This is a genomic window from Blastocatellia bacterium, assembly GCA_035573895.1.
Classification (GTDB): domain Bacteria; phylum Acidobacteriota; class Blastocatellia; order HR10; family HR10; genus DATLZR01.
Window position 1 is genome coordinate 1 of the sequence record DATLZR010000021.1, and the last position, 56,513, is coordinate 56,513.

General features: G+C 58.4%; 61 protein-coding genes and 1 tRNA gene (1 of these 62 running past the window's edge). 40 read left to right on the top strand and 22 right to left on the bottom strand.

Annotated elements, in window-relative coordinates:
• From VNM72_02520 to VNM72_02535, 4 genes are all read right to left on the bottom strand, one after another.
• A partial coding sequence (locus VNM72_02520; GenBank protein ID HXF04270.1) for a TspO/MBR family protein occupies positions 1 to 318 on the bottom strand: 318 nt, incomplete at its 3' end.
• Positions 275 to 1,765 carry an SDR family oxidoreductase gene (locus VNM72_02525; protein ID HXF04271.1) on the bottom strand — a complete coding sequence of 497 codons (1,491 nt, stop codon included), beginning with the start codon at positions 1,763 to 1,765 and terminating at the stop codon, positions 275 to 277. The genes VNM72_02525 and VNM72_02520, both read right to left, overlap by 44 nt.
• A gap of 80 nt (positions 1,766 to 1,845) precedes the next feature.
• The gene (locus tag VNM72_02530) at positions 1,846 to 2,055 is read right to left on the bottom strand and encodes a DUF378 domain-containing protein (GenBank protein ID HXF04272.1); all 210 of its coding nucleotides are present in this window, start codon (positions 2,053 to 2,055) and stop codon (positions 1,846 to 1,848) included.
• Between the two features lie 19 nt (positions 2,056 to 2,074).
• Positions 2,075 to 2,566, bottom strand: coding sequence for a fasciclin domain-containing protein (locus VNM72_02535; GenBank protein ID HXF04273.1), 492 nt, complete (start codon positions 2,564 to 2,566; stop codon positions 2,075 to 2,077).
• Between the two features lie 163 nt (positions 2,567 to 2,729).
• Here VNM72_02535 and VNM72_02540 point away from each other — a divergent pair, with 163 nt between their 5' ends.
• The 6 genes from VNM72_02540 to VNM72_02565 all read left to right on the top strand — a co-directional run bounded on the left by VNM72_02540 (position 2,730) and on the right by VNM72_02565 (position 10,930).
• Positions 2,730 to 3,683, top strand: coding sequence for a MerR family transcriptional regulator (locus tag VNM72_02540; GenBank protein ID HXF04274.1), 954 nt, complete (start codon positions 2,730 to 2,732; stop codon positions 3,681 to 3,683).
• 1,034 nt (positions 3,684 to 4,717) lie between these two features.
• Positions 4,718 to 5,533: a DUF4394 domain-containing protein gene (locus VNM72_02545; GenBank protein HXF04275.1), complete on the top strand. Its 816-nt coding sequence runs from the start codon at positions 4,718 to 4,720 to the stop codon at positions 5,531 to 5,533.
• Positions 5,534 to 5,606: 73 nt separating this feature from the next.
• Positions 5,607 to 7,940 carry a TonB-dependent receptor gene (locus tag VNM72_02550; GenBank protein ID HXF04276.1) on the top strand — a complete coding sequence of 778 codons (2,334 nt, stop codon included), beginning with the start codon at positions 5,607 to 5,609 and terminating at the stop codon, positions 7,938 to 7,940.
• Between the two features lie 132 nt (positions 7,941 to 8,072).
• Complete coding sequence (locus VNM72_02555) at positions 8,073 to 8,633, top strand: hypothetical protein (GenBank protein ID HXF04277.1); 561 nt, start codon at positions 8,073 to 8,075, stop codon at positions 8,631 to 8,633.
• Between the two features lie 21 nt (positions 8,634 to 8,654).
• Positions 8,655 to 10,142: a cbb3-type cytochrome c oxidase subunit I gene (locus VNM72_02560; GenBank protein ID HXF04278.1), complete on the top strand. Its 1,488-nt coding sequence runs from the start codon at positions 8,655 to 8,657 to the stop codon at positions 10,140 to 10,142.
• Positions 10,139 to 10,930: an SCO family protein gene (locus VNM72_02565; protein ID HXF04279.1), complete on the top strand. Its 792-nt coding sequence runs from the start codon at positions 10,139 to 10,141 to the stop codon at positions 10,928 to 10,930. Before VNM72_02560 ends, VNM72_02565 begins: the two co-directional genes overlap by 4 nt.
• Positions 10,931 to 10,944: 14 nt before the next feature.
• On the opposite strand, the gene bcp is transcribed toward VNM72_02565, so the two are convergent.
• Positions 10,945 to 11,427 (bottom strand): thioredoxin-dependent thiol peroxidase, encoded by a 483-nt coding sequence (gene bcp, locus VNM72_02570; protein HXF04280.1) that lies wholly within the window; start codon positions 11,425 to 11,427, stop codon positions 10,945 to 10,947.
• A gap of 248 nt (positions 11,428 to 11,675) precedes the next feature.
• Between bcp and VNM72_02575 the strand changes: the two genes are divergently transcribed.
• Complete coding sequence (locus VNM72_02575; protein HXF04281.1) at positions 11,676 to 11,981, top strand: hypothetical protein; 306 nt, start codon at positions 11,676 to 11,678, stop codon at positions 11,979 to 11,981.
• 541 nt (positions 11,982 to 12,522) lie between these two features.
• Here the strand turns inward: VNM72_02575 and VNM72_02580 are convergent.
• The 3 genes from VNM72_02580 to VNM72_02590 all read right to left on the bottom strand — a co-directional run bounded on the left by VNM72_02580 (position 12,523) and on the right by VNM72_02590 (position 15,274).
• Positions 12,523 to 13,224, bottom strand: a complete 702-nt coding sequence (locus VNM72_02580; protein HXF04282.1) for a hypothetical protein — start codon at positions 13,222 to 13,224, stop codon at positions 12,523 to 12,525.
• A 23-nt stretch (positions 13,225 to 13,247) separates the two neighbouring features.
• Positions 13,248 to 13,535, bottom strand: coding sequence for a hypothetical protein (locus VNM72_02585; GenBank protein ID HXF04283.1), 288 nt, complete (start codon positions 13,533 to 13,535; stop codon positions 13,248 to 13,250).
• Positions 13,536 to 13,846: 311 nt separating this feature from the next.
• Positions 13,847 to 15,274, bottom strand: coding sequence for a sigma-54 dependent transcriptional regulator (locus VNM72_02590; GenBank protein ID HXF04284.1), 1,428 nt, complete (start codon positions 15,272 to 15,274; stop codon positions 13,847 to 13,849).
• 118 nt (positions 15,275 to 15,392) lie between these two features.
• Here VNM72_02590 and VNM72_02595 point away from each other — a divergent pair, with 118 nt between their 5' ends.
• From VNM72_02595 to VNM72_02665, 15 genes are all read left to right on the top strand, one after another.
• Entirely contained in the window at positions 15,393 to 15,698 is a 306-nt protein-coding gene (locus VNM72_02595; GenBank protein ID HXF04285.1) for a hypothetical protein, read from the top strand.
• A gap of 76 nt (positions 15,699 to 15,774) precedes the next feature.
• The gene (locus VNM72_02600; protein HXF04286.1) at positions 15,775 to 15,954 is read left to right on the top strand and encodes a hypothetical protein; all 180 of its coding nucleotides are present in this window, start codon (positions 15,775 to 15,777) and stop codon (positions 15,952 to 15,954) included.
• A 1,155-nt stretch (positions 15,955 to 17,109) separates the two neighbouring features.
• Positions 17,110 to 17,385 carry a hypothetical protein gene (locus tag VNM72_02605; protein ID HXF04287.1) on the top strand — a complete coding sequence of 92 codons (276 nt, stop codon included), beginning with the start codon at positions 17,110 to 17,112 and terminating at the stop codon, positions 17,383 to 17,385.
• Between the two features lie 263 nt (positions 17,386 to 17,648).
• Entirely contained in the window at positions 17,649 to 17,864 is a 216-nt protein-coding gene (locus tag VNM72_02610; protein HXF04288.1) for a GntR family transcriptional regulator, read from the top strand.
• A 1,992-nt stretch (positions 17,865 to 19,856) separates the two neighbouring features.
• Positions 19,857 to 21,101: a sodium/glutamate symporter gene (gene gltS, locus VNM72_02615; GenBank protein HXF04289.1), complete on the top strand. Its 1,245-nt coding sequence runs from the start codon at positions 19,857 to 19,859 to the stop codon at positions 21,099 to 21,101.
• A 198-nt stretch (positions 21,102 to 21,299) separates the two neighbouring features.
• Positions 21,300 to 22,364, top strand: a complete 1,065-nt coding sequence (locus tag VNM72_02620; GenBank protein ID HXF04290.1) for a hypothetical protein — start codon at positions 21,300 to 21,302, stop codon at positions 22,362 to 22,364.
• Positions 22,365 to 22,448: 84 nt separating this feature from the next.
• Positions 22,449 to 22,589 (top strand): hypothetical protein, encoded by a 141-nt coding sequence (locus VNM72_02625; GenBank protein HXF04291.1) that lies wholly within the window; start codon positions 22,449 to 22,451, stop codon positions 22,587 to 22,589.
• Positions 22,590 to 22,650: 61 nt separating this feature from the next.
• The gene (locus tag VNM72_02630; protein HXF04292.1) at positions 22,651 to 22,797 is read left to right on the top strand and encodes a hypothetical protein; all 147 of its coding nucleotides are present in this window, start codon (positions 22,651 to 22,653) and stop codon (positions 22,795 to 22,797) included.
• Between the two features lie 59 nt (positions 22,798 to 22,856).
• Positions 22,857 to 23,096 (top strand): hypothetical protein, encoded by a 240-nt coding sequence (locus VNM72_02635; GenBank protein HXF04293.1) that lies wholly within the window; start codon positions 22,857 to 22,859, stop codon positions 23,094 to 23,096.
• Positions 23,097 to 23,203: 107 nt separating this feature from the next.
• Positions 23,204 to 23,596, top strand: a complete 393-nt coding sequence (locus tag VNM72_02640; GenBank protein HXF04294.1) for a hypothetical protein — start codon at positions 23,204 to 23,206, stop codon at positions 23,594 to 23,596.
• Between the two features lie 250 nt (positions 23,597 to 23,846).
• The gene (locus VNM72_02645; GenBank protein ID HXF04295.1) at positions 23,847 to 24,359 is read left to right on the top strand and encodes a Rid family detoxifying hydrolase; all 513 of its coding nucleotides are present in this window, start codon (positions 23,847 to 23,849) and stop codon (positions 24,357 to 24,359) included.
• A gap of 344 nt (positions 24,360 to 24,703) precedes the next feature.
• Positions 24,704 to 26,095: a serine hydrolase domain-containing protein gene (locus VNM72_02650; protein ID HXF04296.1), complete on the top strand. Its 1,392-nt coding sequence runs from the start codon at positions 24,704 to 24,706 to the stop codon at positions 26,093 to 26,095.
• Positions 26,096 to 26,268: 173 nt separating this feature from the next.
• Complete coding sequence (locus VNM72_02655; GenBank protein ID HXF04297.1) at positions 26,269 to 27,780, top strand: sulfatase; 1,512 nt, start codon at positions 26,269 to 26,271, stop codon at positions 27,778 to 27,780.
• Between the two features lie 352 nt (positions 27,781 to 28,132).
• Entirely contained in the window at positions 28,133 to 29,524 is a 1,392-nt protein-coding gene (locus VNM72_02660) for an APC family permease (protein HXF04298.1), read from the top strand.
• Between the two features lie 81 nt (positions 29,525 to 29,605).
• Positions 29,606 to 29,821 carry a hypothetical protein gene (locus VNM72_02665; GenBank protein ID HXF04299.1) on the top strand — a complete coding sequence of 72 codons (216 nt, stop codon included), beginning with the start codon at positions 29,606 to 29,608 and terminating at the stop codon, positions 29,819 to 29,821.
• Between the two features lie 145 nt (positions 29,822 to 29,966).
• Here VNM72_02665 and VNM72_02670 read toward each other — a convergent pair whose 3' ends face one another.
• Positions 29,967 to 30,449 (bottom strand): PIN domain-containing protein, encoded by a 483-nt coding sequence (locus VNM72_02670; protein HXF04300.1) that lies wholly within the window; start codon positions 30,447 to 30,449, stop codon positions 29,967 to 29,969.
• A gap of 530 nt (positions 30,450 to 30,979) precedes the next feature.
• Positions 30,980 to 31,447 (bottom strand): hypothetical protein, encoded by a 468-nt coding sequence (locus tag VNM72_02675; GenBank protein ID HXF04301.1) that lies wholly within the window; start codon positions 31,445 to 31,447, stop codon positions 30,980 to 30,982.
• 201 nt (positions 31,448 to 31,648) lie between these two features.
• Between VNM72_02675 and VNM72_02680 the strand changes: the two genes are divergently transcribed.
• The 4 genes from VNM72_02680 to VNM72_02695 all read left to right on the top strand — a co-directional run bounded on the left by VNM72_02680 (position 31,649) and on the right by VNM72_02695 (position 35,279).
• Positions 31,649 to 33,073: an aldehyde dehydrogenase family protein gene (locus VNM72_02680; protein HXF04302.1), complete on the top strand. Its 1,425-nt coding sequence runs from the start codon at positions 31,649 to 31,651 to the stop codon at positions 33,071 to 33,073.
• Positions 33,074 to 33,250: 177 nt separating this feature from the next.
• A complete protein-coding gene (locus VNM72_02685; protein ID HXF04303.1) occupies positions 33,251 to 33,565 on the top strand; it encodes an alpha/beta fold hydrolase in 315 nt (104 codons plus the stop codon).
• Positions 33,528 to 34,052 carry an alpha/beta hydrolase gene (locus tag VNM72_02690; GenBank protein HXF04304.1) on the top strand — a complete coding sequence of 175 codons (525 nt, stop codon included), beginning with the start codon at positions 33,528 to 33,530 and terminating at the stop codon, positions 34,050 to 34,052. The genes VNM72_02685 and VNM72_02690 overlap by 38 nt, the downstream gene beginning before the upstream one ends.
• Positions 34,053 to 34,220: 168 nt before the next feature.
• The gene (locus VNM72_02695) at positions 34,221 to 35,279 is read left to right on the top strand and encodes a zinc-binding dehydrogenase (protein ID HXF04305.1); all 1,059 of its coding nucleotides are present in this window, start codon (positions 34,221 to 34,223) and stop codon (positions 35,277 to 35,279) included.
• Between the two features lie 76 nt (positions 35,280 to 35,355).
• Here VNM72_02695 and VNM72_02700 read toward each other — a convergent pair whose 3' ends face one another.
• Positions 35,356 to 36,237, bottom strand: coding sequence for a bile acid:sodium symporter (locus VNM72_02700; GenBank protein ID HXF04306.1), 882 nt, complete (start codon positions 36,235 to 36,237; stop codon positions 35,356 to 35,358).
• 359 nt (positions 36,238 to 36,596) lie between these two features.
• Here VNM72_02700 and mtnA point away from each other — a divergent pair, with 359 nt between their 5' ends.
• From mtnA to VNM72_02730, 6 genes are all read left to right on the top strand, one after another.
• Complete coding sequence (gene mtnA / locus VNM72_02705; protein HXF04307.1) at positions 36,597 to 37,685, top strand: S-methyl-5-thioribose-1-phosphate isomerase; 1,089 nt, start codon at positions 36,597 to 36,599, stop codon at positions 37,683 to 37,685.
• Positions 37,679 to 38,740, top strand: a complete 1,062-nt coding sequence (gene tsaD, locus VNM72_02710) for a tRNA (adenosine(37)-N6)-threonylcarbamoyltransferase complex transferase subunit TsaD (GenBank protein ID HXF04308.1) — start codon at positions 37,679 to 37,681, stop codon at positions 38,738 to 38,740. The genes mtnA and tsaD overlap by 7 nt, the downstream gene beginning before the upstream one ends.
• Before the next feature lie 6 nt (positions 38,741 to 38,746).
• Positions 38,747 to 40,054, top strand: a complete 1,308-nt coding sequence (locus VNM72_02715; protein HXF04309.1) for an HD domain-containing protein — start codon at positions 38,747 to 38,749, stop codon at positions 40,052 to 40,054.
• Complete coding sequence (locus VNM72_02720) at positions 40,051 to 41,049, top strand: metallophosphatase (protein ID HXF04310.1); 999 nt, start codon at positions 40,051 to 40,053, stop codon at positions 41,047 to 41,049. Before VNM72_02715 ends, VNM72_02720 begins: the two co-directional genes overlap by 4 nt.
• Before the next feature lie 131 nt (positions 41,050 to 41,180).
• A complete protein-coding gene (locus VNM72_02725) occupies positions 41,181 to 41,795 on the top strand; it encodes an RpiB/LacA/LacB family sugar-phosphate isomerase (GenBank protein HXF04311.1) in 615 nt (204 codons plus the stop codon).
• 197 nt (positions 41,796 to 41,992) lie between these two features.
• Positions 41,993 to 42,712 (top strand): class I SAM-dependent methyltransferase, encoded by a 720-nt coding sequence (locus VNM72_02730; GenBank protein ID HXF04312.1) that lies wholly within the window; start codon positions 41,993 to 41,995, stop codon positions 42,710 to 42,712.
• 139 nt (positions 42,713 to 42,851) lie between these two features.
• Here VNM72_02730 and VNM72_02735 read toward each other — a convergent pair whose 3' ends face one another.
• From VNM72_02735 to VNM72_02770, 8 genes are all read right to left on the bottom strand, one after another.
• Positions 42,852 to 43,301, bottom strand: a complete 450-nt coding sequence (locus VNM72_02735) for an SRPBCC family protein (protein HXF04313.1) — start codon at positions 43,299 to 43,301, stop codon at positions 42,852 to 42,854.
• A 32-nt stretch (positions 43,302 to 43,333) separates the two neighbouring features.
• Complete coding sequence (locus VNM72_02740; GenBank protein ID HXF04314.1) at positions 43,334 to 43,606, bottom strand: EutN/CcmL family microcompartment protein; 273 nt, start codon at positions 43,604 to 43,606, stop codon at positions 43,334 to 43,336.
• A 73-nt stretch (positions 43,607 to 43,679) separates the two neighbouring features.
• Complete coding sequence (gene eutM / locus VNM72_02745) at positions 43,680 to 43,973, bottom strand: ethanolamine utilization microcompartment protein EutM (protein HXF04315.1); 294 nt, start codon at positions 43,971 to 43,973, stop codon at positions 43,680 to 43,682.
• A 90-nt stretch (positions 43,974 to 44,063) separates the two neighbouring features.
• Positions 44,064 to 44,882 carry a class II aldolase/adducin family protein gene (locus VNM72_02750; GenBank protein ID HXF04316.1) on the bottom strand — a complete coding sequence of 273 codons (819 nt, stop codon included), beginning with the start codon at positions 44,880 to 44,882 and terminating at the stop codon, positions 44,064 to 44,066.
• Positions 44,883 to 44,989: 107 nt separating this feature from the next.
• A complete protein-coding gene (locus VNM72_02755; protein HXF04317.1) occupies positions 44,990 to 46,096 on the bottom strand; it encodes a PPC domain-containing protein in 1,107 nt (368 codons plus the stop codon).
• A 129-nt stretch (positions 46,097 to 46,225) separates the two neighbouring features.
• Complete coding sequence (locus VNM72_02760) at positions 46,226 to 46,798, bottom strand: universal stress protein (protein HXF04318.1); 573 nt, start codon at positions 46,796 to 46,798, stop codon at positions 46,226 to 46,228.
• Positions 46,795 to 47,043, bottom strand: coding sequence for a hypothetical protein (locus VNM72_02765; protein HXF04319.1), 249 nt, complete (start codon positions 47,041 to 47,043; stop codon positions 46,795 to 46,797). Before VNM72_02765 ends, VNM72_02760 begins: the two co-directional genes overlap by 4 nt.
• The gene (locus tag VNM72_02770; protein HXF04320.1) at positions 47,040 to 48,626 is read right to left on the bottom strand and encodes an APC family permease; all 1,587 of its coding nucleotides are present in this window, start codon (positions 48,624 to 48,626) and stop codon (positions 47,040 to 47,042) included. The genes VNM72_02765 and VNM72_02770 overlap by 4 nt, the downstream gene beginning before the upstream one ends.
• A 379-nt stretch (positions 48,627 to 49,005) precedes the next feature.
• Between VNM72_02770 and VNM72_02775 the strand changes: the two genes are divergently transcribed.
• Positions 49,006 to 49,212: a hypothetical protein gene (locus tag VNM72_02775; protein ID HXF04321.1), complete on the top strand. Its 207-nt coding sequence runs from the start codon at positions 49,006 to 49,008 to the stop codon at positions 49,210 to 49,212.
• Between the two features lie 24 nt (positions 49,213 to 49,236).
• On the opposite strand, the gene VNM72_02780 is transcribed toward VNM72_02775, so the two are convergent.
• Together VNM72_02780 and VNM72_02785 are read right to left on the bottom strand one after the other, a co-directional pair.
• On the bottom strand, positions 49,237 to 50,838 hold the full coding sequence (locus VNM72_02780) for a tetratricopeptide repeat protein (protein HXF04322.1): 1,602 nt from the start codon (positions 50,836 to 50,838) through the stop codon (positions 49,237 to 49,239).
• Positions 50,839 to 51,072: 234 nt separating this feature from the next.
• A tRNA-Lys gene (locus tag VNM72_02785) sits at positions 51,073 to 51,148 on the bottom strand.
• Between the two features lie 565 nt (positions 51,149 to 51,713).
• Here VNM72_02785 and VNM72_02790 point away from each other — a divergent pair.
• The 6 genes from VNM72_02790 (at position 51,714) to VNM72_02815 (ending at position 55,379) form a co-directional block, all read left to right on the top strand.
• Entirely contained in the window at positions 51,714 to 51,887 is a 174-nt protein-coding gene (locus VNM72_02790; GenBank protein HXF04323.1) for a hypothetical protein, read from the top strand.
• Between the two features lie 179 nt (positions 51,888 to 52,066).
• Positions 52,067 to 52,204 carry a hypothetical protein gene (locus tag VNM72_02795; protein HXF04324.1) on the top strand — a complete coding sequence of 46 codons (138 nt, stop codon included), beginning with the start codon at positions 52,067 to 52,069 and terminating at the stop codon, positions 52,202 to 52,204.
• A 360-nt stretch (positions 52,205 to 52,564) separates the two neighbouring features.
• Positions 52,565 to 53,305, top strand: coding sequence for an acetyltransferase (locus tag VNM72_02800; GenBank protein HXF04325.1), 741 nt, complete (start codon positions 52,565 to 52,567; stop codon positions 53,303 to 53,305).
• Between the two features lie 37 nt (positions 53,306 to 53,342).
• Positions 53,343 to 53,900 (top strand): hypothetical protein, encoded by a 558-nt coding sequence (locus VNM72_02805; protein HXF04326.1) that lies wholly within the window; start codon positions 53,343 to 53,345, stop codon positions 53,898 to 53,900.
• 53 nt (positions 53,901 to 53,953) lie between these two features.
• Positions 53,954 to 54,859 carry a VWA domain-containing protein gene (locus tag VNM72_02810; GenBank protein ID HXF04327.1) on the top strand — a complete coding sequence of 302 codons (906 nt, stop codon included), beginning with the start codon at positions 53,954 to 53,956 and terminating at the stop codon, positions 54,857 to 54,859.
• 100 nt (positions 54,860 to 54,959) lie between these two features.
• Positions 54,960 to 55,379 (top strand): pyridoxamine 5'-phosphate oxidase family protein, encoded by a 420-nt coding sequence (locus VNM72_02815; protein HXF04328.1) that lies wholly within the window; start codon positions 54,960 to 54,962, stop codon positions 55,377 to 55,379.
• A 44-nt stretch (positions 55,380 to 55,423) separates the two neighbouring features.
• Here VNM72_02815 and acpS read toward each other — a convergent pair whose 3' ends face one another.
• Positions 55,424 to 55,801, bottom strand: a complete 378-nt coding sequence (gene acpS, locus VNM72_02820; protein ID HXF04329.1) for a holo-ACP synthase — start codon at positions 55,799 to 55,801, stop codon at positions 55,424 to 55,426.
• Positions 55,802 to 55,804: 3 nt separating this feature from the next.
• On the opposite strand from acpS, the gene pgeF reads away from it, so the two are divergent.
• Positions 55,805 to 56,513, top strand: the 5' portion of a protein-coding gene (gene pgeF / locus VNM72_02825; protein HXF04330.1) for a peptidoglycan editing factor PgeF. Its footprint extends 104 nt past the window's final position; the window shows 709 of its 813 coding nt (coding positions 1-709); the start codon lies at positions 55,805 to 55,807; the stop codon falls past the right edge of the window.

Consider the following 56,513-nt stretch of genomic DNA (forward strand, 5'->3'; position numbering starts at 1 on the left):
GAAGAAGATCGCCGACCACGCCATATTGAGCACGAGCTGTCCGGCGAAGAGCGCGAGTTCGCGAGACCATCCGACCCGCCGCCACACGAGCCATGCGGCCACGGCCATGCTCGCATAGAGGACGGACCAGACGGGACCGAAAACCCAGTTCGGAGGAGTCCAGTCCGGTTTGCGCAACAAAGCATACCATCCTTCGATGCGAGGAGTGGTGAACCAGGAGCCGATCCCAGCAGCCATGAAGCACGCTGCCAGGAAAACTCCGAGTGACGCCAGCTCATGGAGTCTGCCGCTTAACCATTTCGCCGCTACTCCGATCATGGTTAGCCTCCGCGCGTCGGGCGATCGCTCGTATGAGGTTTGAGAAGATCACCCGGTGAATCGGATACAACCCATACCAATAGATCAGACCGAATAACCCCCTGGGGGCGAAGAAAGCTGTCTGCACAAGGAGCGTTCGTCCGCCGGATTGCGGTTTCGCCTCCCACTGGAGCCAGGCCGAGCCGGGCAGTTTCATCTCGGCGCGTAACCTCAACAGGCGGTCGGGCACTATATCCTCGACGCGCCAGAAATCCACAACATCCCCTACGCGCAATTGATCCGGATGGCGACGCCCCCGGCGGAATCCCACGCCTCCGACCAAACGATCCAAAGCCCCGCGCAGCCGCCAGACCCAATCCCCATAGAGCCATCCCCGCTCTCCTCCTAATCTCGAGAAGATCTCAAAGAGGCGCTCTGGACTAGCGGCAACAATCTCACCCCTCCGCTCGATGATCATCCCCTGCTCATTTTTGAGAACGACAGGAGGCACATCTCCTCGGCTAGAGGCCAGAGCATCGCCCCAACTGCTCTCGACGTGGTTACAGGCCAGTTCGTCGAGGGCGCGCCGAACGGCCTGCTCGTAACCAATCGGCTCAATATGAGGAAACAAGCGCCGTGCCCTGTCATCCCGCACGATGACCTCATTGCGAAGTCCCTCGATCAAGGGCCGGGCCATAGTCGCCGGTATGGGCGTTATCCAGTGCACCCAGTAAGATGAAAGTCGCGGCGAGAGAAGCGGGACCGAGATGAGCACCCGCCTGAGACCTCGGACTCGAGCATAAATCAGCATCATTTCCGCATAGGTGAGCACATCGGCCCCGCCGATCTCAATGATCTGATCGGCGCTCTCCGGGACCTCGAGCGCAGAGATCAGATACCGGATCACGTCGTCAATGGCTATAGGCTGAATGCGCGTGTAGACCCAGCGAGGACAAATCATCACCGGCAGCCGCTCAGTCAGGTTCCGCACGATCTCAAAAGACGCACTTCCTGAACCCACAATGATGGCCGCGCGGAACTCCGTAACGGGGATGCCCGCCCGGCGGAGGACATGCCCCGTCTCATGCCGCGACTGAAGATGGCGGGAGAGATTGGCGTTGGGGTCGCCCAATCCCCCCAGGTAGATCAACCTCTGCACCCCGGCTGAACGAGCCGCTTCGGCGAAGTTATGAGCGGCCACAAGGTCGCGCTTGTGAAAATCCCGGCTTTCGGTCATGCTGTGAATCAAATAGAACGCCGCGTCCACTGCCTTCATCGCCCGATGAATCGTCTCGGGCTTGAGCACGTCCCCAACCGCAACCTCAACTTCATCGGCCCAGAAACGACCCTGCAAGCGCCGTTGGTCCCGGACGAATACCCGAACCTGGTAGCCCGCCTTCAGCAGATGCGGTACGAGCCGGCTTCCAACGTACCCCGTAACTCCGGTGACCAGGACCCGCTTAACCACTTTGCTGCCCGCGTCCCGCTAAGATCATGTATGTCTCCAGCCATCCAGACCGAGTTTCACAAGCGCGACCAAGCCCCGCTCTACGCCGCGTCTTTTGCCTTCTTGCCGAGCAAAGTCAAACCGTAAAGCCCAGCCAGCCCAACCAGGGTATAAATGACCCGGCTTAGAAAGGAAGCGTTGCCTCCAAAGATAGCCGCCACGAGATCGAACTGGAAGATCCCCCACAGACCCCAGTTCAATGCTCCGACGATTATTAACACCAAAGCGATCGTGTCTAACGGACTCTTCATATAGTCCTCCTTCATCGAGTTAATCCTTCGGTAAGAGCACGGCGTCAATGACGTGAATTACGCCATTGCTCGCCACGATATCCGTCTTGATGACGCGGGCACCATTCACTGTAACCCTGCCGCCCGCGCTCTGAATTTGCAGGCTCCCTCCGCTCAGCGCCTTCGCCGATTTCAGCTTGACCACATCGGACGCCATCAGCTTGCCCGATACGACATGGTATGTGAGTATCTTCGTGAGGCGATCCTTGTTCTGAGGTTTGAGAAGATCATCGAGCGTCCCCGGCGGAAGCTTCGCGAAGGCTTCATCTGTTGGGGCAAATACGGTGAAAGGCCCCTTGCCCTTGAGCGTCTCCACTAATCCAGCGGCTTTTAACGCCGTGACTAAGGAGTTGAATGTCCGAGCCTCAACGGCCGTATCCACAATGTCTTTACCCTGGCCGCTTTCCGACCCCACCACAGGGCCCAAAAGCAGAACGACGAAACAGGCAGTTGCTGCAATTCTCTTTAGCATTGTTTGATCCCTCCTATTTGTTGGTTTTTCCACAACACAAAGGCCACTATTATACAGCTTGTCTATTTTTTGTCAATGGTCTGTCTAATATTTTTCACAAAGAGGTCAAAATCTTCGTCGAAAACTAGACAGATCATAGACACAGGCCTATACTTTATCCGTTATGAAATCCGAATCGCTTTTTCCGATTAAGGCTGTGGCGCAGCGGACCGGCCTGACGCCATACGTGATTCGAGCATGGGAGAGGCGCTATAAGGCGATAGCTCCGGCCCGGACCCGGACTAACCGTCGCCTCTATTCAGAAGCAGACATTGCCAGGCTTCTTCTTCTGCGCCGCGTCAAAGAGATGGGCTACAGCATTGGACAGATTGCGCAGCTGCCCACGGAAAAGCTCCTGGCCATGTTGAATGACTCGGCTGCCAAGACGAGGGCTCAAGAAGTGCCTTCGGATTCCGCTTTAGAGGCTCATTTGAAAGCCTGTCTTTCGGCCGTGGAAAAGTTTGATGCAGAAGAGCTGAGAAGAGCGCTCGCCCGCGCAGTTGTCACATTTGGATGGCCGGTTGTAATAGAACGAGTCTTCTTGCCCCTGATGCAGAAAATCGGGGAGTGCTGGCGCGAGGGTTCTTTGAGAATTGGGCACGAGCATCTGGCATCGGCCGTCATTCAAGCCTTCCTGGGAAATCTCGAAAGGGGGCAAGTTCCGCCAACCTCAGCGCCGGTTTTGATCGTCACTACGCCCGTTGGCCAGCTCCACGAGATTGGAGCCCTGGCGGCCACAGCTATTGCAGCCTCAGAAGGGTGGAGTGTCACGTACTTAGGTCCGAACCTCCCCGCCGAGGAGATCGCCCATGCGGCGCACCGGAGCCAGGCGAGGGTGGTAGCCTTAAGCATCGTCTATCCACCGGACGATCCTCATCTCCCGGCCGAGCTTGAGAAGTTGCGCCACTACCTTCCCGAGCATGTGACGATTTTAGTCGGGGGGCGCAGCGCGCGTGCCTACGCAGATGTCTTGGACCGCATAGGAGCGGTTCAGGTATCTGATTGGGCGAGCTTCCGTACTCTGTTGGAATCGCTGAGGCCTCATGGCCCGGCAAATGTCGCTCAGCCTGGCCCTTGAGAGGACCTCGCCGCGTGCAAATGAGCGCCCGTTTTTCCCGAGTTCTTGATTTGATCAAAGGCTTGCGGGGGACAGGGGCCACCTCACCGGAGGTTCAAACCCGCCCGATTCCTAAATTCAGCCACCCGTCCATAATCTCCTCCACACCCCGCTTCATTCGCTCCCATCGGGATCTTTTCGACTCTCCTTCAAACGTTGATCTTGTAGCGGCGTAGTAACGCGCGAGCGCCTCTCGCGTTTTCCCGTTGGATACCATGCATGAAGGCTGGCGCACGTGCTTCCATCTCACTGCCAAGCTCACAAATTTATCCTGTTACCGATCTCGTCGAAGGTGCGAGGGTTCCTAAATTGCACGTTAGAGCCCTGTGCACAGGAATTGACTTGCCTGGAGCGTTTCGATAGTATGGCAGTTGTCTCTGAGAGGAACAGGCGCAGATGATTTGCGGTGGGCAAAAGGAGGTGCAGCAGGCAAGTGAATTCGCCGGTCTCCGTGCTCACGCACTGACGCGCCTGCGAGTGAAATTCTCCCTTCGAGTACTCGCCTTTTTTATCCTTGGCGCCCTGATCGCTTTCGGAATTAGCCCCTTGGCGTCCGCCTCAGCGACGACGTGCCGGATGAGTTGCTGTGCGCGGATGGCGACTTGTTGCTGTCGTCCGTCACAGAAAGATTCTGCTGCGCCGTCGAGGCAAGCATGGCATCGGCCCCAGGCCGTCACCTCCTGCCCTCGCACCTGCGCGGGAGCGACGACGGCGACATGGCAGCGTCAGTACGTATCGGTCGGGGATTCGGCTGACCTCCCTGACCTGTCATTCTCGTCACGTTTCCCAAGAGGGGCATCACCTGCTTTTAAAGAACCTTTGCTTTCCCTCCCCTCCACGCGATCCCCTCCGGCCGCACCTCTTACCTCCTGAAAGCTCTCACATCAGACCAAGAGGCCCCGGCTCCGGACCGTCCTCTTGCACGCATGTGGTTTCCGTGACCCTCCTGTGATCTCTTGTGGAGGGCAAGTCTTCTGACCGGAGGAGGAACGTGTATGAGGAAGAAATCCCTTCCGCGATATGCCTTGATCATCCTTGTCTTTTTGATCGCCTGGCCCTTTGGGACGTCTCGGGTCCCGGCGGTTGTTTCTCTCTCACCCCACACTGCTTATGCGGTGGATTGGGACGGAAATCTCATCGAGTTCAATACGCACACATTAGACGTGCGTGTGATCGGGCCCACGCTCCCCTTCGCGGAGCTTGACTTTCGGGTCTCCGATGGTCGGCTCTACGGGGTCGCCGACAAAGAAACTCCGCAGCTTTACTGGATCTCTCTGCAAACGGGAGTGTCAACGCCAGTAAGCGCTCCTTTCGAACAACCCCTGCCTGGAGACGTTTTTGGTTTTGATTTCAATCCCGCCTCCGATCGCCTGCGCATTGTCAGCGATGCGGACGCGAACTGGCGGATTGATGTCGGATCGGGTCGCCTCTGGCAGGACGGCCGCTTGCATTACGAAGATGGGAGAAAGGCGAACATTGTGGCCATCGCACACGGTCATAATCACGGGCCATCTCCGCGAGAGGAAGTGGTTCCCTGCTATGGGATTGATGCCCTGCACGATACCCTGGTCCTCCTGGATCCCCCAGGGGATGGAATGGTGCGCACCGTAGGCCCTTTAGGGGTGGATGTCGGACCTTTGACCCACTTCGACATCGCTGGGCACGACACGGCCTATCTGGTCACGGTCTTGCCCGGCGAGCGCTGGAGTACCCTCTTCGAGGTGAACCTGGAGACGGGTCGAGCAGAGAAGGTCGGACAGATTCAAGCACGGGGACCGCTCCGCGCTTTCGCGCTTGAGCTTGAGCACTGAAGTCAAGCAATCGGGGAGGGCAGTCTTTTCCAGTAAGAGAATGCCCTCTCCCCCATTTTAGGAGACGGGGCTTATGTTCCTTCGCCACGTTCTTATAGTTCTCACCATCAGCATTGGTGTTGCCCCTGGGATTGTCTCAGCTCAAGTGTGGGGAACGCTCGCCGGGCAAGTACTAACCAGGCTGGATCGTCGCCCGCTGTCAGACGTCTCTGTTGAGGTTGAGAATGTGGAGACTGGCGAACGAAATCGCTCGGTCACTGACGAAATGGGGCGTTTCACCTTCCAGCGCCTTGTTCCGGGCCATTATCGCTTCAGCGCCGCCGCTGCGGGACTTCGACCCGAACAGCGAATCTTCAGGCTCGCTCCCCGCGAACTGCTTGTGCTCGACATCCTGCTGGAAGTTGAACCTCTGCGCGAAGCTGTGACTGTCGAGGCCCCCGCGGCTTCCCCGCCTCAAGGATCTCCAGGTGGGACTGTTGTTGAGGGGAAGCGAATCGCTGCTCTCCCGGAGCCTATTCAAACTCACCTTCCCGAGACCATAGCGGCCCTCGTCCCCGGAGCCGTACGAAGTCATGATGACCTCGTTCATGTCCGAGGGAGTGAGCTGGCGCTCAACGCGATGCTCAACGGCGTCTTTTTCTGGGAAAATCCCCACGCCCTTTTCTCGGCTGGTCTCGATCCGGGGATTATTGAATCCGTGAACGTCGTCACCGGCCCATTTTCCGCGGAGTATGGGAATCGCCTCGGGGGCGTTCTGGACATCGTTACCAAGTCGGGATTCGGGCACCCTTCCGGAGGAGCCGTGACGCTCAGCGCGGGAACGACGCTCCGAAATCACGCGACCGTTGAATATGGTGGACAGCGGGGACGTTTTGGTTATTACGGTCGGGTCATGGGGTGGCAGTCGGCGCGATTCCTGAGCCCACCAGAACGCGATGCCCATCACGATCTCGGACGTGGGCTTCGCACCTTTCTTCAGTTCGATGTCCAACCCAGCGCGCGCGACCTCTTGCGCTTCACCCTCATGGGGAACGGACTCAATTTTGAAATCCCCAACACGGCCGAGGAGGAGCGCTACGGCCGCGACCTGCGCCAGCACGGGCGTGAACAGACGTTGATCGCCGTATGGGATCGCGTCGTCTCTCCCCGCGCCACTACTCACATAGCCTTCTATCAACGGGTCAGTCGCACGAAACTCTTTCCTTCGTTTGATCCGCGCTCGGTCTGGGCACAATACTCCCGCCAGTTGGACACGCTCGGCGTCAAGGCCGATGTCGCCTACGTGAATTCTCCTCACGGAATGAAGATGGGAGTGGACGTCGTCTCGCTGCGTCCGCGCGAGACGCTTGTTCTGGATCCGACCACCTATGACCGCTACTGCGCCCGTTATGATCTTTTCTGTCTTGAGTTCTTCCACACGACGTGGCAAGCGGAAAAGCGAGGCCGACAGGTGAGCGCTTACTTCCAGGATCGCCTTCGGGTGAGGCCATGGCTGACGCTGGATGCAGGGCTTCGACTCGATGCCCACCGCCTCGTCACTCGTTCAAACCAATGGAGTCCCCGCATCGGCTTATCCCTTTTCATCCCAAAGACGGAAGCTATCTTTCACCTGAGTTACAATCGTTTCTTCGTCCCTCCGCCAGTGGAAGCAATCCTTCTGTCCAGCGCTAAGCCTGGCGACCTCGTTCGCGATTATGCGCGTGTGCCCGCTCGTCCGGTACTTTCTGAGAGGGCTCACCAGTTCCATGTCGGCATCAGCCGAACGTGGGTCGAGAGCCTTCGCGTTGACGTCATGACGTTTTATCGGGTGGGTGATCTCCCTGTCCACACTGTTCGGTTCCCGGGACTGTGGATCTTCCCCTATGTCAATTTCGATCAAGAGCGCGTGATGGGAGCCGAGCTTTCGGTAGAGATCCCGCGGCTGAAGAGAATTGGTCTGTCGGGATTCTTCAATTATTCCGCCTCACGCGCCTACTATTACAATCCGGTGAGAGGGGGATTCACCGCGGTCACCCACGGCGAAGGGCGATTCCTCGCGCCCTTCGATCAGACGCATACGGGGACGGCCGGCATCATCTATTCTCCGCAGCGACGCGGATTCTGGACGGGTGTGTGGATCGAATATGGAAGCGGGACACCCATCCATCACGGAGGAGGACATACCCATACCCACGATGGTACCGCAGGAGCAACTGCTCCTTCTCCGCAACGTGTGCCGTGGCATCTGGTTATGAACCTCAGCATGGGGATTGATTTGCTCCGGCGTTCGCGCTCTAGAGTTGCCCTCCAATGGGCCATCGAAAATGTCACAAATAACGTCTACGTCGTGGCACGCGAAAGTCTGTTCACGCCGGGGCAGTTTGCCCTTCCCCGTCAGGTTTCGGCTTCCGTGAAGGTTTCTTTCTGAGATGGGCTTCGCGAGATCTTACCGAACGCAGGCTGCATACTTTCTTCTCAGTAACCTGGTGACTAAAAAGTGAGTACTTGACGCTCGGTCGGACCCACGTATAATGGGCTGCGAGATCAGGGAGGTGAGGGGATGTCACCTGTTCAGATCTTTTATTTCTTCTCAGGCCTTGCAACGCTCATTGCCCTTGTCTTCTTTCTTGTCTGGCGAAGCACAAAGCGAACCCGCCAGGTGGACTATCGCGCGGCCACCCAAGCGCGGAAGGTTTTCTTTTTCACGCTCACGGGGATTTTGACTGCCTTTTTGGGGATCACGCTGCCGCGCATGCCGTATCCGGGAGGAGGGCCGCTCCCGGACCGAGTCATTCACGTCGTGGGGAAGCAGTTCGCCTTCGCGATCTCAGAAACGCCGATCGAAACCGATAAGCAGTGGGAGGAGATTGCTTCATTTGCGCTGCCGGTCAAAATCCCCGCGGGGAGCTTGGTGGAGTTCCGCGTGACCAGTTTCGACGTGAACCACGGCTTCAGCATCTATGCCCCCGACGGGCGGCTTATCACACAGACACAAGCCATGCCCGGATATGTGAATCGTCTTCGCGCGCGGCTGAATGAACCCGGGCGTTATACCGTTTTGTGCCTGGAATTCTGCGGTCCGGCGCATCACCGCATGCGAGGAGTGCTCCTCGTGGAATGAAGCGCATTGGGAGGAGAGGATATGGCGGAAGGGGTTGTCATCTCACCCGCGTGGTCGGAGATGGAGCAACAAGGATGGAAACGGTTGACTGGCACATGGATAATGGTGATGTTGCTTCTGTTTCCGATCCTCCTGCTCCTTGGTGCCTTCATGCGAACCGTTCAGGCGAATCTATGGCCCACGCTGCCGCCGGAATGGTTTTATGCCGTCATGACCCTCCATGGGTTGGGGATGGTTGGGACGTGGTTTGTGGGCGCGATGGCGGCAGTGAGTTACGTCCTGACTCAATATGTGCGTCCCAGCCGGGTCATCTCCTGGGCGGCATTGGGAGCCACGCTCCTGGGCGTCCTGATGCTTCTGGCCACGACGCTCATCGGGCGATTTGGCGTAGGATGGTACTTCCTCTACCCGCTTCCTTTTTACTCGGGGGGATACTGGCCCCCGTGGGCGACGTGGACTTTCCTCTTTGCCCTGACGATCCTGGGCGTGGGGTGGACGATATGGGCGGTTGATCTCCTGCGAGCGATCGCGCAACGGTATTCGTTGCGGGCGGCTTTGGCCTGGCACTATATCCGCGGGAAGACCGAGCCGGAGATCCCCCCGGCTGTTTTGATCACCACGGTCAGCCTGATTTCGGCCCTCTCTGGTTTCCTCGCGGCAGTGGTCATTCTCGTGCTCTCGTTCCTGGAATGGGCGGGGACTGGATTCACCAACGATGCCCTCCTCATGAAGAATCTCATCTTCTTCTTCGGGCACGTCTTGGTCAACATCACGATGTATCTCGGCGTCGTCCTCATCTATGACGTTCTTCCTCAATACAGTGAGCGGCCTTGGAAGACGAATCGCCTGGTGGCGATCTCATGGAACACGGTGTTGTTTTTGGTCCTCTTCGCTTACTTCCACCACCTCTACATGGACTTCGTGCAACCGAAGTGGATGCAGGTCTTCGGACAGGTGGCCTCCTACTTCATCTCGGTGCCGGCGGCCGTGGTGACCATCTTCAGCACGCTCCTGTTAGTCTATGGGGCCTCCATGCAGTGGACGCTCAGCTCGCTCCTGATGTATCTGGGCGTCATGGGATGGGCCATCGGCGGCGTGGCGGCCGTCATTGATTCGACGATTGCCGTGAACCTGCGGTTCCACAATACGCTCTGGGTGCCGGCCCACTTCCACACATACTACTTGATGGGAGTCGTACTCATGCTCTTGGGGTTTGCGGCTCACTTCGGACGCGAGGTGAGCGGGCGACCCGAGAACGGCCGGCTCGCGAAGCTGATCGCCGCACTCTTTGTGATCGGAGGATACGGTTTCCTCTCGATGTTCTATCTCGGTGGAGCGCATTCAGTTCCGCGACGCTACGCCGTATATCCGCAGGAGGTCATACAGGGAGTGGACTACGCGCGGATCGCGCTCGGATTCATTGCCGTCCTGTTGTTGGGCGTCCTGCTCTACCTTTGGGAGACGGGGAGGCGATGCGCCCTCGCCTTTCGCACATCGGAGCCATCGTGAGAGCCGCGATCTTGGCCGGGACGTTCCTGATCCCGCCTGTTGTGATGGCTCAGGTCGTGGGGGAGAAGTCGAATTCCCCGCCCAACGAAGGGCGGTACCTCTACAGGCCCGTTCCGGACATCCTCGTTCGCTCCTGGCGCGAGAGGTCCTTCCGCTTATCCGAGCTCTGGCGGGAGCGGCCGATACTTTTGACTCTCATCTTCACACGATGCGCGGGAGTATGTTCTCCTCTGCTCCGGTCCCTTAAAGCGGCTGCCGCCTCCGTCGGAGGAGCGGGACGGGATTATACGCTCCTTGTCCTGAGCTTCGACGCCCGCGATACCACCTCGGATATGGCGGAGCTGGCGGAGCATCTGGAACTCTCGAAGGATCAAGCGTGGATTTTCGGAATCGCGCCGGCCCAAGACATCGCTCAATTGATCCAGGCGACGGGATTCTGGTTCGAGTGGGAGGAGGCTTCGCGCCAATACGATCACCCGGCTATGGTGATCGGCATCCGCGATGGGCGCATCGTGCGGTTCCTGATCGGAGGAGCCGTCTCCCCCGTCCGCCTGCAGGAGGTTGTTCGGGAGATGCGCGGAGAGTTCGTCCCCGCATATCCCCTCCCTCGCCGCAACGTCCTCTTCCGATGTTTTCAATATGATCCGACGACCGGGCGATGGAAGCCGGATTGGGGATTCGTCCTCCTGCTCATCCCCGGAATGATGACGATCCTCGCCACAGCCTGGATTTTCCGGCGAGGGCGAAAGCATCGCGCCCGGGAAGATCGAGCGAGAGAGTCGCCCTGATCCCGCGCCCGGCGTCAGCCGGTTTTCCTCAACTCTTCGAGGTCCCGCAAGACTTCCTCGGCGTGCGTCTCCGGTTTCACCCGATCGTAGATTTTGGCGATACGCCCTTCCGGATCCACGAGGAACGAGATCCGATGCGTGCCCATCGTCGTGCGTCCCATGAAGGACTTCTGCCCCCAGGCGCCGTAGGCGCGGACGACCGCCTTCTCCTCATCAGCAAGCAAGATGAAGGGGAGGTCATACTTCTCGGCGAACTTCTCGTGGCTGCGGACCGAGTCCGTGCTGATGCCGATGATCGCTATCTTTCGCCGTTGAAACTTCGGGAAGAGATCGCGGAAGCCGCAGGCTTCCTTCGTGCAACCGGGCGTATTGTCCTTCGGGTAGAAGTAGAGGACGACCCATCGCCCCCGAAAGTCCGACAGCCGTCGCCGCTCCCCCTTTTGATCCAACAACTCAAAATCCGGAGCCACATCCCCCGTCTTCAACTTTGTCGCCATAGGTCGCTTACTGTAGCACTCGCACGCCCGCCCTGTCGAGAGGGCATGGAAAACCAAAGAGAAGTGATCACATGGAGAACGGAACTGGCCCGCGATATGAGCGAGGAAGGTTTCCGCCCCGCCGCCCACGACACTACCTTCCGCATCCGATCTGGATACGCCTCCCCCACCCAGAGGCGCTTCCCCTCTCTCAAAAGCGGGGTAGACCCTTTCGGCGAGTAACTGATTCAGTGTTGGCACGACGGGTCATGCGCGTCCTTGAGTTCGGAGCATTGGCCAAAAAGGGCATCGGCTTCGTCGAAAAAGAGAATGGCATTGCTGGTTTGAGCTGTGGCGAATATTTTGCCCATATTTTTGCCGATGATTCAAAAGTCCCTGTGGCTTCCATGCCCGGCGCGGCCAAGTTGTCATTCGAGAAAAGGTCCGATCCACCGTATGGCAGGGAGGTCCAGCACCAAGTCAACGCTTGGTTTTTTGCGCGTCACGTCGTCCTGAAGGTAGGCATAGAGTTTCTCATACTTGCGATCCAGTTCAGGCGCCAGACAGATCAGTAGGCACTGCCTTTCAAAGGAGTCAAGTGGAAAAGCCGAGAGAGGTGCGGCAACGACAGATAGATCCCCTCTCTCTGAGGCTGGCGGCTCGCCGCTCCTGGATTTGAGCTTCGAGCTGGCTTAAAGCCTCAACTAGCATCTAATGTTGTGAACCGTCGGGGCCTAAAAGATTTCTCATCGGCCAGCGGGCTGACAGCACCAGCCAACAACCCGTCAATCTCTTGTTCGGACAGAACCAGCCCTTTGAACGGGTCTAACGGGTTTCGGTCGCTGCCGGGCTCGCTGTTGAAGCACCTGCAAACGAATGAGCAAGTCCAGACACTTCAGTTCATCCGCAAGATGCTCCCCACTGGTAGCGTAAGCCACTTCGCTCTCAACTCCTCTTTGTCCATTTAGCTGCCACCTCTGGCATAGCTGCCATTGTCAACTTGGCAGACACTGTGAAATTCTCAAACATGCAAGCTGCCGCTCTGATCGCCTTCACGTGTTTGTTTCGATTGAAGATCAACACAGTACTGATGCTGCGGCTCATGAGCCTGATCAATCAGCGAATCTTCCTGTGTATGCCTCTAGCTTCACTCAGGAGCCGGTCTACCCTATCGAGGTCTTCTAAATCCAGAATAGCCTTTCCTGCCTCGAAGGCCAGTGTCCTACTTCCCGGTGGGCTGGTTGATGCCGTGACGATCTTACTCTTTAGATCGGTAAAGGCCTTAATTACCTCGTCCACCTTGGCACTCATCCTCTCAGCCTCGGCCATAGCGTCGGCGGCATCCTTCTGAGCCAGGGATGCCAAGAGCCGGTCCTGCAAGGAACGGAAGACCGACATACCAGCGGAGCCAGCAACGACCGCCGTAGCTAACAGCCCAAAATTCGTGTTAGGTGATAAAACAAACACAGCGGCGACGGCAGCCAGAGCCCCGATGATGACTCGTGCCCAGATACCCAGATCGTACATATACTTGGCGATGGCATAGGGATACTTCTCCGTAATTTCCTCTTCAAGCGGCTTGTGCGGAAACTCGATGTTGCCCTGCAAAATGAGTAGTTCGTAAACGACGCCCCCCACAGCCCCAGCAACCAGTGTCACTAGGAGGGTTATCCAGAAAGATACGTCAGCAAAACCGGCGGCCATGGAGGCAGGATCAGTTCTGATTGTCGGCAGAGGACTCTGCTGAGCGTTGACCAGCGTGGGACTCAAGGCCATAGTAATAAGCAGTTTGAACGTAGTGACACGCAGTTTAAACATAATGATCCCTCCCCTTAATCGCGTCACCGAGACCCTTGCTCAAGAAGTGCTCGGATTTTCCTCAACCTACGCCGATTGATTCGATAATGAGTGCGCGAATTCATCCCCTGACGCTCAACGACTAACCCCTTGGCCACAAGCTCGGCCAGCGCATCTTTGCCTTTCGCCGTCTGGCGCTTGATCCTTTCGTCTAAAAACCACCATTCTATGATACCCTCCAGCGTATCCTGAGCATCGGGATTCTCAACCAAATAAGCCAAAATCTCCTGAGCCATTTCCGATACTGTGATTGTACTCTCCGCACGCTTCACACGCTCTCCCCCGTCAACCCAAAATGGCAATTCCCGGCAGCCACCACCAGCGCTCGATAGATAGCAACCACCATGCCACTGGCTAAGTACTTATTTTTCACCTTCGCCGAACGCCCTGGTAGGATCTTTTTGTCCTCGCCCTTCTGGGGGAGGAGTGGCAATGCCTTTTGCTTTAGAGATATAGTGCTCGGACAAATTTGTCCTAGCTCGACGAGCAGATGTGCTGGCTGTCACCTCAGAGTTCGCAGAGAACGGGAGAGTCAGAAACATCATTTGCCGTTACATGGCAGCGGTTCCCGCACCCCCAGTGATCAACAGACAAGGTCTTCTGGGACCCTGGGCTTGAAGCTTTGCGCAACGATCCCATGCTTGCGCATCAGTTGCCAAAACGCCCGCCGATTCTTCCCCGCCGCCTGGGCCGCTTTAGTAACATTGCCGTGATAGGCCCGCAAAAGCCCCTGAATGTAGGTTCTCTCGAATTGTGCGACGACCTTGGCTTTCGCTTCCCGGAATGATACTTCGCGCCTGGTGACTTCCAACCGTGGTAAGATGATGTCAGCAGCTCGGATGACCGGTTGCTCCGAGAGCACCACGGCTCGCTCGACCACGTGCTCTAGTTCCCGCACATTGCCCGGCCAGTCATAGAGCATGAGCCTATGCATGGCGTCCCCGGAGAAATCGGTCACAGGCTTGTTGAACTCGGCCGCATACTTGGCCAGGAAATGGCGAGCGAGAAGCGGGATGTCCTCTCGCCGCTCTCGCAACGGTGGCAGTGTGATTGAGATCACGTTTAACCGATAGTAAAGATCCTGGCGCAGTTTCCCGTTGCTCACCGCCTCCTCAAGGTTGATATTCGTTGCTGCGATGACGCGTACATCCGCCTTAACAATCTTCGTACCGCCCAGTGGTCGGTACTCTTTCTCCTGGAGAAACCGCAAGAGTTTGGCCTGGGCCGGGAGTGGAAGACAATCAATCTCGTCCAAAAACAGGGTGCCCCCGTCGGCCTCGCGAATGAGGCCAAACTGTGTGCGAGAGGCCCCCGTGAAAGCGCCCCGCTCGTGTCCGAATAATTCGTTCTCCACCAACTCTACCGGGATCGCTCCGCAACTGACGGGGATGAAAGGTTTACCTGCCCGCGGGCTGAGGTAATGGATCGCCCGGGCACACAACTCCTTTCCTGTTCCTGTTTCTCCCGAGATCAGGACACTCGCACTGCACTTGGCCACCAGGGGGATTTTTTGTATTTCCGCAAGGAACGCAGGGCTCATCCCGACCAGTTGCTTCAATCCACGCCTTTCTCTCAGCGTGCAGGTCAGCCCCTCCCTCCGGTGAGACTTTTCCAGCAATCGCCAGACGCGCGGGAAGATGTCAGTAGCCTTCAGCGGTGGAGTAATAAAGTCGGACGCTCCAAGTCTGAGCAACTTAAACACCTCGTCTGGCTCACCCGCTTCCATAACGACAATGATCGGCGAATCCAGCAGTTCTTCTCTCACGGACTGAAACAGTGTCCCGGCGTGCTTCAGCAAGTTCAGAGGCAAGACAAGGAAAACCACGTCTGGATTAAAGCCCGAGACGGCTCTGGACAGATCACCATCGCCCACAGTAACTCCCCAGAATCCGACAGAAACCTGCCGGAGCTGAACGTCTTGACGGACAGAGGATTGGAGAATCCCGCGCAGTGTGTCCCCCAAGCCTCCCACCAAGTCCAAATCAAGCAACAATATTTTTGCTTGTTTCATAAGCCTTCCCCTCTCTCCGATATCATGATTTCCGCTGTCACACATCGGTGTTTTAAAATCGAGGATGGTTCATCTCCCCTGAGAACTGGTTGACACTTTTGTGCGTCGCGGAAACTTCATGCCAGAGGTGGTGTCAATCCGAGATTCCATTGTGCAGCAAGCTCTACCGCTGGCTGCTTCACCGACAATAGACAGATTGACCGGGGAGCCCGAGCAGCTGCTCCAGCGCCTCGGTCAGGGGCAGTGGTTTCCCATTGCCCGCGAATTCAAGCCGAGTTTGACCGGCGCGCTTGCCTCGCTGAAACCGATTGTTGTTCCAGAAGCATTGCCACACGGGCAACAACCAGCCAAGGATCCCCTTGTGGATTTGCAAGAAGAGCGGAACCCAACTGTGCAGCATTCGGCCAGACTGCAAGAGCGATGAAACACGCCAATGGTTCCCAGAACGCCCGTGACCGCCCGAGCGCTGGAAAGTCTTTCTTGTTGTCTGGAGTCAATCCATGGCGGTGCTAGTGCACCCAAGCGATCAAGGAAGCGGTCTGAATATTCGGGTTAGCGCGCCAAACGCTCATGCTCTGCTCCATCTGGGTCAGGGGTACTACCGGTTCTTCCAAGCGCTCGCTCAGTTTCTGGGCGAAGACCACAATCTCCTCGTTGCCGAATTTCAGGAGCAAGGCTAGTGCATCCTCTACCAGTGCCCATTAGTTGAGCGACCGTGGTCAAGCGGACCTCTACATCGGAGGGCTCCCTGCTGGCCGGATTGTCGGTCGCCCTACCGTTAACCGGATCTTGAAACCGGATGCATCGGGCTTGCATCTCGGGCATGGTCACTCCCCAGGTATCGCTCGTTCCTGCCTGCCCCAAATGCAGCACCAAATAAAGAGGAGTCATTCATCAGGACCAGGCAAGGTCGCCGTCGTTCCGTCCGCTTCGCCTAGCACCCGCAGCGGCGGCAAGAGGCCGTCGTTATGCTGCGCTGCAAGCCGCGCCGATCCCCGTGGAGAGATTGGCTGATATAGCGTGCGGAGCGCGTAACAGCAAAGAGCAGGGCCAATAATCCGAGTTGGACGTCCCGGATGGTTCCTTTCTGCATAGTCCGTACGGGGGCGAGGCCCCAATAGCCCCGATCCACCGCGACTGATGGGGCTTGCGGTTGTGAATCTGGTCGTCATGGTAAGAAAAGCGGCTTTTGGCTGCCTTTGAGCACCCAATCGCGTACTTCGTAAGGGACCTGGAGACATACCCAGAGTTCCGGAATCTCCGCTAGCATCTCCGCCGCGAGCGCTAAGCAAATTGAGAAATCAATCTCAGGATAGTTATTTTGACCAGTACCTTCAGGCCCGAGGACATCGGTGTCCTGAGTGATGCCAGTGCTCTCCCCGTATAGGATACCCTTGGAAAGTGCGAGTTGTTAAAGTGTCAACCGACAAGTGAACCATCCCGGCTTCACATCATGAAAGACCATGTGCCCCCACAACCTAATTACCCTGCCCTACACATTCTCGGAAGGCATTGTGCCGTCGCGCAACCTGGTCCGGATTGATTTACGAACTTCATGGCGACCGGTTCGCACACCCGCGAAGCGATCTACAAGCGAGCAAACCTTTGCGGAAACCAAAATTTTTATCGAACCGCCCGGCGCAAGGGTCCACTAGATTATGCCGCAAAAGGTTCACCTGAGTTCACATTGGCGACTACCACCGCAACTATTGGGTTGTGATAATTACCAAAATTGAAGCAAAAAACAAGCGCTTCTTCGCTTCGTAAACACGGTCCGTTTGTAGTACTCCGTTCTCGCACCGACTTGAACTACAAACCCCGGCAAATGGCGCAGGATGATCGAGCCAGAACAGATCGGCACTCCCGGAGGACACCCCAAGATCCGTTTGATGGTTCGGGGGCAGAGCCAATTGATCTATCTACAAAAGATGCCGTTTTGCCCGGGCGACCATCAGAGCCATCATCAGAAAAACAGCCACCCAGAGCTACTGCACTCTCGATCTGCTGATATCGCCCATCACCAAAACCATCACCAGAAAAACAGCCTCCCGCTGGAATCTCCGGCCACTCCCGCCAGGGACATTTTTGATCTTGGTCCTGGTCTCGGTTAACCGATCCTTCCGTCGGCCGCCTTCTTCGTCACTGGGTCAGAGGCCCTCCTTTCTTTCTATCTATCAAACCGACCCCCTCTTGCCCTCTAGGAATTTCTGCCATCAGGTATCCCTTGCTTGACTCCGTGTTGGTCATTGCAGGAATTCAGAGTCCATCATAAGTTTCAAATCGAGATTCGATCGTAGAGCCGGCTACGCTAGGTCTTAATGTCTTTAAGGTGATTGCCAGCAGGAGCAGGCCTAAAAAAAATGCAAGCGGGCGGGTGGGTGACATGATCCGGGATGCGGTGTCTGCGGGAACCCTCAAGCCCCGGGACCGGCTGGCCGAAGGCAAACTGGCCAAGGAGCTTGGCGTTGGCCTCTCCCCAGGTAGTGATGCCCTCTGTCAGTTTGAGCAACCGGGACTCGTGACACGTTGCTCGAATCGAGGGACTGTGGTGACCCAACTCAGGCCCACCGAAGTCAACCAAATCTTCTGACATCGCGCTGAACTTTAACCCCTTTGCGTCAAGTTCGCCATTGAGGGTGCAAAACCGGTTGGATCGGAGAACCTCCAGGAATGCGCCAATCACATTCTGGGAGATAGTCTATCACGAGACTCCGCGAAACTTCTTTGAAGGGGACCTGGAATTTCACAACCAGGTCTGTCGCATGACCGCCAATCCATTCTTGGAAAGTGGATGAGCAGGTAATCATGACCCACGGGTCTTGGCATGAGTCCAGTGATTCGGGAATATTTCACGCATCGAATCGGCCACCGACTGCAGCCTTAGCTTCACACGAATTTCTTCGTGCGGGGTCAGGAGGGCTCTGGAACAATCTGAATGGCGCCTTACTTGGGATGTGGGACAACACCGCGAGGGTTCACCTCCGTGACAGTCAAGGCAATCCCATCGGAGTACCCCCTCGGAGACGCCCTCTGTCTGGAAACAGTGGCAACTGTTCGGCTCTGATGTATGGTGCGTCAAGCCTTCGCTTACGCTCATCTACCGCTTGAAGCTGCTCCTCGAAACGTCGCAGCCGAAGGCCGACGATCAGCAATTCTTTCGGGTTGACTGCCGCAGTGGCGAATTGATCGGCCCTCGCAACTGCTGCAGCAGAAGGCCACGGTTGCTACTGAAGGGAAAGCATTCAACCGAGAATTCGGCTACGTGCCTCGCCAGACATAAGACCGAAAGTTGTATCCAGGAATTGTCGAAGCCGGTCCGCGTGCCGCGCTGGCTTGGAATCCTTTGTACAAGGCCGGTGTGCGAGATAGGCTCTTTGGGGGTTAGCAGACGGTCTTTCGCGGCGGCTATTCGCTGCTATTCAATCAGATCACCACGGTCCAGACGAGCATTGCTGGGGAGCTGGTCAATCAACTTCGTGGGACAGGCTTTAGCGTGCGGGCGCGGGTTTATGATGCGGTCGGGAGGCCGCGACCGGGCTGTGCTGCCGGCGTGCCTTTCCCGTGCGGGCGCGTCGGTGCGGCCTTTATCTCCGCTCGGGGACCATTGAGCATTCGCTTTGTACCACTAACGCGCAAAATCTGCACGCCGCTGAGATTTGGCGTTGTTACCGGTCTTGCTCTTGACTCCGAATACGTGGTGGGCTTCATTTACGCCGCCAACTTCACGCCGCGACGCTAGCTTCCAGGCCACATTCCTATAGGGGCTGGACGGATCGGGCGTTGGGGCAGCCGGCTTTCTGTTACGGTCAACGTTCAATGCACCGGCGTGGGACTTGAAAGATCCAGGCTGTCGTTCCAATCAAACGTTCGCGCAGGTGCTTAATGCTGTTGTTACGGAACTGCGTCGGGATGTTGCACCGTCACCGGTGACACCTCGGTCTTCGTTTGAAAGCAGTCTCGGCACAGGCGCAATTCGTCCCCTCGACGTCCGAGAGCCACACGGCCTTATGTCCGGGTCTTTGCCGAAGTGGGAGACAGTGTTTGTGCACGGAGTGATAGCAAGGTAGTTCCGCGACACCTCGACGAGCTTGCCATCCCCGGTTTCTCGTTCCTGGACCATTGGTGTTTCAACTCTAGAGACTGTTTTCGTCTCATCCAGCACGGTCATCGCCAAGCGCTCGCCTCCTCTTTCAAAAGACCAAATGATAGCGAGGCTCCAAAATGAAATGCGGGTTCCGCCCGATAGAAGACAACTTACCTTGATCCCTGCGAACTCGGCTGCCCTTGAACCGTCCGCTCTTTTTGTTCGTTCGCCCACGCGGTCATTTGGTATGCCAGCATCCTAGCCGTGATAATCAGCGGGAGCAAAAGTAGCGACACGACTATCCTCCGATGTGTCCGACCGAGAGAGATTTTATTTACCCGCCCCTGTGAACCGTGAATTGCAGTTCATGACAGACAACACCTCTGACCACTGGACACTGACAGTGGCATGGGAAATAATGGGGCAGCCGTGGCTCATGTGGTGAGGGAGATTTGCAACGAACACTCTTAAGAGAACTTTCAGCGTGAGAGGGAGAGGATGGAGCTGCCGATCAACCTGAAGCTGGACATCATTCAATCGCTGGCGCTGGCCAGCCTGGTGCTGATGCTGGGCACCTGGGTGAAACGCCGAATGACGATGCTCGACCGACTCAACATTCCCGCAGCAGTTGTCGGAGGGCTTTTGTGTTCGTTGCTGCTTCTGACGCTCCGAGGACGGGTGCTCAATCTGGAGGCCGATACCACGCTTCGCGACTTATTCATGATCGCCTTTTTCACGACCATCGGCTTTGGCGCAAGCCTTCAACTGCTGAGAATTGGTGGCGTACAGGTGCTCCTCTACTTTGGCCTGGCGACGGTCGTCGCCGTGGCGCAAAACGCCATCGGGATCGGGATCGCTCAAGCGTTCGGTCTGCATCCGCTGTTGGGCATTATCGCCGGATCGGTGAGCTTGGCTGGTGGGCCCGCGACGAGCCTGGCCTTCGGCCCAACGTTCGAGCAGTTGGGAGTTGCCGGGGCGACGACGCTTGGACTCGCGTCAGCCACCTTCGGCATCACGCTTGGCGGCTTGATCGGCGGCCCGGTCGGCACTCACTTGATTCACCGGCATCGGCTGCTGGCTGCGCCGTCATCGCGAAAAGCCCCGGCGTTTGATCCGATTCTCGAAGTTCCGTCGGCGAACGAACTCAAAGACGAGGTCGCCGCGCTCAGCGAAGAAGGCGCGGAGCGGTCGGAGGTGCTTCATAGCATTCTGCTCATCGCCCTGGCAATGGGCATCGGCACTGTCATCAGCCAGTGGTTCAACGCACACCGCATCGTGCTGCCAGCCTACATCGGCGCGATGCTCGTGGCGGCGCTCTTGCGCAACCTGGATGATCGGTTCAAATTCGTCCGCCTCCTGCCATCCCAAATCGAAGCCATCGGCAACATCTCGCTCTCGATCTTCATTGCCATGGCGCTGATGAATTTGAGATTGTGGGAGCTGGTGAGATTAGCCCTGCCGCTCGTTGTGATCCTGGTAGCGCAAGTGATCCTTGTCCTTTTGGTCTCCTACACCATCTCGTTTTATTTGATGGGCCGGGATTACGACTCAGCGGTGATGGCTGGCGGTTTCGTCGGCTTCATGTTGGGAACGACGGCCAACGCGATGGCATGCATGGATGCGCTCGTCCAGAAGTTCGGTCCGGCCCCGCGAGCGTACCTGGTCGTCCCCATTGTCGGTGCATTTCTGATTGATTTCACTAACGCCCTGATCATCACCACGATGTCGAACCTCTTCCAGTGACGCGGGCCGGCTACGCACCGACAGCCCTTCTGAATCCGAATCAGGGCCAAAGAAATCGAGCATTCCACAATGTCGCCCTTTTCCAAAATTCGGACGGCGTTTCTGAGAATCTGGAAATCCGGAAAAGGAGGCCGCCAATCTGCTATAGAGTGCACGTCAGAGGCGTGCGTTTCTGGGGATTTTCCGAGGAGGCCAGTCATGAACATCAAGCGCATCAGAACCACTTTTTGTATCACAGGCTGGCTGCTCACGGTGATTCAATCACCGACGATTGGGAATCAACAGCCGGCATCGGTGGCTCCGAAAGCGCCTGAACCGAGCGCGGTGAAGCAGGCTAACCAGCCCGCCCCGATCAACACGATTTGGTTCGCTCCGGCGACGCTGTTGACGAGCGGAACGGAAAAGGAGCTGACCACAAAACTGAAACAGTGGACAACGGCGGGTCCTTTCGATGGCTTTCCCATACGAATCCTGCCGCCGACGTTTGCCGATCCCCAGGACTTCATCCCACGCGCTAATGCCCTGGACGAAGTCCTGGGCGGCACGCTCATCATCGGGACGTTCGCCGTCGGCAAGGACGGATGGGAGACGAGTTTCAACGAGCGGTTCGCGCGCCAGTTCGGATTCAACTATGATGCCAGCAAAGCCGTGACCCAGAGCGAGTGGCTGAAGACGATGAGCGCGCTCACGGCCAACACCTGGGCATGGGTCTTGGAGCAGCCGGCCCAGATGCCGCCGCCGTTGGAAGCCACGGCCCGCTCAGCAGCCGAGTTCGCCGAGATCGCCAAAGCCCAAAACAGAAAGGTCATCATCTGGATTTCGGCGATGGGGCTGCAACCGGAGCCGCTGCTTGCGATCCTGCGCCGTGTCATTGAAGCGACTCGCGCGCAGGCCGACTATTTCGTCTGGATGGATTTGCCCGGTGTGGTGCTCCAACAAACGCTCGGGCGCCGTCCTAATTCGCCGGAGGAAGGGCGGATGACACCGCAGATGCTGGCCACGATGGAGAAATTGCTGGATCAGATTGTGACACTGACGCCGCCGGAGAAGACGCTCATTCAGTGGACGCACAGCCCTTTTCTTCCCACCCAAGACGTGGAGGGAACGGTTGCGTACATCACAGCCTGCCAGCGCAAGGGGATCAACCGCTTCGTTCTCTTCTTTTCGCTGGAAGGGCTGGAGCAAGAGCCCTGGCGGTCGTTCTACCAAACGCTTCCAAAGGTGAAACGAGCGGATCGTCGTCCTGCCCCCTCTGACTCATAGAGGGTTCGCCAAGGCATGGTTTAGCCGGTCAGAGGCTCTTTTTCCGGAGGGAATACGGCTCGCTCCTTGACCCGGAGAGACGTGTTGAGAAAATTGGGGCTGGTTCCGCTGGCGGCTCCTTCGCTGGCTGGCGAGCGCGTGCCAGCCGTCCCGGAAGCCCAACGAGCGCTTCCCTCCGCCGGGGCCACCTATCGCCGGCTGGTGAGGATCCCACGATCATCATAGCGATGGGCTTTCACACTCACCTGAGCGGATCGCTCATTTCCGGCCGCAAGTCACCTAAGCGATGGAGGAGGGATCACGCCACTTCGTGCGCATGGACCTTCTGCAACGGAAGGTCGGCGAGCGCCCGGCTGAATTGACCGGAGCGAAAGTAGCACTTGTGACCGCCGGAGCGGCAGTAGCCATTACGCTGGGCACGCTGCCTGCATAACTGGCAAAGAGCCGGAGAAGATCAAACGCTTGCCCGATACCACCCGCATGAGGAACGATGTGATCATCCAAAAGGCCCACCCAAACCCTCATGATCACGCTGAACGGGTGACGGGCGCTCCGCTCATCGAAGTCGTGACGGTAGAGCAATATCGCGCAGCCTTCACGGACAAGACAGCCATGCACCTGGTTGCTGACCGTCACTTTTATTATCCCGGATGCGGACGTTCCAAACTCCCGGATGCCCTGGCTATCGCGAAAGAGCACGGGGGTCCCTTACCTTGTGGATACAGCGGCTGAAGTACCACCTGTGACCAATCGCACCTACTTCACGCGCCTGGGAGTGGACCTGGTCTGTCTCAGCGGCGGCAAAGGTTTGATGGGACCGCAACGCACCGGGATGCTGCTTGGGCGACGTGATCTTTGTCGAAGCAGCTTATTTGAACGGATCGCCGCACTCGGATTCCATCGGGCACGCGGCCAAAGTCGGCAAGAAATCGCGGGACTCTTCGTGGCGCTGGGACTCTACTTTGAAGCGCAACCACACCCCCCAATGGAAGGAGTGCGAACAGCAGGTCGTGTTCAGTCTGAAGACGGTGCCCTATATGCCGCGCGTCAAGAAAGCAGAGATGCTTGTTTCACCTATTGCCAGCGTGATGCCACACGCCCGAATCCTTTGGGACGAAGGCATCATTCTCCTCAAACGCGCTGACGTTGCCAAAAGTCTCGGAGAGGGTGAGCCGTCAATTGAGGTGCGACTGTCACGGGACAACACGCCGATGCTCGAAGCGGCCGTGTGAATGCTCCAGCCCGGCGAATATCGGGTCGTGGCCCATGGCATCCGTGACGTCCACGGCCAAGGAGCGCAATAGCCTTGAAGAACGATCTATTTTTAAGCATGCTTTGTCAGCCGATTCGTCCTGGAGGGGCAATAGAGGGTAGTCCAGGGCCGATCGTTGTCGCCTTGGAGCCCATGCCCCGACGTAAGTGAGCCCCGGAAGGGGCGGTAAAAGAATGGGCTGAGATCTTATCGAAGAGAGGAGGGCTCAGATGAGCGAGAAGCGAAGGAATCGAAACGTCACGCGTCGCAAATTCCTGGGTCAGGCCGTGGGTGGGACGGCCGCTACAGCCGTGGCTCTTCCTCTGACCGGTTCCGTCCAGAGACCGAGGCAGAGAGTCGGCAAGAAAGTCATCTACAAAGCAGGTGAGAAGCCTGAACCCAATCGGGTCTATAGCTCCGGAATTCAGTTCGGTCAACTGCTCTTTGTCTCCGGCCAGGGGGCTCACGACCCGGAGACGCGCAGACTCGTCGAGGGACCGTTCTCCAACCAGGTGCGTCGCTGTCTTGAGAATGTCAAAATGGTGTTGGAGGCGGCAGGTTCTTCGCTTGACCGCGTGCTGAAGTGCACGGTCTTTTTGACCGACATCGCCAAGTTTCAGGAGATGAACGAGGTCTATCGCACGTTTTTCCCGACCGATCCTCCAGCGCGTACGACTGTAGCCGTCACGGCACTGCCGGGAAATTCGCCCATCGAAATCGAGTGCATCGCTTATGTGGAGTGAAAGGCTGACAGAGTCGAAACGTAGCCCAAACTCTCCAGTCTGCGACCGTGCGCAGGCTTGAGGATCCGCGCTAGATTTTTCGGAGGATCTTTACGTGGCGCCGGGTCATGCCTCAAAAATGATCAACTCCCGGAGCGCCCGCTTCCACGGTGCCGGGCTTCCCCTCCTCACGAGCCCCGTCAGAGGTGTGCGCTCGCGGCAAGCTTCACAAGAATCGCCTATGTGCTTATGCCGCGCCACGAGGGATGAACACGGGTTCGCCAACGGATAAAAAGTGCCAACTGATAGGTGATCCGTTGGAACCTTTCATCCGTTGGGAGATCATTCTCAAGGAGAGAGGTAAAATGACGAATCGGAGATTCCTGCTCATTGTCGCTTGCCTGCTTCTTTCGGTCGCGTCGGTCGCTGCACAGACCGACAGAGTGGACGCCTATGTCCGATACATGATGGAGCGATTTCACATTCCGGGTCTGGCGATGGCCGTGGTCAAGGATGGTCAGGTCATCGCGGCCAAAGGCTATGGTCGAGCGAGCCTCGAACTCGACGTGCCCGTGACGCCAGAGACCGTCTTTGAGATTGGTTCCATCACCAAGCAGTTCACGGCGGCAGCCATCATGCTGCTTGTCGAAGAAGGCAAAGTCCGATTGGACGACAAAATCAGCACCTATCTTCCGGGGCTTCCTGAAACTTGGTCCAGCGTGACGGTGCGACACCTGCTCACACACACATCGGGGATCAAAAGTTACACCTCGGTGATGGACTTCCTCACGCTCTGTCGAAACGATCACACGTCCGATGAGATCATCCGAATGGTGTCGGGATTTCCGCTGGAGTTTCAACCGGGCGAGAAGTGGGCCTACAGCAACACGGGCTATTACCTGCTCGGCCTTATCATCGAGAAGGCAAGTGGCAGATCCTACTGGGACTTTCTCGATGAGCGCATCTTCAAACCGCTGGGGATGACCGCGACGCGAAGCAGCGAGCCAAAAGCAATCATCCCTCATCGCGCGCGGGGTTATAGCTGGATGGGAGATCGTTATGTGAACATAGACCCGCTGACCACGACCGCAGCCGGAGCGGCCGGAGCCATCGTCTCGACGGTCCTGGACATGGCCAGGTGGGATGCGGCGCTGTACACCGAACGTGTGCTCAAGAGATCGAGCCTGGACCAGATGTGGACACCGGCCACGCTCACGAGCGGTCAGACGACCGATTATGGCTTCGGCTGGCGCGTGGGCGAAATTCGCGGTCACCGGTTCGTCCAGCATGGCGGCGGCACGCCCGGATTTCGCAGTCATTTTCTTCGCCTGCCGGATGACCGCCTCACCATCATCATCTTGACCAATCGCGGCGGTTCAACGCCCGCCGGCAGCATCGCGCAGGGCATCGCTCGCCTCTATCTGCCCGACTTGAGAGAAGAACCGATTGAAGACAAGGATCCGACGACGACGGCGATGTCCAAAAACGTACTGCTTGCTCTCAGAAACGGAACTCTCGATCCCGACCTGTTCACGGCGGAAGCGCGGGCCGCGCTCTTCCCCGACCAAGTTAAAGAAATGCGCGAGCTGCTCGAACCGGCAGGCAGGCTGCGATCCTTCCACTTGCTTGAGCGAAAGGACGAAGGTCGGCTGCGCCACTATCGCTATCGCGCCAGCTTCGAGAAGGAGTCGTGGATCCTGACACTCACGCAGAACGTCGAGGGGAAAATCGAGGCGTTGAATCTCTGGATCGAGTAGGAACAAGCATCGGCCTGAACCTGAGTGAGGAATCGCCCATGTGCTATCGCACGCCACGAAGGGTGGAAAAGGGTTCGCCAACGGATGAAAAGGGCCAACTGATGAGTGATCCGTTGGAACCTTTCATCCGCCGGGAGATTATTTTCGAGGGAGGATCAACCATGAGGAAACCTATGAGTCGCCGTGAGGTGATAAAGGGAGCAGCCTGCAGCCTGGTTGTTGCACCGTTTGTGAGATTGACTGGAACCGTAGCACCGAGACAACAGCAGCCGCCGACTCGGGCCCCCAACATCGTCTTCTTTATGCCGGATGATCAGGCGCAGGAGGCCATGAGTGCTTACGGCAATAAAATTCTCAAGACTCCCAACATGGATCGCATCGGCCAAGAAGGCATTCGTTTCACCGAAGCGTTTGTCACCAATTCACTCTGCTCGCCAAGCCGCGCCTCGATCCTCACCGGTCTCTACTCGCACACGCACGGCATTCTCAGCAATGGCTCCGGACCAGTCTTCCGCAACCAGCCGGGACTGCGCGATGATCAGCTCACGTTCGTTCATCTGCTTCGACAAGCAGGCTACCAGACGGCGCTCGTCGGGAAATGGCACATTCGTTCCTGGCCGACCGGCTTCGAGCATTGGGTGATCCTGCCGGGACAGGGCGATTATGAGGACCCTGATATGATCGCCAACGGCGTATGGGTGAAGATGCGTGGTCACGTAGATGACGTTGTGGGCGATCAGGCACTGACCTTCCTGCGACAGCGCGATAAGAATCGTCCGTTCTGTTTGCTCGTACACTTCAAATCGCCTCATTGGGATTGGCGACCGGCTAAACGATTTGAGAAGGCTTTTGAGGACGTGGAGATTCCGATTCCGCGAACCTTCGCCGACCGACTGGAGGGACGACCGGCCGCCGTCCACAATGCCAAACTCGATCTGGCCGATCTGCCCGTCTTCCGCGATCAGGCGCCCGAATCGCTACCGCGCGAGGAGCGGCGACGGCGCAACTATCAACTGCTTCTGAAAAATTTCTACCGCGTGCTGCTCAGTGTGGATGAAAATGTGGGCCGCGTACTCGATTTCCTGGATAAGAACGGGCTGACGGAAAACACGATTGTCATGCACACTTCGGATAATGGCTTCTTCCTCGGCCAGCATGGGTTCTTCGATAAGCGACTTATGTATGAGCCTTCGATCCGCGTGCCGATGGTCGTGCGCTTCCCGGCGCGGGTGAAAGCGGGGCAGGTGGATACCAAGCACATGGTTCTGAATGTTGATGTAGCCCCGACCCTGTTGGAGTTGGCGGGTGTGCCTGTGCCGTCCTGGATGCATGGTCGAAGCTGGGTACCGCTGCTTGAGGGTCAGGATGTGCCCTGGCGCGATGCCTTTCTCTACGAGTATTACGAATATCCGGCCGAGCACTGCGTGCGCAAGCATCGCGGCGTGCGAACCGACCGTTGGAAGCTGATTCACTTCTGGGAACAACCCGAGGAGTGGGAGCTATACGATCTGCAAAACGACCCCGATGAGTTGAACAACCTCGCCGGTCGCCCTGAGCATGCCGCTCGAATGCGGGAGTTGCAGGCGAAACTGGCGGCGTTGCGGCGCGAAGTCGGCGATGTGGATCCACCGGGTCCGCCGCCCGTAGCCGCTCCCTGCACCATCAAAATCGGGCAGGAGTTTTGAGGGAGTGGCGAGGAAATCCCCTTCGGCGGTGGACAACTTATACCAATTCGCTAAACAGATCGCACGAATTTTGGCTTCACTTGGCCGCAGATGGATGCGTGGGTGACAGGCAACTCGCAACTATCGGGAGTTCGATTTAAATGAGACAAGCGTTTAGCCCCGGAGGAGCAGCAGGGAGTGGGCCAGGAGGGCGAAGCACTGCCCTGAGTCCGCGTGCCCCCGTGAGAAAGTTGTGGAAGGGGCGACCAAAACGTCTGACCGAAATCAACTCACTTGACGGAAGGATCACTGTTACACCGAGAATATTCAGTTCACGCACGAGATCACGAAAGCGGTCATTGAGGGGACACCGATGAACCAAACTTCTGAACCGCATTTGACGCGAGGTTTTGGCCTATTACAGGCGACGGCGCTCAATATGTCGAACGTCGTGGGCATTGGACCGTTCATCACCATTCCACTCATGATGGCCACGATGGGCGGGCCACAAGCCATGCTCGGCTGGTTTCTTGGCGCCTTGCTGGCCATTTGCGACGGGCAGGTCTGGAGTGAGTTGGGCGCGGCTTGGCCAGGTTCCGGCGGCAGCTATCGTTACCTCCGCGAAGCATACGGCCCGGAGCGATGGGGGCGGCTCATGGCCTTCCTGTTCATCTGGCAATTTGTGCTTAGCGGTCCGCTAGAAATCGCTTCCGGCCTGATCGGCTTCTCTCATTATGCGAGCTATCTCTGGCCCGAAATGCCGCCGCTTGCGCGAAAGCTGTTAGCCGCCGGGATCGGCGCGGTGGCGCTTTTGCTGCTCTACCGGCGCATCACCTTTCTGGGCAAAGTAACGGTCACACTCTGGGTGGGCACGGTGCTGACGATGGGGAGCATCCTGGTTCTGGGGCTGCCGCACTTCGATCCCAAGCTCGCGTTCTCCTTCCCGCCGGGAGCATTCGATTTCACAACCGGATTCTTCCTGGGTCTCGGCAATGCGATGCTGATTGCGATGTACGACTTCCTGGGCTACTACGATGTGTGCTACATCGGTGATGAGGTTCGTGATCCGGCGCGAGTGATCCCGCGCTCGATCCTGTATTGCATCATTGCCTGCGCGGTGGCCTACTTCTCCATTAATCTGACCCTTATCGGGGTCGTGCCCTGGTGGGAGGCGGTGAACTCACAATTCATCGTCTCGGATTTCATGCAGCGGCTCTACGGACGCCCGGCGGCGATGGTCGTCACGCTGATGATTCTGTGGACGGCCTTCGGATCGGTATTCGCTCTGACACTCGGCTATTCGCGCATCCCCTATGCGGCGGCGCGTGATGGCTATTTCTTCCGCCCATTTGCCCGCGTTCATCCGACAAAGAACTTCCCTCACGTCTCGCTTCTGGTCGTGGGTGCGGTGGCCATCGGCGCGGCGTTCTTTCGACTGGAAGAAGTCATCAGCGCGTTGATCACGACGCGATTGCTCGTGCAGTTCATCGCTCAAATCTTCGCCGTCGCGCTGCTCAGGCGACGATTGCCGGAGGCGGCGCGACCGTACAAGATGTGGCTCTATCCGGTTCCGGCAGTGATCGCGTTCTTCGGCTGGAGTTATGTCTTTCTCACGTCGGGCTGGCGCTACATAGCGCTGGGATTGCTCACGCTCGGTCTCGGTGTAGGCGTCTTCTTTGTGCGGGCGCGGCTCCAGCGGACCTGGCCATTTGCTCGACCTGAACCGGTGTCGGTCACGCCGACCGCTGAGGCCGAGGAGGCGTGATGCGACCGTCACGAATTTGTTGGTTCATGGCGGCGTCGCTGCTTCTGGTCGCCAGCCTGACCTAGCCAGATCGGCTCAAGTATGATGGTGGCAGCCGCCCGCACCCGGGGTGAGTGTGGGTTGACCACTGTGCAGATCGAAACGGTGCTCAGCGCATTTGTCCTCGGCTATGCGCTCCTTCAAATCCCTGGAGGATCGTTGGTGGATGGAGTGAGGGCCAGCCAGCTTGGAACATTGTCGGGCCCTGGCGCAACGGATGCTGCACCGGTAGTGCTCGCGATGTCGCAGGCGATATGACCTACCCGCACCCCTACAAGACTCGATCCCTAAGCGTTTCTCATCTGCCGCGTTTCCTATCTCATCAACCGTCATTACGAGCGTGCGTCAGGACTCAGCTGGAGAAGTCACGCTTGAAGAATCTCCAGAGATCCGCCGGGCAGACTTACTGAGAAGTAGCTTGACTTGGGGTCAGCAAATCATCCAGTAGCAGGACCTCGATTTCGGTCACGCGCCTGAAGTTCGGATCATTGGTGAGAAAAGCCGTTCCACCGGCGGACTGTGTCGCAGCAACCTGAATGGCATCAGGCGTTTTCAGATTGTACTTCGCCCTGAGGTCCGAGGCGATCTCAGCAACTCTCAGATCCAGGTTAACCAGTTGCAGATTTGGGTAGGTCGTCAGCATCTCTTGATAGTCCCGCGCCGCCTGCACATGTCCTTCGCGTTTCGGTTTGACCAGGATTTCCAACAGCGTGATCACAGACGTCACACCTCGCGTCGTTCCCGTCTCCCAGGCCTCGAAGATCACCTGTGTCAACGGAGCATACGTCGGATGGTCTTCCAAGTGATATATGAACAGCATCGTGTCAGCACCAACCAATCGGTGCCGGGCGAGGAACTCTTCCAGGCGCGTGGTATCTACCCCCAAGACTCTCTCTCCTGGCGGACATACACCGTGGCGTCCACATCTTTCCACACTTCTTTATGCAAACCTCTGAGTCGCCGAGCATATCCGGGGGACTTAGGGCGCAATACGACCTTCATCCCTTCGATTTCGACGAATAGCTCGTCACCCGGACGAAGGTTCAACACCTCCCGGATCTCATCAGGAAGGAACAATTGGCCATCGTTCCCGATTGTGGTTGTTCTATTCATAGGGCACCCTTTACCAGGAGGACATTATAGTGTCCGCAGTGGCAAAATACCAAAACTCATCGCTGAATACTTGCAAAAGCCAGGACGGCCTCGGGCGCTTAGTCGGGCCGCGCACGTCTTATCTTTTGTCATCCTCGGGTTCCATCCGGATTCCGTTACCGGACAAGAGCCCTTAGCCATAACGCCAGTCTCCGCAAATACTGCGATCACTGACCAGGGAATGCATGACATGAAACGGACAGTGGACACTGGAACGAGCCAACTATCGTTGCTGGGGACTCAATCGGGCGCACGATCTTCATCCTAAGTCATCGCTGGATTCCGCCCTAAAAATCTCTCGCCCGCCTGCGCGGGCTCAGCAAGTCGAGGAGGCGTGATGCGACCGTCACGAATTTGTTGGTTCATGGCTGCGTGCTGCTTCTGGTCGCCAGCCTGACCTACCCGGATCGGCTCAAGTATGATGGTGGCAGCCGCCCGCACCCGGGGTGAGTGTGGGTTGACCACTGTGCAGATCGAAATGGTGTTCAGCGCATTTGTCCCGGGCTGAGATTTCGCAGGAGAAAGAATGTTGAGACGCGGGCCAATTTTTGCACCGCGCTTCAGCAGCTCGGCCGAACTGAGCAGACCAGTGACAGCGCGACTCGACCACTTCTTCAACACCCGCTCGGTACGATGTTCGATCCTCGCCGGCCGTTTGGCAACACTGGGCGAAACATTTTGCGTGGACCGGATGAGCGCAATCCGGATTTGATCCGCGAGACGACGCAACATGAATGTCGCACGGACCTCACGAACAGGGCGAGCTTCGGCAACCCCGACTCGAATGTGGTGGCGGCAGCATTCGGGCGAATTTCCAGCACGGGCACGCGGCCGCCGGTCATCCAATTTCTGCTGAAGCTGAACCGGTGAACCGAGCGAAGCTTGCCACCTGCCCCATGAACCGTTAAAACTGCGGAGCGGAGGAGGTGAACTATGACGAAAGAGTATCCCTTCATAATCGGCGGCGAGCATCGCACGTCGGCGGAGAAAGTGGAGATTCGCAATCCGTACAACCAAGAGGTGATTGCTGCGGTCAACTATGCATCGGCGCACGATGCGCAGGAAGCCATCGCGCGGGCGGCCTCGGCGTTTGAGATGACGCGGCAGTGGCCATCCTACAGGCGGGCCGACGTGCTCCGTCGCGTGGCTAATGAGCTTACGGAACGCAAAGAGGAACTCGCCGAGCTGATCACGCTGGAGGCGGGAAAGCCCATACGGGATGCGCGCACTGAGGTCGCGCGCGCCATTCAGACGTTCACGGTCGCCTCCGAGGAAGCCAGGCGATTGGGTGGAGAACTGCTGCCCCTGGATTGGCTTGCGGGTTCGGAAAATCGCTGGGCCGTCGTTCGCCGATTTCCCATCGGGCCGATTCTCGGCATCACGCCCTTCAATTTCCCCTTGAATCTGGTGGCGCACAAGGTGGCTCCGGCGCTGGCCTCAGGCAATCCCATCATCATCAAGCCGGCGCCGCAGACGCCGCTATCAGCCCTGCGGCTGGGTGAGATCGTGTACGAGGCGGGCTGGCCGGAAGGGGGCTTGAGTGTCCTTCCCTGCTCCAACGACGTCGCCGGGCTGATGCTCACCGATGAGCGCATCAAGAAGCTCTCGTTCACCGGCAGCGCCGCTGTCGGGTGGATGTTGAAAGCGCAGGTGCCGAAGAAGAAGGTGACGCTGGAACTCGGCGGAAATGCCGCCGTCATCGTGCACGAAGACGCCGATCTGGACTGGGCGGCCAAACGTTGCGTTCAAGGCGGCTTCGCTTACGCGGGTCAAACCTGCATCTCGGTCCAGCGGATCTACGCGCACGAGGCCGTGTATGAGCCATTTCTCGAACGCTTGTTGGAGGGCGTGAGGAACCTCGTCGTCGGCAATCCGAGAGATGAGAAGACTGATGTCGGCCCAATGATCAGCGTGGCCGCGGCCGAACGTGCCGAGAGCTGGATTCGGGAAGCGGTTCAGGCCGGGGCGAAAGTCCTCATCGGCGGCGAGCGCAGTGGAGCATTTTTGATGCCGACGGTTCTCACAGATGTCGCGCCGGAGATGAAAGTGAGTTGCGAGGAAGTCTTTGCGCCGGTGGTCATCGTGAATCGCTACGCCGATTTTGACGAGGCCATCCGCCAGGTCAATAGTTCGCGCTACGGATTGCAGGCGGGCATCTTCACCCGGAATGTGAACCGCATCTTTCATGCCTACCAGGCGATTGACGTGGGCGGGCTAATCATCAACGATGTGCCCACCTATCGTGCTGATCACATGCCCTACGGAGGCGTCAAAGACTCCGGGTTTGGCCGCGAGGGCGTCCGCTCGGCCATCGAGGAGATGACCGAACCGCGCGTGCTCGTCCTGAACCTGGGGTGACTTGGTAGCTACTCCACTTCTGCCCACGGAAGATGCGAACAGGCACGACAAAACATGGAGGAAGCTGGACTACCGGGCGTCACGCGGGCGGCCTTCCTTCGGCATCCGTTACCTTTTAGTTTTTGGTGTGTTTCGTGGGCTCCAGTAGTTACTTTAACCGAGCGGGGGAGTGGAAACATGCCTCGGATCACAGTTGGCAACATCGAAATCTACTACGAGACTCATGGTGCTGGCGAGCCGCTACTGCTCATCGCCGGATTGGGGTTTGGCGCCTGGAGCTGGTATCGGCAAATCCCCGCGTTCGCCAGAGAGTTCATGACCATCGCTTTTGACAATCGCGGCGCGGGCCAATCGGACAAACCCGACGTCGAGTACACGATCAAGATGATGGCGGATGATGCCGCCGCTCTGCTTCGGGCCTTGAAGATCGAACGCGCGCGTTCTCGGCCATTCGATGGGGGGCTACATCGCGCAAGAGCTGGCGCTGAGTGATCCCGATCTGGTGGCCAGTCTCGTGCTCGTCTCGACGAGTTTCGGCGGAAGGAACGCCGTACGCATGTCGGCGGAGACGGCGACACAGATGCGCTCGGAGCTAGAAGCCGATGACCCGGAGGTCGCTTTGCGCAGGGGTCTCTCGCTCCGGTTCAGCGACCGATTCATCGCCGAGCATCCCGATCTCATTAACGAGTTCGTTGCCGTGCGGAAAGCGAATCTGCCGCCGCGTGTGGCCTGGCTGCGACAATTTGCCGCCTGTCTCATGTTTGAGACCGAGTCGCGCCTGGCATCTCCCCGCGTGCCCACATTGATCCTGACTGGAGATGATGACCCGATTGTTCCGGCGGAGAACTCGCGCCATCTGGCCGCGAGAATCTCCGGTTCGCGGCTCTGCGTGCTGGAGGGTGCGCGGCATCTCGTTTTCATCGAGCGGGCCGAGGAATTCAATCACCTCGTGATCGAATTCTTAAAGGCGGCGAGTTGAAACCCGGAAGCGCCCGCTGCGAGCGGGCTGGTTCGCAGCCGGAAGAATTGGCCATGCCTGAAAACCATGAAGATCTCGCCCCTGATGAACACGGATAGACACCGATTAGTCGCCCCCATCCGTGTTGATCTGTGTCCATCCGTGGTGATTTTTGGAGGAGGATGAGTTATGGCAACAGCGAAAGCAGCCGTCATGACGGATTTCCATCACCCCTTCGAGATTCGCGAGTACCCGCCGCCGGATGAAGTGGAGCCGGGCGCGGCGCTCGTGCGCGTCGAGATGGCCGGCATCTGCGGCACCGATGTGCATCTTCGGAAAGGGCAGCTGCCGATCCCTCGCCCGATCATTCTGGGCCACGAAACGGTAGGGACGGTCGTGAAACTCGGCGAGGGACTGGAGACGGATTGGACGGGCGCACCACTTCGGGAAGGAGATCGGGTGGCCTGGTATGCCGGACGACTTTGCGGCGAGTGTTACTACTGCGTACAGAAACGACAGCCGACGCGCTGCCTGAAGCGCAAAGCCTACGGGATCACGTACAACTGCGATGTCAGCCCGCACTTCCTGGGAGGCTACGCTGAGTATCACCACCTCTTGCCCGGATCGGCCATTTTTAAGCTGACCGACTTATCCACGGAAATGGTCGTCGGCGCGGGCTGCGCGCTCAATACGGCCATTCACGGCATCGAGCGCATGGGCATCGGTTGGGGCGATACAGTTGTGATTCAAGGGAGCGGACCGGTGGGACTGGCGGTGGCCAAAAGCGCCGGCGCGCTCACCACTGTCATGATTGGCGGCCCGGCGCATCGGCTCGAACTGGCGAAAACCTTCGGCGCCGATCACACGATCAACATCGAGGAAGTCACAGACGCCAGCGAGCGCATCGCACGCGTCAAGCAGCTTACGGGCGGCTACGGCGCCGATGCAGTGATCGAATGCGTGGGGATGCCAGGGGTGGTCCCCGAAGGATTGGAGATGTGCCGCGACGGCGGGAAATACCTCGTGCTCGGCCACTACGGGGATGCGGGGGCGACGGCGATCAATCCCCACGTCATCACCAAAAAACAACTGACCCTGTACGGCTCGTGGGCGAGCGAGCCCCGCCACATGGCTCTGGCCATTGAGTTCCTGGGAAAGGACGGCGAGCGATTTCCTTTTGATCAACTGGTCTCGCACCGTTTTCCGCTTGATCGTGCCTTCGAGGCGCTGCAAAGCACCGCCGGGTAGGGGTCGAGAAAAAGCGTGATTGTGCCGTGACCATCGGCCGTGAGTTTGATTCGGCAGCAATTACTCACTCGCATGATTACTTCCCGTCAGACACGGGGCAGGATGACATGGGTCCTGTGAGGGATTCCCTGCGCCCCCGGGACAGCGCCGAGAAAACGATCAGGACGGGAATTTCCAAGATCGGTTCAATCAACTGACTGAGGGCCACGACCGGATGCGCTGGAAACAAGACCACCGCCAGCGGCAATGCCAGCGGCGAGTTACGCGCGGTCGTCGTACAGGCCAACGCGACAAATCTCTCCCGTGGATACCGTAGCCGCCGGGATACGAGCCAGGATAGAGAAAGGGAAATCAGGTAGAAGCTCAACATGGGCGGCGCCATTCTCAGAAAGAGGGCGGGGCGCTTGAGAGCGATCTCCCCGTGACTGGTAAACATGGCCATCACCACCAGTGCCAGCGCCACAAATCCGAGTCGCGCCAGCCATACGGAGGCAGCCGCCTGCGGGCGATACCGACGCATGAGCTGGCCAGCAACGAGGGGAATTGCCACATACACGGCGAAGGCCCGTACAACTGTGCTCAGCTCCACCGGCACCAGGGTTTGCGTGAAGACCAAAAGGTAGACCGGCAACAGGACGAGTTGCAGAACCAGATTCCAGGGCAGCAGCGCCAGATTTCGGTGGACGTCACCCCCGGCGAGATCCGTGAAAATCAAATACCAGTCGGTGCAGGGTGTGATCAGCGCCAGCACGAGTCCCACCCAGAGTGCTGGCTCATCCCGCAAAAACGCCCAGCCCAGGAAAAAGGCGATGAGAGGTGTGCTCACAAAGTTCAGTCCCACGGCCGGCAACAGGTAGCGCCAATCGCGAGCAGCTTCCCGCAATCCCACAAGCGAGATGCGGGCAAAGAGCGAAAACAACACGACCATCAACAAAGGCGTGATGATCTGCGTGGCCACATCTCTCGCTTCATGTAGGCCGGCGGAGAACATCACTCCGATGCCTGCCGCTCCCAACAACACGATTGGATCAGCAACGTCACGAAGAGCTGAAGTCGTCTTTCGTCCCGGCTCTAAGGTCAAGGAAGTCCTCGGTCTCTTTCAGCCTGTTGTGGCGGCAGCCGTCGGGCTTTGTGTTTAATTAGACTTGCGTGGATGGAAAAGCATCTGAACATGGCTTCCTCTTTTTAGGGCAAACATTATAGGCGCTGGCGTGGAGAGAGAGTCAAGCGGCAAAACTGACCTGATTTGCCACCGGCTCGTCGTTGCGATTCAGAGGTGGCTTGGATAAGATAGAGCATTGCCTGTGAGGTGCTCGAATGATCAAGACGGTTGAATGGACAGACGAAGGGGTTCGCTTGATTGACCAACGGAAGTTGCCGCAGGAGGAGGTCTACCCCGTCTTTCGCACGCACGCCGAGGTCGCTCAGGCCATCAAAGACATGGTCGTCCGGGGTGCTCCGGCCATTGGAGTGACGGCTGCTTACGGAGTGGCTCTGGGGATCAAAAACTCACGGGCGACGACCCTCGATGAACTGGCAGCGGAAGTTGAGGAGATTTGTCGGGTCTTACGGGCCGCGCGGCCCACAGCCGCCAATTTGTTCTGGGCTGTCGAACGGATGCGGCAGAGTTTCATGACGGCCTGTCGGCACACGCGCTCGCTGGAGCACGTCAAACAATGGGTCATCGCAGAGGCCGAGAAGATGCATCGGGAGGACATCGAAACCAACTGGCGCATGGGCCATCAGGGAGCAGATCTGTTGCCCGATCCTGCGACGGTATTGACCCACTGCAATACAGGGGCGCTTGCCACATCTGGCGGTGTGGGAACGGCTCTGGGTGTTATTCGCGTGGCCGTGCTTCAAGGCAAGCGCGTGCATGTCTACGTGGATGAGACGCGTCCTTTCCTCCAGGGCGCCCGACTGACGGCCTGGGAACTCGTGAAAGAGAAGATCCCGGCGACGCTCATCACCGACAGCATGGCCGGTTATTTCATGCGTCGGGGGGTGATTGACGCAGTGCTCGTCGGAGCCGACCGTATCGCTGCCAACGGGGATGTGGCCAATAAGATCGGAACCTATTCGCTCGCTGTTCTCGCCCGTGAGAATCAAATCCCGTTCTACGTCGTCGCTCCGACTTCGACGCTCGATCTCACGCTGGCGACGGGCGAGGACATTCCGATCGAAGAGCGATCCGCCGAAGAAGTCACACACATCAACGGCGTGCGGATCGCGCCCGAAGGGATCGCCGTGGCCAACCCGGCGTTTGATGTGACGCCGCACGAGTATGTGACCGCGATTGTTACGGAGCGAGGGATCGCCCGCGCCCCCTACAGCGAGAGCCTGCGTGCTCTGATGAGCAACCTGTTGGCGGACGAAGCGCCCGCGCCGGCACGTGAAGCATGTTAATTCTTGGCATTGAGACATCGTGCGACGAAACGGCGGCTGCCGTCGTTGAGGATGGTCGGCAGATCCGCTCCAGTCTCGTGGCCACCCAGTTCACCGTCCACCAACCCTACGGGGGGATCGTCCCGGAACTCGCCTCGCGGGAACACCTGAGAAATATCGTCCCGATCGTCGAAGGGGCCCTGATGCAAGCGGGAGTCACTGTATCGGACATTGATGCGGTGGCTGTGACGCAGGGGCCGGGATTGATCGGATCGTTGCTCGTGGGGATTTGTTATGCAAAGGCCCTCGCCTACGCTCAGCGGAAGCCGCTCATTGGCATCAATCATCACGAAGGGCACATTTTTTCCGTCGTGTTCGAACACCCATCGCTCAGGTATCCCTCGCTCGCGCTGATCGTCAGCGGAGGAGATACGAGCTTGTTCTGGATTCCTGAGCCGGAGGTTTATCAGGTGCTGGGTCACACTCGCGACGATGCTGCGGGCGAAGCGTTTGACAAAGTGGCCAAGCTGCTCGGTCTCGGCTATCCCGGCGGGCCGATCATTGATGAACTGGCCCGTCGCGGTGATCCCCACGCCATTCCCTTCACGGTTCCCCGGATGAGTGACGGAAGGATTGATTTCAGTTTCAGCGGCCTGAAAACCGCCGTCCTGCGCTATGTCCGCGAGCACCGAATCGAACCCGTCACGGATCGTGCCCATCCCTCCCAGCAGGTTCTCGATCTTCTGGCGAGTTTTCAGAACACGGTTGTGAGGACGCTCATGAGTCGGTTGAGGAAGGCGATGGAGACCTATCGGGCCGAAACGATCATCCTCGCGGGGGGCGTTGCCTGTAATAGCCAACTCCGGCAGGAGGCCCGCCGTTTCGCTGAGGAACGAGGCATCGCCGTCGTCTATCCCTCGCCGCATTTGACCACGGACAATGCCGCCATGATTGCGGCAGCGGCCTATCCCAAACTGCTGCGGGGGGAGCACGCGGACTTTGATCTCACTGCTGATCCGGGACTGCGGCTTGGTGTGAGTCAGCGGTCTGGCCCAAGGGATGGGCGCTCAGGATAGAGGCGCATGGGTGAACGCATCTACCGGGATCCGGTCCACAACATCATTTCGCTCAACGACTCGAACCCTCATGATCGCGTTCTCATCCAGTTGATAGACACGCCGGAGATGCAGCGCCTCCGGCGCATCAAGCAACTGGGCCTCGCGCTTTTCACCTATCAAGGGGCCGAGCATAGCCGGTTCACTCATAGTCTCGGCGTACTGCATCTGATGCGGCGCACGTTGGGCTTGCTGGCCCGTCGCCATGCGATTGACGATCACGTCATTTTCCTGGCGGAGTCGGCCGCTCTGCTTCACGATATTGGACATGGGCCGTTCTCCCACGTTGTCGAGGCGGTGCTCGGGTACCGGCATGAGGAATGGACGCGCACCATTATCACCGATGAAACAACCGACGTGAACCGCCTTCTCAGCAGTATTGATCGTGAGCTTCCGGCGCAAATCGTGGCCATCCTCGAGCATCGCTTCCGCCCCAATTTCATCTGTCAGCTCATTTCCAGCCAGATGGATGTGGATCGGTTCGATTATCTGCTGCGCGATAGCCTCATGACGGGCGCCAAATACGGCTTCTATGACCTGGAGTGGATCATTCACAGCCTCGACGTGGATCCCGACACGGATCGGATTTATGTTGTCGGCAAGGGCCTCTACGCCGTTGAAGAATATTTGCAGGCTCGCTACTACATGTACCGTCAGGTCTATTTCCATCGGAATCTCCGTGCCGCAGAGGTCCTGTTGAAGCGAATCTTCCTGCGGGCGAGCGAGCTGGCTTCCGCCGGGGAACTCCGGTTTCTTGTGGCTGACTCGCCGATGGCCGGAGTTCTTCGGCGTCAGCCCCTCACCCCCGCGCAGTACGTTGCCTTTGATGATCATGATGTCATGTTCCACATCAAGCAATGGGTCCATGAATCGGACCCGATTCTGAGCAGCCTGGCCCAGCGGTTTCTCCATCGGCGCGTTTTCAAATCGGTTGATCTCACATTCCCCGCCGAAGCAAAGCGGGAGTTCATCGAACGCGCCCGAAAAATCGTCGAACGCGCCGGACTCGATCCCCGGTATTACCTGGCCGAGGATCGGGTTTCGGATGTCCCCTATTTTGGGCCGTATTCGCCGGAGGCTTCGGGGGCGGAGAATCACATTTTCGTTGAAGTGGATCATGATCACAGGCAGTTGAAGGAGATCACGGAGGTATCCCCCGTCGTTCGTCGGATGCGACGGTTTCACATTGATCGCCTCTGCTACCCGGAGGAAGTGAGTGCCGAGATCCATGAGCTGCTTCGCTCAAAACCCTTTCGCAAGGAGAAGCAATCATGACGGGATGGTCTCGACGACATTTTCTCGAACAGACGCTTCGGGCGGGCGCGGGTCTGGCCCTGGGAGTCCGCCCGCCGGTCATGGCGCACACGGGCTCTCGGCAACAGACGACGGAGACGCGGATCACCATCTTGCACACTAATGACACGCACTCCCGGCTAGAGCCTTTTCCCCCCGATGATCGGCGGTATGGAGGCCTCGGTGGAGCGGCCCGGCGCGCGACGCTCGTGCGAAAGATTCGCCAGGAAAATCCCCACACGCTGCTTGTGGATGCGGGAGATGCTTTTCAGGGAACGCCCTTTTACAACTTTTATCGTGGCGAAGCGGACTATCGCGTTATGTCAGCCATCGGCTATGACGTGGTGACGCTGGGCAATCACGAATTCGACAGCGGTCTTGATGCGCTGGCGCGGGCCATCAACTTCGCCACGTTCGACATCGTCTCGGCCAATTACGATTTTCAGCAAACGATTCTGCGGGATCGCATCAAGCCCTATGTCGTGAGAGAACTCGCCGGCATCAGGGTCGGGATCTTCGGCCTGGGAATCGCACTGGATGGACTCGTCGTGGAGTCGAATCGCCGGGGAGTGATCTACCTCGATCCCGTCCAGACGGCGCGAGCCATGGTGCGGACATTGAAGTTGAAGGAGGAAGCAGTGCTCGTCATCTGCCTCTCGCACCTCGGTTACTATCCGCGGAAGGAGGGAGTTCCATCGGACCAGAGGAAACCGGAGTTGGGTGATGTCGAACTGGCCGAACAGGTCGAAGGGATTGATGCGATCATCGGCGGCCATACGCATACCTTCATGCGCGAGCCGGTCGTCGTTCGTCGGCCCGGTGGAGGAACGACGGTCATCTTCCAGGTGGGATTTGGGGGAATCAATCTCGGTCGCCTCGATTTCTTCATCCGGGAGCGATCCGTCGCGCGATGGTCGGCGGAAGTGATTCCGGTGTCACCTTCGGTGGAGGGAGTGACGGCGATGCGCGAGGGATGAGCCGATGTGTGTCTCGCGCCTGCGCTGATCTCCCTCGGATAGGCCGACACGCGGGGCGAAACACAGGCGCGTCGGCCAGGCGGGAATTGCCCCATAAATTCCAACCAACCGTGAGGTCCGACGGAGAAACGATGCAGAAGAAGGTTCTTACCGAAAGCGATCTCGCGGGCGTGCGCTCGCGCAGCCGTATCTACATCCCGCCGGAGACCATTGTGACGCCCTCGGCGCGAGATGCCGCCGCCGAACGGCACATCGAGATCATTCGCCTGCCCGCGCGGGCCCGTGAGACCATCGCCCTCGGAGCCGACCATGCCGGATTCTCCCTGAAGGAAGAAGTGAAGAAGCTTCTGGTCGAACTTGGCTATGACTTTCACGACTTTGGGACCTATGACGACCGTCCGGTAGATTATCCCGACATCGCCTACAAGGTCGCGGCGGCGGTCTCCCGGGGCGAGTACGGTCGTGGGATCATCCTCGATGGGGCGGGAATCGGCTCGGCCATCGTGGCCAACAAACTACCGGGCGTTCGGGCCGCTCCCTGTTACGATGCTGCCACCGCCCGCAACAGCCGCGAGCATAATGACGCCAACATCCTCACCCTCGGAGCAAGACTCATTGATCCGATCAAGCTCCGCGAGATTATTCCTGTCTGGTTGTCGAGCACCTTAACGGAGGAGCGCCATCGCCGTCGCGTCGAGAAGATCCTCGACATCGAGCGGAAACATCTCCGGGGAGAATCTCGGTGATGCCCCGCAAGCCGACTTCGACTCGAGCCTCTTACCTTCCCTGTGACCTGTGCGGATGCTCTGACGCCCACTTCATTCTCGAATCCGACCGATTGGATGGACCGCTTGTCAGGTGTCGGAACTGCGGGCTCGTGTATGTTGGAGTGCGGGGGGAGGACTTCACCTTCGCCTCGAGCGACGAAGAGAAATCTCGGCGTTTGAAGGAGCGGGTTGATGCCCTGGGACTGGTGGATGAGGCAGTGGAAGCACATGAAGCACCCGTTCGTCGGGCCCTGTTTGCCCATCGGCTTCGCTGGCTCCAGCGCTTCGTTCCATCAGGTCGGCTTCTGGAGGTGGGGTGCGCCGAGGGGGAATTTCTCGTCCTGGCTCGGTCCGCCGGATTCGATGTTGTTGGGATCGAGCCGGACCCGGTAACGAGCGCGCGCGCCCGCCAGGTTCATCACCTCGATGTCATTACCGGAACCCTGGCTGACTCTCTCTTCGCGGCCGCATCGTTTGACCTCGTCGTGATGTTCCATGTCATCGAACACGTCAATTCTCCCCGCGCAGTTCTGGAGGAAATCTCTCGGCTTCTCAGACCGAGGGGGTTCCTCATCATAGAAACGCCGAATATCGAGACGCCCTGGCTTCGAATCTTTCGACACCGGTGGCGGCATTTCATCCCCGATCACTACTATTTCTTCTCGCCCCGCACCCTCCGGCAGGCGCTGGAGGCGACCGGATTCACCGTGCGATGCATCGAGCGCGTGGGCAAGCTCGTCAGCCTGCGACTTTTGGCCGACCGCCTTCGCCGGATGAACTCGCTCGCAGGAAAGCTCTTATCGGGGTGCGTCGAGCGGTTAGGCATCGCCCATCGAACGATCTGGCTCAACCTGGGGGACATTCTTCTTGCCTGCGCCCAGAAGCCTGACCACTGACTCGCAAACCCTCCCTCTCTTTGAACAGGCGCGCGGACGGTTTTTCACCATCACCGATGACTCTCGCGGGGCTCTTTTGAGGGGGAGCGCACCCTATTCACCCTTGATCGGAGAGCACGGGTTCGGTGAGGGAAACGATTCAACCGAGATATCGCTCCACCCGCATTCGCCGAAAGGCGAAGATCGCGTCGAGCTGCCGCCGGATGACGATCCGGTGAACGATTCGCCCGAGGAAACCAAAGGGAATCTCATACGTAACGTCATCCGCGATGAGCGTTCCCGTCGAGAGAGGGTAGAAGTGATGCACATGCCGCCACCGTCGGTAGGGGCCTTTGACCTGCTCATCGGTGAATCGAAAGGGGGGATCGAACTCGGTGATTTCGCTCACCCATCGGAGGGGAAGAACGAACGGGCGAATTTCATATTCCAGGCGCTGGCCTGGGCCCCAGATTTTCGTCTCCGTGCTGAGGATACGGAGCCGGACAAAGGGAGGCGTCAACTGCACGAGGGTGTTGAGGTCGGTGAAGAAGTCGAAAACTCTTTCGATGGGGGCTGCGACCGTTTGCTCCGCATAAAGAGAGTATGTCATCCCGGTGACGCCCGTGACTGGCTCAGGCTGGCTTATTGCGCCTCTACCCGGACGGTATCAACAATCCCGACAATGGCGGCATCAACCGGGCAATCTTTGCAGCCTTGAGCCATCCGGGCCGAGCTGCCGGAGACGACCACCACCGTTTCACGAAAGCCCGCGCCCACCGTATCCACGGCCACGAGATACCCCGATTCATCCCGCCCGTCGGGGCTGACGGGCCGAACGACGAGCAGCTTTTTCCCCTGAAGCCGCTCGTCCTTGCGCGTGGCGACGACGGTTCCCAAAATGCGGGCGAGGATCATAGCTTCTCGGAAAAATATGCCCTGCGCCAGAGCGCAACGACCGAAGGCCGCTCGCTCCCGCCAGAAGGTATCATCAAACCGATTGGCCTCGTGACTTCGGCGTCACCGGCAGGGTTTCATCCACTGACTGATGCGGTCGCGGGATCACGTGGACGCTGACGAGTTCGCCGACGCGACGGGCGGCGGCGGCACCGGCATCGGTCGCAGCCTTCACGGCGGCCACTTCCCCGCGCACGATCGCCGTGACGTAAGCGCCACCAATCTTCTCATACCCGACCAGGGTCACATTCGCCGCCTTGACCATGGCGTCGGCAGCCTCAATCATGGCCACCAATCCTCGTGTCTCGATCATTCCCAGTGCTTCCATGTTCCCTCCCCTCTGGCGTGAGTCTGTCCTGTTGCTGGACGGATGCAATCTACACCGACAGGCCGCCCGCAGGCAAGCGGGAACAATCCATCAGCTCCGGGCTCCCAACAACCGGGCCACGATCTCAACGGATTCGGCAATCAACTCGACCAGCTCCTTCCGCGTGAGAGTGATCGTCTCGTCGGCACCATCGGACCCGACAGACGAAGCGGGGGATGTCGGGGCTGGTCTGGGCCCGGGTAACCCGCAGAGTGCGGGCGAGGGTGACTTCAAACCGGCACGCTGACGGAGCGTGAAGAGTTTCTCCACCGCATCCGGCGGTAAGGGCTTCTCTTGTCCGAGCAGTTTGGCGACGAGCGAAATCCGGGCGAAATGTTCCAGCGTCTCCATGCGGAAGTAGGCCGTTTCCAGATCCGGCCCGTAAGTCAGCGCGCCGTGGTTTTCCAAAAGCAATGCATCATAGTGCGGGATATAGGGGGCAATCGCTTCCACCAGTTCGGTGGTTGATGGCGTACCATAACGGGCCAGCGGAATGCACCCGAGCGTCAGTACGACTTCCGATACAAGGGGCTGATCGAGCGCCATTCCCGCTGCGGCAAAGCCGGTCCCGCATGGGGGATGTGCGTGAACCACCGCCTGAACATCCGGTCGTCCCCGGTATATGGCCAGGTGCATCGCCAGCTCCGAAGAGGGGTTCAATCGGCCTTCGAGTTTGCGCCCGTCGAGGTCCACAACCGTCAGCATATCGGGTGAGAGATAGCCTTTGCAGACACCGGTCGGCGTCGCCAGAATGCGCTCTCCATCGGGCAGGCGCACGCTCACATTTCCGTCGGTGGCAACGATATAGCCTCGCTCGTAAAGCCGTCGCCCGATTTCAACAATGGCGTGCCGATAACTCTGATCGTTCATCTCGTCAACCAAAATACCGTTGCGGTACTCCTTGCGTCAAGCTCAAGCTCATGACTCCGACATCCTCGGGCAGGACCCCGCTCTCCGGCGCGCACGAGCCGGTACGATTAAAACACCTTGACCGACGTGAGGCGTCCAAGGGACTCCGTCAAATGCGTCCCTTCGGCGCGGATGAAGAAACTATGCAGGGGGACAACCGACCAGCTTTCTCCCTGATCGGTCGAGGTGAAGGATTGCCGCCGATCAAGGCCATATCCGTCAGCCCAGATCGAGAGAGTATTGCGCGGGACCGTGGCGGGGATCTGAAAGCCGATGTACAGGACTCCCTGAGTGATCACTGGCAGCGAGACCGGATAGACGCTAAAGCTCCCGGACTCTTGGACCGTCTCCGTCCGATCAACGAGAACCGTTGCGTGACCAAGCACTGGGGGAACCCTCCCACCGGATGGATCATGAAGCACAAGGAGCCGAATCAGTTGACCGACCGGACTGGGCTCGCTCTGTGAGCGCCGAAAGAAGAGTATCAGAACCCGCTCCAGGCGAAAGGGGTAACCCACCGGAACGAAACGATTGAGCACAATCCGTCCCGGCGCTGTGGCAAAGTAACGATCAATCGGGAGCCCATTATCCAGTGCAAGCAATTGCCGATTCCCACCGCGCGTGAGAGTGAGAACAAAGGATGTGCCGGGACCGGGAGATGTCGCGGCATCTCCATCATAATTGCTGATGCCGACAAAGTAGGTGCCCGCTTCGAGCAGAATTCCCGGATCCCACCCTTCCGGGTTATTGACGCCGAAGGAGCTTTGAACCACTCGACCCTCTCCCGTGAGCAAATACAGATCGAGGTCCCCACCCGATGTGAGGATCGAGAGAATTGCCGAGACCAGATCGGGCCGATCGAGAGTGAACCGACCGAACCACTCGATGTCATCAAAGCCTCCTTCCAGGCCAAAATCGGTCGCATCGAAGACTTCGCCGGTGACTCGGTCGGCGCGATCAATCGTCCCGCGAACTTCGATGGTCGCAGAGGCGGGAAGCGTCAACGGGAGTGCCGTCGCGCGGCTATTGTTCAATCCATTGGAGGATGATACAGCCGCTCTCGGCCCTTGAGCCGGGCAGAAAAGAAGGAGAGCCAGCACCATCATACCTGCTCCCGGCACAAGAAACCGGTGGCTTGAGGGAATGTGGCCGGGGTGAACATGACTCGCCCGCATAAAAGCCTCCAGGGGATGATCACGGACTCATGTCGGCAGGAGATCCGCTCAAAGGGGTCAGCCCAGGAGAGCGTTTCCCTGTGCGATGAAAGAGCCGATCTGATGGATCGTCTTGAGCGGCACCGCTCATTAGCCTTCCGGGACCATGTCAATGATCACTTCGATTCCGGCGCGGCGGAGAATCGTCTCGATTCCTTTGCCGACAGCATCTCCTGCCGCCACTCGCCGGGGATTGAGACCGATGACGACGAGGTCCGCATCATGATCGGTGACAACGCGGAGGACGCCACGACCCACGTCGCGATCCCTCTCGATGACGGGGATGGATTTCAGCCCGTGCAACTTGACGATTTCCGACGCGCGTTGAATGGCCTCGCGGGCCTTCTTCTCCTCCTGATCAAGCGGTGTTCCCAGGGGAAGCGACAACGGAACCTCGATGATATAGGCGAGGATCATCTCGGCTTGCTGGTCATAGCCGAGGCGACAGGCCAATTCGACGGCACGATCGCTATAGCTCGTGCCTTTGACCGGCACGAGAATGCGCTTGAGCGCGCTCACTCCGCGAAAGGCGCGGGCCACCGCCGGCCCGATGGGAGCCGGGGGATGAAGCATCCACCACAAGAGCCCACCGAGCGACAGAGCGAAAATCAGAGCCAGAAGAGTTCCCAGCCAGGAGATGTGAACTTCGGCCGGAGACATCATCTCCTCCGTCGAAAGAAAATCCAGATTGCCCTTAGCCGGTAGAACCCGAAAAGCAGAAATCCGGCCCCGACAATGACGCCCATGACGGTGATCTGGCTGAGCGCCAGTCGAATGAGGATCACAAGCCCCAGAACGATGAAGAATCCCGTGTTGATGATCTGGATGTAATCGTACCAGTTCAGGAGCCGACGCCTTGGCTCCCCGGACTGAGGGAAGGTGCGGTTTGAAGAATACGGATCCCTCATGAATCGAGACCTCTCTCCGCGCTGTGTGCCATTCGGCGATACCAGCGGTCGCGCTCGGCCAGAGCAAGGCGATACTGTTCCAGCAGGTCATACTCTTCGGCCGATTCGAGAACGGCCTTCTGCTCCGATTCCCAGTCGCGTTCGACCCGACGCAACACGGGCAATCTTCGCCGTCGCCGGTACCAGGCGTAATAGAGAAAGCACAGGGCCACCCAGGATGGGCCCGCAATGGCGGCAATGCGATGGGTGAGAAGGACGATGACGAAGATGCTGGCAACCCCTATCAATCCCACCAGCCCAAGGAGAGGGAAATGAACGGTCACACCTTGACGGCGAAGGGCGATGTTGAAGGGAACGCGATAGGGTCGGGGAGTATAGGGGTCCGAGAACCGAAGGCGAATGAGGGAGACCATCACCAGCAGATAGCCGAGCGTGGCCCCGAAGGCATACATGTTTGCCAGGGTATCAATGGCACTCTCGGTGAGCGAAGCCAGAATGACCTGGATTGCACCGATAGCCGAGAAGATCACAATGGTTCGCGCGGGGGTGCGGAATCGAGGATGAACGTGCTCGAACCAGGAAGAGATGAAGTCGAACTTGCTCATCGAAAAGGCCACCCGAGAGACACTCATCACCCCCGAATTGGCGGAGATCGTCAGCACAAGAGCCGCCAGCACCGCCACGAAATCCTCCGCCAGTGGACCGATCCAGGGAAGACCACTCGCCACCAACGTGACGGACTTCCCGACATTTCTCTCATCGAGGAAAACGCGCCAGTCCACCATTCCCAGCGTGAGAACCGACAGTGAAAGGGCAAACAAAAAGACGGTGAAGATCAGGGCAACGGACGTTCGAGGAACAACCGTCGCCGGTCGCCGCGTCTCCTGAGCCGCCTGCGAAATGGATTCCAGGCCGACAAAAGAGATGATCGCCAAGGACGCACCGTAGAAAAACTGGCCGGTGTCAAACGAGGAGAACGTTTCGCTCCATTGACGGGCCAGCAGCTCGGGCTTCCAGGCGAAGATCAATCCCATGCAAATGATCGCCGTTTCCGTCAAGATGACGAGCACGCCCACGACCTCGTTGAGTAAACTCGACTCCCGCATGCCCCGGACATTGAGCCACGTCAAAAAGGCAATCAGAGCCAGCGTCGCTAAAGCGAGCCCGATGCGGACATGATGAAAGGGGCCGAGGGCGATCGTCATCTCCGAAAGCGCCGGCACGAAGTGGGCGAAATAGGTGACAGCAAAATAAGCGAACAGGGCGATGTCAATCGTGTAATCGAGGATGAGAGCGGCGCCCGAGACGAATCCCCAAAAGTCCCCAAGGCCACGCAGGGCGAAGTACTGTCCACCTCCAGCGACTGGGTAGGCCGATGCCAGCTCGGTGTAGGCGAGCCCGATGAGGATATAGACCGTGCCGGCGAGCAAAAAGGCAAGGGGCGAGGCTCCCTGAGCATAAGCAAAGACCAGACCGAGAGCCACAAACGTATCGGCTCCAACATCGGCAAATCCCCACATGTAGGAGCCCCAGACGGTCACATCCCGTCGAAGCTCAGCCTTTACCGGTTGTGCTGCGGCCACACTCGCTGCGCGCTCCTTGCCTTCATCAAATATGGTTTACCGAGCCGATAACGTTTCGCCAGAACCCTTCCCCGGGGCTGCACGCTGGTAAGAAAAGTCGAGAGGTCAGGGTCTGCATACTCCGAGAGGGGAGCCAGGACCTGGCGGCGTTCCGGTCGTAATTTACGACAACCTCCATGTCGGTTGACGAAGTGCTATATGTTAGTGGCCCCCTCTAGTCCAGGCAAGTCATGCAACAATGGCTCCATCAGATGCTCAGAGGTTAGACCGCTGACACGGTGGGCACGGAGGCCAGACAGCCCAACCCGGTTGCTTTCTTCCGCGCAACAGGAGAGCCCGACGGTTGACCGGAAGACCGATCGTGGGGAAGACTTCAACTATGAGCCAACTGACGCTGAATCTTTGTCCTGTCTGCCGTATCGGCGTGCTCAAACACTGGCGCGAGCTGACCGACGGGGAGAAGACGGTCGTCCTCGCCCGACCGTCGCCGGATGACAATCGGCCGGATCACCGCATTCGCTGTCACGTGTGGTGCCTGCATTGTGGAGCGGAGATTGATCTCTCGTCACTTCGCCTTGACGCCTGACGAGTGAGCCAGGTCCTCCGCCCATTAGGGTTTGGGAGTTTGCAGCAGTCCCGTGAGTGTCTTTTGAAGGGAAGCGGCCTCAGCGTTCCCCGGGTCCATGCGCAACACCTGCTCGATCAGACGACGAGCTGACTCGCGTTGACCAACAGTCAGGTAAATCCGGGCCAGGCGAAGATAGGCGGGAATGAACGTAGAATCCCAGAAGATAGCGGCCTGAAATGAGGACACGGCCTGGGCTACGTTTCCCTGCCTCTCATGGATGCCCCCGGCCAGAAAATGGGCCCGCGCGCTCATCGGCGCAGCATGAAGCACCTTAGCGAGAAGATCCAGGGCCTGCTGATCTCGTCCGGCAGCAATCAAAGCCTCAGCTTCATTGAGAGCACCTTCGGTTTCATTGCGGTGCATCTGACGGGTCACGGCTATTGTTGCACCGGGCCGCCGAAGGGAGAAAAGGGCGGCGCGATTGAACGTGGTCTTCAGTCGCACGGCGACCGGTGGCTTCTCGACTTTTTCCCAGTCGCTGGCCCGCGGAAGGTAATGCCGCGCCTGAGCCAGAGGGCCTTGAGCTTCGTCCGAACGCCCCAGCTTCTGGAGACTCCGCCCGAGGAGAAAATGAGCTTCGCCATCAGCGAGGCGGCGTCGAAGAACGTGACGGAATTGTACAACGGCATTCTCAAAATCCCCCGCCAGCCACAGGCCATACCCATAGTTAAACCGAATGTCGGGATCTTCAGGCGCTCGTGCGACAGCCGCCGAATAATGAGCCAGGGCCTGACCGAGGAGCTGATTCTCCAGCTCTATCGCCGCGAGATTGTTGTAGACATCGGCCAGAGGGAGTCGTTCGACGAGCATCTGATACGTTGCCTGAGCGGCCGCTCGGTCCCCGGCGAAATACTCACACAATCCCCGGTAGAAGAGAGATTCCTCGAAGACAGGGGCAGTGGAAGGGACTTGCCGCAGCCATCGCAAGGCCTCGGCGTACTCCCTGCGCTCGAAATAAAGTCGCCCCATTTCAAAGAGGGCGGGCACAAAGGGACCGCCCACTTTCGCCCGGGCGTACTCGTTCAGGGCTATCGTTAACAATCGCATCCGAGTTGCCGGGTCCTCCACCATCCGGGCTTTTACATAGGCGCTATAAGCGGGCAATGGGATTTGCTGGACGGCCTTGCTGAAGTCGGCCATTGATACTGATACGCCCGGATAACTCCGTGAGCTGATCTCCCAGGCAATGGCCGCTTGGAGCTGAAGCAAATCGCTCAGAGGTCCTCCCGATTGAATTTCCGGACCGACCCACCTTCCCTGGTCAAGGTCCAGAAGCCGCGCCCGGATAAGGATTCGCTCCTGACCTCGTACCCCACTGATCTCATAGGATCCCAAGGCGGCATATCGAGAGGCTGCCGCTTCGGCAATCTGAATCGCCGACGCCTGAGATAAAACCGCTGCATCGGAAAATCCCATCTGCCGGTACAACCAGCGCCGATCATCGGCATTGACGGTCGGGACATTGGCCGAAGCCAATAACTCCGTGAGCATGAGGGCGCAACTTTCGCCCACCCAGTTGTAATCAAGCTGTTGCGCCGTTCGATTCTCAAACGGAAAGACTATGATGGGACGCGCCGCCGGCAAAAACAGCGGCGAAGTGGGAGGCTGCGAAGACTGGTTTCGCCACGGAATGGAAAGAGCAACATCACCCGACAGGCTGAACAAGATCAGGAGAACGAAAGCATGGGCGCGCTTTCTCCACCTGGCAGTTCGGTAGAAGCTACCGCTTGAAAAGAAGCTGCTCAGAATCTCTGGGCAGCGGATCTCCCCGGGAGGTCGGCTCGGACGACTCTTGTTCCACTTCCTCATAAATGATCATGGTGAGCCGTGCAGGAATCGAACCTGCGACCCTCGGGTTAAAAGCCCGATGCTCTGCCGACTGAGCTAACGGCCCACCTCAGCTTATCTTCCGGCTTGCGGCTTCACTTTTTCGGTTGCCGCATTCTTTTTGTGTGCCCCGCCCTCGCCCGGATGCTCCGTTATCACGCTTGCATCCGCGACATCAGAGGGAGAGACTACGCTATCACCCGTCCACTCGTCAAGCGGTTGACAGTCCGCTCCCTCCCCGATTTGCACTTCGTTGCCGCCAGGAATGGGCCTTGGTCGTAATAGAGACGGTCGCGGTAACGGATCTGCAAGCTAAACGAACCCGGATGGGAAATTTTTCTGGCATCTGATGCGGTGCTTGTCCCCGGCTAAGCGAGAACCGTTTTACAGTTCAACGTGGGGCTGGAATTCATCAGTCGCCGCATGGATGCCGTAGTGTGGGCGCGCAGCGTCATTCAAGGTGAGTTCCTCTTGTTGACCGAGGTACAGTTGCGCTATCACCGCGAGATGCCCTTTCGGATGAATGGCTACGCCGGACTTGTTGAGGAAAAGTATCGGGTCCGGCTTATCCGGTGCTCATCAATATCCTTCCTGCCGCAGAAACCACGGTCATTCCCAGCCGGTAGGAGTCCGTGGGCCTGGGATTGGTCGTGCGGCAGGACTATCGTGTGATTAATCTCCGGGAGCTGGATGCCGAGACGGTTTTGAGCCAGCGCTTGTCGGTCGTTGCCTCGTTTGTGCCGGTCATGGGCGGGACAGAGAGAGATGGCGGTTTGGTGGGCTATCGAGTTGGGGCGTACCGATGAGCGGATGACCGATTCGAGGGGCTGCTCGGATCACTCTCCGAAATTCAGCTCCCCGATCCATCATCAAACAAATCGTGAGGATTGGATATGAGCCTGGTTTGAAGAAGCCCTGGCCGAAGGTCGCCAACAGAAGCTCCAGGAGGGGTTGCAACAGGGTTCCACAGCAGCAGTCATTGTGGGTGCTGCGGAATCGGGTACGAGCCGTCAGTTCGGATCTCGTTGAACGCCTCAAGACGCTGGAACCGGCCCGTCTGGAGGAGCCGATGGATGTGGCACTGGCGGTGGATTCGGTAGAAACAATTGAGCGCACCCTCTGATAGGGCCATCGTCAGCCAGCGTCCTGGCGACAAGGAGCGCCAAACGCCTCCTTGCGCTGCTCGATGATCAGGTCAGCGCAAAGTCAGGCCATGATGAAGGCCGTGCGGAAGCAAGGGATGTTGGCAACTCTCCTTTTCCCCTTTTACTGCCTCAGTCGGTGTGGTGTCTCCTCCTTAACTGGAAGGCGAGAACACGTCGAGCGACACCCTGAGCCGGTGCGGAAAAGCGAGTCGCTGATCCTGTCTGCTTATCAGGGCCTCTCGGTGGAGGACGAGCAGGCCGACGCTTCTTTTCATTGACACCGGCAGCGTTCGTGATATGCTAGAGGCGAACCCGGTGAACAGAAGGAGTTGCACGCAATGGGTGAAAACATACACTACGACCGTCTTCATCAAAAGCCGCCGGATTTGATCGAAACAATCTACGATGATTTCCTCGCCCGACTCGAGGAGAAGCTGGCTGATCCGCGCTGGGATCGGAATGATATCGTCCGGGACATCCTCTACGAGCTTTACATGGGAGATGTCCCCGATTTTCGTCGGTTGACCGATTATAAATTCCCCGTTGGGGCGCGTGCTCTCATGGCATGTTTTGATCCTCGCCATGTGATCCTGGAAGCGGAGTATGCCGATGAACTTGATGTGAACAGGTACAGGGAGCGAAAGCCGCTGTTGTGGTTGTGGCAAGTGGTTGATCGTTCTCCGCTAGGGGCGAATGCCTATCTCGGATTGAAACTGCGACGACTCCTTGCGCCCTACATTTTTCAACGGGTCGGTGAAGGGTTCACCTGCTGGGAGGGTGTGTCGCTTCGATTCGGCTACAACATTTCGCTCGGTGATCGGGTCACGATTCACCGCCAGGTCGTCCTCGACGACGGGGGAGAAATCGAGATCGGGCATGACGTCATTATCGGCGAGTATGCCCGCATCGGCGTGGCCCGTGAAGGACGATCCCCGTCTTCCGCGCAAAGAAAAACAATTATCGGCGATGGGGCGGTCATCGGATCCGGAGCGACAATTCTGGCCGGTGCCGTCATTGCGCCCGGCGCTAAAGTGGCCGCAATGGGCCTGGCCGCTCCCGAACGAGCGAGCGCAGAATGAACGAACCGCCATGAAGCATCGGCTCGCATGCTGTCTCTTGCTGAGCATATCTCTGGGCGGAATATCTTTACCGCTCGCCGTCCCGGCTCAGGAATCAAAGCCGCCGCCCAAACCGACTGAATCGTCTCCGCCTCAGCCGGAGAAGCAAAGAGAAACCAGGGAATCGGCGCGGGATCCCACGGTTGACCCCGAGAAGGAAATGCTCGACCGTGCCGCCATCGAAATGCGGCAGTCAGATTTTCGTCGGGCGGTCACAGCATCCGAGCAGATCCTCAAGCAGGTGAGCCAGCTTCAGGAGAAGATGGCGTCGGGACGATCCCGGAGACAATCTGAGGATCTCCTGACCGAGATCGAGAAACTGGCCAAGCGGATCAAATCCCTGAGCGGTGCCGGATCGCTCGAACAGGAGGAGCGGCTGCCGGAAAGTCCCCAACAGGCCCTTGAGCAACTGAAGGTATCTGCTGAAGCACTTCACCAGGCGATGAAGAAGCTCAACGCCTATGCCATTTCGGTCGAAGTCATAATTCGCTCGGATCAGATCATTCGCCTGTCGCGGGCTCTTCGGCAGATGATCCGGGGAGAATCCGGTTCCTGAAAGCGCAGACGGGCGCTCGTGCGGTGAGAGTGAATCGGGATCGAATACCGGCGATGAAGGTCACGGCATGTCTTCTCATCCTCAGCCTTACAGGCGTGGGAGCGGGTTCGCAACGACCCGAACAGGAGCCCATCATTCGATTGGAATCGTCGCTCGTTCTCGTCAATGTGACGGTCACGGGAAAGGACCGCAGCTATATCTCCCGCCTCACGGCTAAAGATTTCACCGTGCTCGACGATGGGCAACCGCAGGAGATTGTTTTTTTCAGCGCCGAAGAGACCCCGTTTGTCGCGGCCATCTTGCTCGATGTGAGCGGGAGCATGGAGCGGATGCTCCGGATCGGTCAGGCCGCCGCACGCGGATTCGCCCACGGCATTCGCTCGGAGGATGTGTTTGCCGTCTACGTGTTTTCCCACCGGTGCGCACGAGTCCAGGACTTTGGCTCTTACCCCGAAGTGGATCCCGATCTCTGGCGCATTCGCGCCGAAGGATACACGGCGCTTTATGATTGCCTGGTCCAGGCCGCTGAAGACCTCAAGGGGCGAGAGGAAACGCGCCGAGCCATCCTGCTTTTGTCGGATGGGGCGGATACAGCCAGCCGCGCTTCGCTCGATGATGCTCTTCGGGCAGCCTCGGATGCTGCCGTGACCGTTTATGCCGTTGATCTGATAGACGAGAAGTATACGTCGGCGGCGGAAGCTCTCCGGGCCAGAGGGGCCCTTCAAACGCTGGCCGAGAAAACCGGTGGCCGCTACATCCGTGATCCTGGCGGAGTCACGTTGTACGCGACTTTCGCCCAGATCGTCGAAGAACTTGGGCACCAGTATACGCTTGGCTACTACCCACCGATGGCCCGCCGGGATGGCCGCTGGCACCAGATTCGGGTCAGTGTCTCGCGCCCGGGGGCTACTGTTCGCGCCCGAACCGGCTATCGCGCGCTGACCCCCAAGGGCCCTTGATCAATTCCCCGAACCCCGTCTTTCATTCATGACCCATTTCTCATCCATCCTCGACAGAGAACAGACGGGGTGAATCACTCTTGGAGAGGAGAACTCAACCATGAAGCGGTTGCCGAAAAAGATGAGAGCATTCTGTCAGGAACAAAAGGTGATGCGTCTTGCCTTCGTTGATGCCCACGGCTATCCTCGCGTCGTCCCGGTATGGTTTGTGATGCGCGGGCAGGAATTTTTCTTCGGCACCCATCGGAACAGCGCCAAGGGGCGACTTATCCAGCAGAATCCCAGAGCGGGTTGGGTCATTGATGGCGGCGCGAGCCTGCGCACGTACAAGGGCGTGTCCTTCTGGGGCAGAGCCGAGGCGGTGACAGACGCGCACATGTGGAAAACGGTCTGGCGCGCCATCGGCAAGAAGTATTACGGGTCCTGGCAGGATCGCAACTTTCAGCAGTTGTACACGCCGGACACGTTGATCTTTCGGCTGACGCCGGAGAGGGTTTTCTACTGGGACTACAGCGAATGAGGCATGCTCGCGCAACGGTTGGCGGAAGACAACCGCAAGAGGAATCAGCCTTCAATAATCACGGCAGCAATGGCGAGGTCGCGCCCGTGCGAGATGGAGACGTGAACCCGTTCTCCCCGTAAAGTCCGAAGGCGCTCCCGGGCGCGACCGTGAAACTCGATGCGGGGTTTTCCGCCGGGGGATGATAAAATCTCCACGTCGCGCCAGCGAATGCCGCCGCTTTTGCCGGTACCGAGGGCTTTCAAGGCGGCTTCCTTGGCCGCGAATCGGCCAGCCAGATGCGGAGCCGGATGGTGTTTGCGACGAGCATAGGCAATTTCGTCGGGCGTAAAGACCCGATGGAGGAACCGCTCGCCATACCGGGTGAGCGCCGCCTCGATTCTCGAAATCTCGATGAGGTCAATCCCAATCCCGATGATCATACGATGAACCACTTTCGTCTGACAGCTTGCAACGACCTTCTCCTTGTTCGCATTCCATCCCTGGAACGCTTCGGTCTTGTTGCGGCCACGAGCACGCGCGTCGGAGGCGTGAGCCCGCTCCCTGAGAATGCCTTAAATCTCGGATATTTTCAAGGCGATCTTCGGGAGAACGTCGAGGAGAATCGGCGTCGGTTCCTCCGGGCGCTCGGGGCCGGGACAGGCAATCTCTTCACCCTGCGTCAGCAGCATTCCGATCGCCTTGTGGTCGTTGAAGACGGAACGACATGCGCGAGTCCCCCGCCGGAAGGGGATGCTCTGGTGACAGCACGACCGGGCGTTCTTCTGGGCGTGTTGACGGCCGACTGCCTGCCCATCCTCATCTTCGATGCGCGCACGCGGGCACGGGCGGCCGTTCATGCCGGCTGGCGAGGGACGCTCGCCCGCATCGTCGAGAAGACGCTCGACCTGATGGCCTCTCGATTCGGTACCCGCGGCCACGACTGTTATGTGGCCATCGGACCGGCGATCCAGAAATGCTGTTATGAGGTTGGGCCGGAGGTCATCGAGCTGTTTCGTCGGGAGTTTCCGCAAACACATGTCCTTTCCTCCGCTCGCCCATCGGGCAAAGCGCATCTCGACCTCATCGAAGCCACACGGGCGCAGCTTCTCGCTCGCTCCGTTCCCCCGGAGCAGATTTATGTCTGCTCACTTT

Bases quoted from the DNA above. Each gene is read 5' to 3' on its own strand.
- VNM72_02755 (HXF04317.1), bottom strand. From the start codon at position 46,096: ATGCGGGCGAGTCATGTTCACCCCGGCCACATTCCCTCAAGCCACCGG.
- acpS (HXF04329.1), bottom strand. From the start codon at position 55,801: ATGATCATCGGGATTGGGATTGACCTCATCGAGATTTCGAGAATCGAG.
- VNM72_02765 (HXF04319.1), bottom strand. From the start codon at position 47,043: ATGAGGGATCCGTATTCTTCAAACCGCACCTTCCCTCAGTCCGGGGAG.
- VNM72_02540 (HXF04274.1), top strand. From the start codon at position 2,730: ATGAAATCCGAATCGCTTTTTCCGATTAAGGCTGTGGCGCAGCGGACC.
- eutM (HXF04315.1), bottom strand. From the start codon at position 43,973: ATGGAAGCACTGGGAATGATCGAGACACGAGGATTGGTGGCCATGATT.
- VNM72_02645 (HXF04295.1), top strand. From the start codon at position 23,847: ATGAGCGAGAAGCGAAGGAATCGAAACGTCACGCGTCGCAAATTCCTG.
- VNM72_02680 (HXF04302.1), top strand. From the start codon at position 31,649: ATGACGAAAGAGTATCCCTTCATAATCGGCGGCGAGCATCGCACGTCG.
- VNM72_02535 (HXF04273.1), bottom strand. From the start codon at position 2,566: ATGCTAAAGAGAATTGCAGCAACTGCCTGTTTCGTCGTTCTGCTTTTG.
- VNM72_02665 (HXF04299.1), top strand. From the start codon at position 29,606: ATGATGGTGGCAGCCGCCCGCACCCGGGGTGAGTGTGGGTTGACCACT.
- gltS (HXF04289.1), top strand. From the start codon at position 19,857: ATGGAGCTGCCGATCAACCTGAAGCTGGACATCATTCAATCGCTGGCG.
- VNM72_02800 (HXF04325.1), top strand. From the start codon at position 52,565: ATGGGTGAAAACATACACTACGACCGTCTTCATCAAAAGCCGCCGGAT.
- VNM72_02620 (HXF04290.1), top strand. From the start codon at position 21,300: ATGAACATCAAGCGCATCAGAACCACTTTTTGTATCACAGGCTGGCTG.
- VNM72_02750 (HXF04316.1), bottom strand. From the start codon at position 44,882: ATGAACGATCAGAGTTATCGGCACGCCATTGTTGAAATCGGGCGACGG.
- VNM72_02575 (HXF04281.1), top strand. From the start codon at position 11,676: ATGCGCGTCCTTGAGTTCGGAGCATTGGCCAAAAAGGGCATCGGCTTC.
- VNM72_02605 (HXF04287.1), top strand. From the start codon at position 17,110: ATGATCGAGCCAGAACAGATCGGCACTCCCGGAGGACACCCCAAGATC.
- VNM72_02660 (HXF04298.1), top strand. From the start codon at position 28,133: ATGAACCAAACTTCTGAACCGCATTTGACGCGAGGTTTTGGCCTATTA.
- VNM72_02760 (HXF04318.1), bottom strand. From the start codon at position 46,798: ATGATGTCTCCGGCCGAAGTTCACATCTCCTGGCTGGGAACTCTTCTG.
- VNM72_02545 (HXF04275.1), top strand. From the start codon at position 4,718: ATGAGGAAGAAATCCCTTCCGCGATATGCCTTGATCATCCTTGTCTTT.
- VNM72_02685 (HXF04303.1), top strand. From the start codon at position 33,251: ATGCCTCGGATCACAGTTGGCAACATCGAAATCTACTACGAGACTCAT.
- VNM72_02810 (HXF04327.1), top strand. From the start codon at position 53,954: ATGAAGGTCACGGCATGTCTTCTCATCCTCAGCCTTACAGGCGTGGGA.
- VNM72_02655 (HXF04297.1), top strand. From the start codon at position 26,269: ATGAGTCGCCGTGAGGTGATAAAGGGAGCAGCCTGCAGCCTGGTTGTT.
- tsaD (HXF04308.1), top strand. From the start codon at position 37,679: ATGTTAATTCTTGGCATTGAGACATCGTGCGACGAAACGGCGGCTGCC.
- VNM72_02555 (HXF04277.1), top strand. From the start codon at position 8,073: ATGTCACCTGTTCAGATCTTTTATTTCTTCTCAGGCCTTGCAACGCTC.
- VNM72_02720 (HXF04310.1), top strand. From the start codon at position 40,051: ATGACGGGATGGTCTCGACGACATTTTCTCGAACAGACGCTTCGGGCG.
- VNM72_02650 (HXF04296.1), top strand. From the start codon at position 24,704: ATGACGAATCGGAGATTCCTGCTCATTGTCGCTTGCCTGCTTCTTTCG.
- VNM72_02600 (HXF04286.1), top strand. From the start codon at position 15,775: ATGGCGGTGCTAGTGCACCCAAGCGATCAAGGAAGCGGTCTGAATATT.
- VNM72_02675 (HXF04301.1), bottom strand. From the start codon at position 31,447: ATGTTGCGTCGTCTCGCGGATCAAATCCGGATTGCGCTCATCCGGTCC.
- VNM72_02695 (HXF04305.1), top strand. From the start codon at position 34,221: ATGGCAACAGCGAAAGCAGCCGTCATGACGGATTTCCATCACCCCTTC.
- VNM72_02725 (HXF04311.1), top strand. From the start codon at position 41,181: ATGCAGAAGAAGGTTCTTACCGAAAGCGATCTCGCGGGCGTGCGCTCG.
- VNM72_02775 (HXF04321.1), top strand. From the start codon at position 49,006: ATGAGCCAACTGACGCTGAATCTTTGTCCTGTCTGCCGTATCGGCGTG.
- bcp (HXF04280.1), bottom strand. From the start codon at position 11,427: ATGGCGACAAAGTTGAAGACGGGGGATGTGGCTCCGGATTTTGAGTTG.
- VNM72_02550 (HXF04276.1), top strand. From the start codon at position 5,607: ATGTTCCTTCGCCACGTTCTTATAGTTCTCACCATCAGCATTGGTGTT.
- VNM72_02715 (HXF04309.1), top strand. From the start codon at position 38,747: ATGGGTGAACGCATCTACCGGGATCCGGTCCACAACATCATTTCGCTC.
- VNM72_02560 (HXF04278.1), top strand. From the start codon at position 8,655: ATGGCGGAAGGGGTTGTCATCTCACCCGCGTGGTCGGAGATGGAGCAA.
- VNM72_02735 (HXF04313.1), bottom strand. From the start codon at position 43,301: ATGACATACTCTCTTTATGCGGAGCAAACGGTCGCAGCCCCCATCGAA.
- mtnA (HXF04307.1), top strand. From the start codon at position 36,597: ATGATCAAGACGGTTGAATGGACAGACGAAGGGGTTCGCTTGATTGAC.
- VNM72_02630 (HXF04292.1), top strand. From the start codon at position 22,651: ATGGAGGAGGGATCACGCCACTTCGTGCGCATGGACCTTCTGCAACGG.
- VNM72_02595 (HXF04285.1), top strand. From the start codon at position 15,393: ATGCCAGAGGTGGTGTCAATCCGAGATTCCATTGTGCAGCAAGCTCTA.
- VNM72_02690 (HXF04304.1), top strand. From the start codon at position 33,528: ATGGGGGGCTACATCGCGCAAGAGCTGGCGCTGAGTGATCCCGATCTG.
- VNM72_02530 (HXF04272.1), bottom strand. From the start codon at position 2,055: ATGAAGAGTCCGTTAGACACGATCGCTTTGGTGTTAATAATCGTCGGA.
- VNM72_02740 (HXF04314.1), bottom strand. From the start codon at position 43,606: ATGATCCTCGCCCGCATTTTGGGAACCGTCGTCGCCACGCGCAAGGAC.
- VNM72_02580 (HXF04282.1), bottom strand. From the start codon at position 13,224: ATGTTTAAACTGCGTGTCACTACGTTCAAACTGCTTATTACTATGGCC.
- VNM72_02815 (HXF04328.1), top strand. From the start codon at position 54,960: ATGAAGCGGTTGCCGAAAAAGATGAGAGCATTCTGTCAGGAACAAAAG.
- VNM72_02590 (HXF04284.1), bottom strand. From the start codon at position 15,274: ATGAAACAAGCAAAAATATTGTTGCTTGATTTGGACTTGGTGGGAGGC.